Annotated in this window: 57 protein-coding genes and 2 pseudogenes (1 of these 59 only partly in view); 31 read left to right on the top strand and 28 right to left on the bottom strand. The window is 70.1% G+C overall.

Features of this window, described 5'->3' with window-relative positions:
• The 4 genes from AWQ68_RS26055 to AWQ68_RS26040 form a co-directional block, all read right to left on the bottom strand.
• Positions 1-156 carry the 5' end (the start) of an ABC transporter substrate-binding protein gene (locus AWQ68_RS26055; protein WP_066944658.1) on the bottom strand. 1149 nt of this gene lie to the left of the window's left edge, so the window shows 156 of its 1305 coding nt (coding positions 1-156); the start codon lies at positions 154-156; the stop codon falls past the left edge of the window.
• Between the two features lie 151 nt (positions 157-307).
• On the bottom strand, positions 308-1141 hold the full coding sequence (locus tag AWQ68_RS26050) for a carbohydrate ABC transporter permease (RefSeq protein ID WP_066944657.1): 834 nt from the start codon (positions 1139-1141) through the stop codon (positions 308-310).
• A 1-nt stretch (position 1142) separates the two neighbouring features.
• The gene (locus AWQ68_RS26045; RefSeq protein ID WP_066944654.1) at positions 1143-2048 is read right to left on the bottom strand and encodes a carbohydrate ABC transporter permease; all 906 of its coding nucleotides are present in this window, start codon (positions 2046-2048) and stop codon (positions 1143-1145) included.
• Positions 2045-3178: a LacI family DNA-binding transcriptional regulator gene (locus AWQ68_RS26040; RefSeq protein WP_084464410.1), complete on the bottom strand. Its 1134-nt coding sequence runs from the start codon at positions 3176-3178 to the stop codon at positions 2045-2047. The genes AWQ68_RS26045 and AWQ68_RS26040 overlap by 4 nt, the downstream gene beginning before the upstream one ends.
• A gap of 199 nt (positions 3179-3377) precedes the next feature.
• On the opposite strand from AWQ68_RS26040, the gene AWQ68_RS26035 reads away from it, so the two are divergent.
• The gene (locus AWQ68_RS26035; protein WP_066944653.1) at positions 3378-4226 is read left to right on the top strand and encodes a sirohydrochlorin chelatase; all 849 of its coding nucleotides are present in this window, start codon (positions 3378-3380) and stop codon (positions 4224-4226) included.
• A 133-nt stretch (positions 4227-4359) separates the two neighbouring features.
• Here AWQ68_RS26035 and AWQ68_RS26030 read toward each other — a convergent pair whose 3' ends face one another.
• Both AWQ68_RS26030 and AWQ68_RS26025 read right to left on the bottom strand, forming a co-directional pair.
• Positions 4360-5256: a hypothetical protein gene (locus tag AWQ68_RS26030; protein ID WP_066944651.1), complete on the bottom strand. Its 897-nt coding sequence runs from the start codon at positions 5254-5256 to the stop codon at positions 4360-4362.
• Positions 5253-5801 carry an RNA polymerase sigma factor gene (locus AWQ68_RS26025; RefSeq protein WP_066944649.1) on the bottom strand — a complete coding sequence of 183 codons (549 nt, stop codon included), beginning with the start codon at positions 5799-5801 and terminating at the stop codon, positions 5253-5255. The genes AWQ68_RS26030 and AWQ68_RS26025 overlap by 4 nt, the downstream gene beginning before the upstream one ends.
• Before the next feature lie 256 nt (positions 5802-6057).
• Between AWQ68_RS26025 and AWQ68_RS26020 the strand changes: the two genes are divergently transcribed.
• Complete coding sequence (locus AWQ68_RS26020) at positions 6058-6876, top strand: SAM-dependent methyltransferase (RefSeq protein ID WP_084464409.1); 819 nt, start codon at positions 6058-6060, stop codon at positions 6874-6876.
• Positions 6877-6892: 16 nt separating this feature from the next.
• On the opposite strand, the gene AWQ68_RS26015 is transcribed toward AWQ68_RS26020, so the two are convergent.
• Positions 6893-7258, bottom strand: coding sequence for a DUF2203 domain-containing protein (locus AWQ68_RS26015; protein WP_066944647.1), 366 nt, complete (start codon positions 7256-7258; stop codon positions 6893-6895).
• Between the two features lie 269 nt (positions 7259-7527).
• On the opposite strand from AWQ68_RS26015, the gene AWQ68_RS44360 reads away from it, so the two are divergent.
• From AWQ68_RS44360 to AWQ68_RS25985, 6 genes are all read left to right on the top strand, one after another.
• A complete protein-coding gene (locus tag AWQ68_RS44360) occupies positions 7528-8367 on the top strand; it encodes an ABC transporter substrate-binding protein (protein ID WP_245656090.1) in 840 nt (279 codons plus the stop codon).
• Positions 8328-9188, top strand: a complete 861-nt coding sequence (locus AWQ68_RS44355; protein ID WP_245656089.1) for an amino acid ABC transporter permease — start codon at positions 8328-8330, stop codon at positions 9186-9188. Before AWQ68_RS44360 ends, AWQ68_RS44355 begins: the two co-directional genes overlap by 40 nt.
• Positions 9189-9391: 203 nt before the next feature.
• Positions 9392-10132 carry an amino acid ABC transporter ATP-binding protein gene (locus AWQ68_RS26000; RefSeq protein WP_066944643.1) on the top strand — a complete coding sequence of 247 codons (741 nt, stop codon included), beginning with the start codon at positions 9392-9394 and terminating at the stop codon, positions 10130-10132.
• A 69-nt stretch (positions 10133-10201) separates the two neighbouring features.
• Positions 10202-10399 carry a transposase gene (locus AWQ68_RS25995; RefSeq protein ID WP_084464408.1) on the top strand — a complete coding sequence of 66 codons (198 nt, stop codon included), beginning with the start codon at positions 10202-10204 and terminating at the stop codon, positions 10397-10399.
• A gap of 176 nt (positions 10400-10575) precedes the next feature.
• Positions 10576-10983, top strand: a complete 408-nt coding sequence (locus AWQ68_RS25990; protein ID WP_066944641.1) for a YciI family protein — start codon at positions 10576-10578, stop codon at positions 10981-10983.
• Positions 10984-10990: 7 nt separating this feature from the next.
• Complete coding sequence (locus AWQ68_RS25985) at positions 10991-12136, top strand: RNA polymerase sigma factor (RefSeq protein ID WP_066944639.1); 1146 nt, start codon at positions 10991-10993, stop codon at positions 12134-12136.
• A 342-nt stretch (positions 12137-12478) separates the two neighbouring features.
• Here AWQ68_RS25985 and AWQ68_RS25980 read toward each other — a convergent pair whose 3' ends face one another.
• The 3 genes from AWQ68_RS25980 to AWQ68_RS25970 all read right to left on the bottom strand — a co-directional run bounded on the left by AWQ68_RS25980 (position 12479) and on the right by AWQ68_RS25970 (position 16109).
• On the bottom strand, positions 12479-13993 hold the full coding sequence (locus AWQ68_RS25980; protein WP_066944637.1) for an alpha/beta hydrolase: 1515 nt from the start codon (positions 13991-13993) through the stop codon (positions 12479-12481).
• Between the two features lie 296 nt (positions 13994-14289).
• Positions 14290-14940 carry a response regulator gene (locus tag AWQ68_RS25975; RefSeq protein ID WP_066944636.1) on the bottom strand — a complete coding sequence of 217 codons (651 nt, stop codon included), beginning with the start codon at positions 14938-14940 and terminating at the stop codon, positions 14290-14292.
• On the bottom strand, positions 14937-16109 hold the full coding sequence (locus AWQ68_RS25970; RefSeq protein WP_169808989.1) for a sensor histidine kinase: 1173 nt from the start codon (positions 16107-16109) through the stop codon (positions 14937-14939). The genes AWQ68_RS25975 and AWQ68_RS25970 overlap by 4 nt, the downstream gene beginning before the upstream one ends.
• A gap of 273 nt (positions 16110-16382) precedes the next feature.
• Here AWQ68_RS25970 and AWQ68_RS46230 point away from each other — a divergent pair, with 273 nt between their 5' ends.
• Complete coding sequence (locus AWQ68_RS46230; RefSeq protein ID WP_218007041.1) at positions 16383-16664, top strand: FAD-dependent oxidoreductase; 282 nt, start codon at positions 16383-16385, stop codon at positions 16662-16664.
• Positions 16665-16692: 28 nt separating this feature from the next.
• On the opposite strand, the gene AWQ68_RS25965 is transcribed toward AWQ68_RS46230, so the two are convergent.
• Positions 16693-17691, bottom strand: a complete 999-nt coding sequence (locus AWQ68_RS25965; protein WP_066944634.1) for a pirin family protein — start codon at positions 17689-17691, stop codon at positions 16693-16695.
• Between the two features lie 125 nt (positions 17692-17816).
• On the opposite strand from AWQ68_RS25965, the gene AWQ68_RS25960 reads away from it, so the two are divergent.
• Positions 17817-18281 carry a MarR family winged helix-turn-helix transcriptional regulator gene (locus AWQ68_RS25960; protein WP_066944633.1) on the top strand — a complete coding sequence of 155 codons (465 nt, stop codon included), beginning with the start codon at positions 17817-17819 and terminating at the stop codon, positions 18279-18281.
• Between the two features lie 94 nt (positions 18282-18375).
• Here the strand turns inward: AWQ68_RS25960 and AWQ68_RS25955 are convergent, their stop codons facing one another.
• The 4 genes from AWQ68_RS25955 to AWQ68_RS25940 form a co-directional block, all read right to left on the bottom strand.
• Positions 18376-18756: a LiaF domain-containing protein gene (locus tag AWQ68_RS25955; RefSeq protein ID WP_157545721.1), complete on the bottom strand. Its 381-nt coding sequence runs from the start codon at positions 18754-18756 to the stop codon at positions 18376-18378.
• A gap of 188 nt (positions 18757-18944) precedes the next feature.
• On the bottom strand, positions 18945-19679 hold the full coding sequence (locus AWQ68_RS25950; protein ID WP_218007032.1) for an FAD:protein FMN transferase: 735 nt from the start codon (positions 19677-19679) through the stop codon (positions 18945-18947).
• Positions 19679-20212, bottom strand: a complete 534-nt coding sequence (locus tag AWQ68_RS25945; RefSeq protein ID WP_066944629.1) for an FMN-binding protein — start codon at positions 20210-20212, stop codon at positions 19679-19681. Before AWQ68_RS25945 ends, AWQ68_RS25950 begins: the two co-directional genes overlap by 1 nt.
• Positions 20213-20241: 29 nt before the next feature.
• A complete protein-coding gene (locus AWQ68_RS25940; protein ID WP_066944627.1) occupies positions 20242-21663 on the bottom strand; it encodes a ferredoxin reductase family protein in 1422 nt (473 codons plus the stop codon).
• A 149-nt stretch (positions 21664-21812) separates the two neighbouring features.
• Here AWQ68_RS25940 and AWQ68_RS25935 point away from each other — a divergent pair, with 149 nt between their 5' ends.
• Positions 21813-22538: a response regulator transcription factor gene (locus AWQ68_RS25935; RefSeq protein WP_066944774.1), complete on the top strand. Its 726-nt coding sequence runs from the start codon at positions 21813-21815 to the stop codon at positions 22536-22538.
• Entirely contained in the window at positions 22535-23989 is a 1455-nt protein-coding gene (locus AWQ68_RS25930; protein WP_218007031.1) for a sensor histidine kinase, read from the top strand. The genes AWQ68_RS25935 and AWQ68_RS25930 overlap by 4 nt, the downstream gene beginning before the upstream one ends.
• A gap of 45 nt (positions 23990-24034) precedes the next feature.
• Here the strand turns inward: AWQ68_RS25930 and AWQ68_RS25925 are convergent, their stop codons facing one another.
• Positions 24035-25018 (bottom strand): GNAT family N-acetyltransferase, encoded by a 984-nt coding sequence (locus AWQ68_RS25925; RefSeq protein WP_066944625.1) that lies wholly within the window; start codon positions 25016-25018, stop codon positions 24035-24037.
• A gap of 86 nt (positions 25019-25104) precedes the next feature.
• Complete coding sequence (locus AWQ68_RS25920; RefSeq protein WP_066944623.1) at positions 25105-25476, bottom strand: VOC family protein; 372 nt, start codon at positions 25474-25476, stop codon at positions 25105-25107.
• Positions 25477-25882: 406 nt separating this feature from the next.
• On the opposite strand from AWQ68_RS25920, the gene AWQ68_RS25915 reads away from it, so the two are divergent.
• The 4 genes from AWQ68_RS25915 (at position 25883) to AWQ68_RS25900 (ending at position 29020) form a co-directional block, all read left to right on the top strand.
• Positions 25883-26452, top strand: coding sequence for a phosphate-starvation-inducible PsiE family protein (locus AWQ68_RS25915; RefSeq protein WP_066944621.1), 570 nt, complete (start codon positions 25883-25885; stop codon positions 26450-26452).
• Positions 26453-26684: 232 nt separating this feature from the next.
• A complete protein-coding gene (locus AWQ68_RS25910; protein ID WP_218007030.1) occupies positions 26685-27521 on the top strand; it encodes a hypothetical protein in 837 nt (278 codons plus the stop codon).
• Complete coding sequence (locus AWQ68_RS25905) at positions 27518-27874, top strand: winged helix-turn-helix domain-containing protein (protein WP_066944619.1); 357 nt, start codon at positions 27518-27520, stop codon at positions 27872-27874. The genes AWQ68_RS25910 and AWQ68_RS25905 overlap by 4 nt, the downstream gene beginning before the upstream one ends.
• A gap of 573 nt (positions 27875-28447) precedes the next feature.
• Positions 28448-29020: a DUF6461 domain-containing protein gene (locus tag AWQ68_RS25900; RefSeq protein ID WP_066944617.1), complete on the top strand. Its 573-nt coding sequence runs from the start codon at positions 28448-28450 to the stop codon at positions 29018-29020.
• 188 nt (positions 29021-29208) lie between these two features.
• Here the strand turns inward: AWQ68_RS25900 and AWQ68_RS25895 are convergent, their stop codons facing one another.
• Positions 29209-29478 (bottom strand): cell division protein CrgA, encoded by a 270-nt coding sequence (locus AWQ68_RS25895; RefSeq protein ID WP_245656088.1) that lies wholly within the window; start codon positions 29476-29478, stop codon positions 29209-29211.
• 252 nt (positions 29479-29730) lie between these two features.
• Between AWQ68_RS25895 and AWQ68_RS41305 the strand changes: the two genes are divergently transcribed.
• The 13 genes and pseudogenes from AWQ68_RS41305 (at position 29731) to AWQ68_RS25845 (ending at position 43418) form a co-directional block, all read left to right on the top strand.
• A complete protein-coding gene (locus AWQ68_RS41305; protein ID WP_084464404.1) occupies positions 29731-30063 on the top strand; it encodes a transposase in 333 nt (110 codons plus the stop codon).
• A gap of 443 nt (positions 30064-30506) precedes the next feature.
• Positions 30507-31214 carry a hypothetical protein gene (locus tag AWQ68_RS42740; protein WP_157545719.1) on the top strand — a complete coding sequence of 236 codons (708 nt, stop codon included), beginning with the start codon at positions 30507-30509 and terminating at the stop codon, positions 31212-31214.
• 669 nt (positions 31215-31883) lie between these two features.
• Complete coding sequence (locus AWQ68_RS25890) at positions 31884-32357, top strand: hypothetical protein (protein ID WP_066944613.1); 474 nt, start codon at positions 31884-31886, stop codon at positions 32355-32357.
• 1254 nt (positions 32358-33611) lie between these two features.
• Positions 33612-34148 carry a hypothetical protein gene (locus tag AWQ68_RS42735; protein WP_157545717.1) on the top strand — a complete coding sequence of 179 codons (537 nt, stop codon included), beginning with the start codon at positions 33612-33614 and terminating at the stop codon, positions 34146-34148.
• Between the two features lie 430 nt (positions 34149-34578).
• Positions 34579-35553 (top strand): aldo/keto reductase, encoded by a 975-nt coding sequence (locus AWQ68_RS25885; RefSeq protein WP_066944611.1) that lies wholly within the window; start codon positions 34579-34581, stop codon positions 35551-35553.
• Between the two features lie 258 nt (positions 35554-35811).
• Positions 35812-37497, top strand: a complete 1686-nt coding sequence (gene polX / locus AWQ68_RS25880; protein WP_066944609.1) for a DNA polymerase/3'-5' exonuclease PolX — start codon at positions 35812-35814, stop codon at positions 37495-37497.
• A 125-nt stretch (positions 37498-37622) separates the two neighbouring features.
• Complete coding sequence (locus tag AWQ68_RS25875) at positions 37623-37955, top strand: hypothetical protein (protein WP_066944607.1); 333 nt, start codon at positions 37623-37625, stop codon at positions 37953-37955.
• Between the two features lie 26 nt (positions 37956-37981).
• Complete coding sequence (locus tag AWQ68_RS25870) at positions 37982-38437, top strand: hypothetical protein (protein WP_169808988.1); 456 nt, start codon at positions 37982-37984, stop codon at positions 38435-38437.
• Between the two features lie 160 nt (positions 38438-38597).
• A pseudogene (locus AWQ68_RS25865) lies at positions 38598-39137 on the top strand (cytochrome P450); the annotation flags it as partial.
• Between the two features lie 112 nt (positions 39138-39249).
• Positions 39250-39543: a hypothetical protein gene (locus tag AWQ68_RS25860; protein ID WP_066944603.1), complete on the top strand. Its 294-nt coding sequence runs from the start codon at positions 39250-39252 to the stop codon at positions 39541-39543.
• 191 nt (positions 39544-39734) lie between these two features.
• Positions 39735-39893: pseudogene (locus AWQ68_RS45230) on the top strand (TetR family transcriptional regulator); the annotation flags it as partial.
• A 407-nt stretch (positions 39894-40300) separates the two neighbouring features.
• Positions 40301-41536 (top strand): sulfite oxidase, encoded by a 1236-nt coding sequence (locus AWQ68_RS25850; protein WP_084464403.1) that lies wholly within the window; start codon positions 40301-40303, stop codon positions 41534-41536.
• 403 nt (positions 41537-41939) lie between these two features.
• Positions 41940-43418, top strand: a complete 1479-nt coding sequence (locus AWQ68_RS25845) for a WS/DGAT/MGAT family O-acyltransferase (RefSeq protein ID WP_157545715.1) — start codon at positions 41940-41942, stop codon at positions 43416-43418.
• 34 nt (positions 43419-43452) lie between these two features.
• Here the strand turns inward: AWQ68_RS25845 and AWQ68_RS25840 are convergent, their stop codons facing one another.
• The 10 genes from AWQ68_RS25840 to AWQ68_RS25795 form a co-directional block, all read right to left on the bottom strand.
• Positions 43453-44019, bottom strand: a complete 567-nt coding sequence (locus AWQ68_RS25840; protein ID WP_245656086.1) for a TetR/AcrR family transcriptional regulator — start codon at positions 44017-44019, stop codon at positions 43453-43455.
• A 401-nt stretch (positions 44020-44420) separates the two neighbouring features.
• On the bottom strand, positions 44421-46031 hold the full coding sequence (locus AWQ68_RS25835; protein ID WP_066944599.1) for a monocarboxylic acid transporter: 1611 nt from the start codon (positions 46029-46031) through the stop codon (positions 44421-44423).
• Positions 46028-46360, bottom strand: coding sequence for a DUF485 domain-containing protein (locus AWQ68_RS25830; RefSeq protein ID WP_157545713.1), 333 nt, complete (start codon positions 46358-46360; stop codon positions 46028-46030). The genes AWQ68_RS25835 and AWQ68_RS25830 overlap by 4 nt, the downstream gene beginning before the upstream one ends.
• 223 nt (positions 46361-46583) lie before the next feature.
• The gene (locus AWQ68_RS25825) at positions 46584-48068 is read right to left on the bottom strand and encodes a sodium/solute symporter (protein ID WP_066944597.1); all 1485 of its coding nucleotides are present in this window, start codon (positions 48066-48068) and stop codon (positions 46584-46586) included.
• A gap of 13 nt (positions 48069-48081) precedes the next feature.
• The gene (locus AWQ68_RS25820) at positions 48082-48504 is read right to left on the bottom strand and encodes a hypothetical protein (RefSeq protein WP_066944595.1); all 423 of its coding nucleotides are present in this window, start codon (positions 48502-48504) and stop codon (positions 48082-48084) included.
• A complete protein-coding gene (locus tag AWQ68_RS25815) occupies positions 48501-49250 on the bottom strand; it encodes a LytR/AlgR family response regulator transcription factor (protein ID WP_066944593.1) in 750 nt (249 codons plus the stop codon). The genes AWQ68_RS25820 and AWQ68_RS25815 overlap by 4 nt, the downstream gene beginning before the upstream one ends.
• A 236-nt stretch (positions 49251-49486) precedes the next feature.
• Positions 49487-50659, bottom strand: coding sequence for a histidine kinase (locus AWQ68_RS25810; RefSeq protein ID WP_066944590.1), 1173 nt, complete (start codon positions 50657-50659; stop codon positions 49487-49489).
• Between the two features lie 10 nt (positions 50660-50669).
• A complete protein-coding gene (locus AWQ68_RS25805) occupies positions 50670-51095 on the bottom strand; it encodes an HIT family protein (RefSeq protein WP_157545711.1) in 426 nt (141 codons plus the stop codon).
• Positions 51096-51162: 67 nt separating this feature from the next.
• A complete protein-coding gene (locus AWQ68_RS25800) occupies positions 51163-51540 on the bottom strand; it encodes a DUF3618 domain-containing protein (RefSeq protein WP_084464401.1) in 378 nt (125 codons plus the stop codon).
• Positions 51537-51935, bottom strand: a complete 399-nt coding sequence (locus tag AWQ68_RS25795) for a phage holin family protein (RefSeq protein WP_066944584.1) — start codon at positions 51933-51935, stop codon at positions 51537-51539. The genes AWQ68_RS25800 and AWQ68_RS25795 overlap by 4 nt, the downstream gene beginning before the upstream one ends.
• A gap of 397 nt (positions 51936-52332) precedes the next feature.
• On the opposite strand from AWQ68_RS25795, the gene AWQ68_RS25790 reads away from it, so the two are divergent.
• Together AWQ68_RS25790 and AWQ68_RS25785 are read left to right on the top strand one after the other, a co-directional pair.
• Positions 52333-54732, top strand: a complete 2400-nt coding sequence (locus tag AWQ68_RS25790) for a glycoside hydrolase family 48 protein (protein WP_373281542.1) — start codon at positions 52333-52335, stop codon at positions 54730-54732.
• A 187-nt stretch (positions 54733-54919) separates the two neighbouring features.
• A partial coding sequence (locus tag AWQ68_RS25785; RefSeq protein WP_084464417.1) for a glycoside hydrolase family 9 protein occupies positions 54920-57106 on the top strand: 2187 nt, incomplete at its 3' end.

The raw sequence follows: 57106 nt of genomic DNA, 5'->3' as shown, positions 1-57106 counted from the left end.
GTTGGCGGCGATCGACTCCTTCTGCCAGGCCAGGCTCAGGAACCGCAGCTTCACCGGTCCGTCGGACGCGGCGCCGTCGCCGTCGCCTCCCCCGCTCGAACATCCGGCGGCCAGAACGACGGCCGCCACCGCGAGCGCGGCACTCCAACGCCTCATGTGACTCTCCTATCGGGGAACTGGGGGGAACTCGGGGAGCATCTGGTGAAATCCGAGGACCTCGGGGACCTCGGCGACCGGGGATCCGGCGCGAGCCCCTGGCGTCTCCGCGGCCGGCACAAGGGGCCGGAACGCGGCCCCGGGAACGGCGTCATCCCTTGACCGCGCCCGCCATCAGGCCGGACCTGAGCCGCCGCTGGATGACCGCGAAGAACGCCAGGCTCGGGATCGTCGCCAGCAGCGAGGCCGCCGCGAGCGGGCCCAGCCGTACGACGCCCTCCGGGCCGGTGAACTTGACCAGCGTCAGCGGCAGCGTGGCCACCTCGGGGTCCTTGAGGACCACGAGCGCGAACAAGAACTCGTTCCAGGACGAGATGAACGCGAACAGCAGGGTCGCCACGACGCCGGGGACGAGCAGCGGCGCGACGACGGCGGCGAGCGCCCGCAGCCGCCCCGCCCCGTCCACGGCCGCCGCCTCCTCCAGCTCGCGCGGCACCGCCCGGACGTAGCCCTGGAGCATCCACAGCGCGAACGGCAGCGTGAAGGTGACGTGCACGAGCATGAGCCCGGGAAGGGTGTTCACCAGGTCGAGCCCGCGCAGCACCATGAACAGCGGGATGATGATCAGGATGACCGGGAAGACCTGGCTGACCAGCACCCACCCGATCGCGATCTTGTTCAGCGCGCCGCGATAGCGCGCCAGCGCGTACGCCGCCGGAAGCGCCACGACCACGGTGATCACGGCGCTCGCGAGCGCGACGACCAGGCTGCGCGCGGCGCTTCCCACGATGTCCTGCTCGTCGAAGGCGTCCGCGAAGTTGGCCAGCGTCGGGTGGCGCGGGATCCACGTCGGGTCCAGGCTCGCCATCTCCTGCGGCGTCTTCAGCGCCGTGGACAGCAGCCACGCGAGCGGGAATGCCAGGAAGACGACGTAGCCCAGCAGGGCGAGGTACTTCAGGGCGGTGCGCACCGTCCGGCCTCTCATCTCAGTCGGCCTCCCTCATCTGGCGCCACAGGTACAGGCCGAGCACGGCCAGGACGACGATCGTGATCGCGACGCCGAGGGTCGCCGCGTACCCGAAGAAGCCGTAACGGAACGCCTCCTCGTACGCGAACAGCATCGGCAGCCGCGTCCGCCCGCCCGGCCCGCCCTGGGTCAGCACGTAGACGAGGCTGAACTGGTTGATGTTCCAGACGAAGTCGAGCGAGGTGATCGCGACGATCACGGGGCGGAGCTGCGGCAGGGTGACGCTCCAGAAGCGCCGCCACACGCCCGCGCCGTCCACTCCGGCGGCCTCGTGCAGCTCCTTGGGGACGTTCTGCAGCCCGGCGAGCAGGACGACGGTCGTCTGCGGCATCCCCATCCAGATGCCGACGACGATCACGGCGGGAAGCGCCACGGAGAAGTCGTTGAGCCAGTCCACGTCGGTGCCGAGGACGGCGTTGAGGATGCCCGCGTCCGGGTGGTAGACGAGCCGCCACATCAGGCCGATGACCACGGGCGGCATCGCCCACGGCACCAGCGCGAGCACACGGGCGAACCCGCGCAGCCGCAGATCCTGGTTCAGCAGCAGGGCGAGCCCGAGCGAGGCGAGGAACTGCAGCACGGTCACCGATACCGCCCACACCATGCCGATGCGGAACGACTCCCAGAAGTCGCCGTCCGCGAGCAGGTCGGCGAAGTTCGCCAGGCCGACGAACGACGTCTCGGTGTTCCGCCCCGAACGGGCGTCGGTGAACGCGAGCAGGATGCCGTAGACCAGCGGGCCGACGCTGAGCACGAGCACGGGCACGAGGGCCGGGAGCAGCAGCAGGAAGGTCTCCCTGGCCCGCGCCCCGCTCTGGGCGGGGCGCCGCCGGGTTCCGGCGGGCCGGGCTGCCGTGAGCGTCATCGGATCCCCTCCTCGCCGGCGGTGCGCCCGGCCTGCTGCGCGCCCTTCCGGGCGTCTCCGGCCGCCTCCCCGCCTTCTGCGGCCTCTCCGGCCTCTCCGTACTCCTCGGCGTACTCCTCCGCCTCCCGCACGCCGACCGTCGAGGCGCGTACGGCGAGGCGCGGCTCGACGGTGACGACGCGCGGCTCCCGCTCGCCGTTCTCCAGGCGGTCGAGCAGTAACTCGACGGCGGCGCGGCCACGGCGGGCCGAACCGAGCGACACGCTCGTCAGCGACGGCCAGGCGACCGCGGCGAGGTCGGTGTCGTCCATGCCGACGACGGCGACGTCCTCGGGGACGCGCCGCCCGGCGCGGCGCAGGACGTCGAGCGCGCCGAGCGCGATCAGGTCGTTGGCGCACATCAGGGCGTCCACGTCACCCGCGCGGTCCAAGAGCGCCTGTACGGCCCGCGCGCCCTCCGCCCGATAGAAGTCGCCGACCTCGACCAGGTCCTCGTCGTACGGCAGATCGAGGGCCTCGAGCGCCTCACGGTAGGCGGCGGCCCGCGCGGCGCCGGGGACGGTGTCGGCCGGGCCGTTGACGAACGCGATCCGGCGGCGGCCGAGGCCATATAGGTGGTCGAGGGCGAGCCGGACGCCGGTGCGCGAGTCGGCCCGCACGTTGTCGACGCCCGCGCCCTCGGGCATCGAGCCGATGACGACGACGGGGGCGCGTGCGGCGGCCAGGGCGCTCAGGTGCCCCTCGGTGACCCGCAGCGGGCTCATGATCAGGCCGTCGACGTACCGCTCGCCGAGCCCGCGCAGCACGTCCAGTTCGTCGGCCACGTCGGCGTCCGTCGAGTGCAGCAGCAGACGGTAGCCCGCGGCGCGGAGCACCGGCTGGATCTCCCGCACCATCGCGAGGTAGACCGGGTTGCCGATGTCGGCCATCGCGAACGCGACCTGGTTCGTGCGCCGGCTCTTGAGCGACCGGGCCACGGAGTTGGGGACGTAGCCGAGTTCCTCGGCGGCGCGCAGAACGCGGCGGACCGTCTCCTCGCGGGTCGGCAGCCCGTTGAGGACCCGGGAGACCGAGGCGATGGACACCCCGGCGTGCCGAGCGATCGTGTTGATCGTGGGGCCTTCGGCCACAAGTCACCTCGTCAGCGGCTGTGTAAACGTTTACGGCACCCACGCCGCTGTAAACGTTTACGGATGGGATGTGGCAATGAAACACGCCTGTCACAGAAAGCGTCAAGTCACGATCGCGTAAAACGATCAGGCTAAAGATCGGCATCAAGCGGTGGGTTGGTTCACTCATTCGGCCTGATTCGCCCTAGAATCCGCCGATGTGAACGAAGGTCACGACGACCCGCCGAAGCTTCCCGTCCGGGAGCGCTCATACCGGCCCGGAACCGGCCGCCACCGGCGTCCGCTCCCGGCGACCCTGCCGCCGGACGCGCCCGCCCTGGTGCTGGCCGTTCCCGGCAAGGCGGGAGACGTCGCGGCCGAGATCGCCTCGATCATCCGGCTCGACAACCCGCAGGTGGACCTCCGCCTCGTCTCGCTCGTGGACGGCGGCGCCGACCTGGCCAAGGAGTTCGTCTCCGCCGCCGCCGACCGGCCGGCCGCCGAGACGGCCGCGGTGGTCGTGCCGCTGGTGACCGGGCCGCACCCGCGCGTCATGCGGGCGGTCCGCGACGCGGTCACCCAGAGCGAGACCCCGGTGATGATCGCGCACCCGCTCGGCCCGCACCCGCTGCTCGCCGAGGCGCTGCACATGCGGCTGGCGGAGGCCGGGCTGGCCCGGGTCGACCGGATGCGCCTGTTCAACGTGACCTCTCCGGTGGACGGCATCATCGTCGCGACCACCGGTGGCGACGAGGGCGCCCGTGGCGCGGACGCCACCGCGGTGCTCCTCGCCGCCCGCCTGACCCTGCCCGTCGTGCCCGCGGCCCTCGACGGCGTGCCGAACGTCGCCGACGCCGCCGAGCGGCTGCGCAAGATCGGCGCCAACCGGCTCGCCCTCGTCCCGTTCGTCATCGGGCCGGAGGCGGACCACGACCGCGCCACCGCCGCGGCCGAGGCGATCGGCGCGGGCTGCGCCGCTCCTCTCGGCGCCCACGAGGCCGTCGCCCGCCTGGTCGGCATGCGCTACGGCTCCGCCCTCGGCTCGTACGAGGAGTCCGACGAGGACTGAGGCCCTGCCGGGGCCTCAGCCGGAAGCGAGCGATCCGGCCCGCGCTTGGTGACCCCTCCCCCGGCTCACGCCCGCTCCCCCGTCGGCGATCCGAGGCTCTGCGGAGCGGGCGCCGTAAGGCCGGAGGAGAGCGTCAGTCCGTCTGGTCGTACCAGTGAGGCTCGGCCTCGTAGACGGTCATGGGATTGGGCGCCCGACCCGCTTCAGGACCGGGGACGACATAGAGATCGACGGTGTCGAAGCTGGAGTGGCGGGAGCCCTCGACGACCCAGCCGTCCTCGATCCGGTCGGCGGTGACCCGCTGGTCGAAGAAGCTCCCGTTCGGAAGGGTCCACCACAGGCGGTAGCCGACCTTCAGCTTCCGCCGGCGCAGCTCGTCCCGTACCTCCGCGACCGTCCTGCCGTGGCTCCGGTAGCCGTCCAGCGCCTCCGCCGACGAGGGATCCACGACGTCGTCGGCGTACGGCTCGCCCGGCGCGGCGGCGCGGCCGATCCCGAACACCACCCGGCCCGAGTAGCGGGCGGGCAGCCACACCTTGGCGCAGAACGCGCCCGCGCACGGCTCCACGCCCTGCACGCCGATGCTCCCCGGACCGCGGAACCCTTCCGGGACGACCGGCCCGACCAGCCTGCCCACCTCGTCGGGCGGGACCGGGATGCGCTTCACCGTCACGTCCAGCCCGACGGCGCGGAACGCCTCCTCGAAGCGTCCGGGATCGGCCGCCGGGTCGGTGACGGTGACGCTGAAGTAGTCGGTTGCCCTCTCGACGGAGACCGCCGCGTTGGCGTAGCGGGTGGCCGGTCCGCCGGGCAGGCCGACGCCGATCGCGACGGCGACGCCCAGCCCCACGGCGACCCCGCCGAGCGCGAGCGCCCGCCGTGTCCTGCGAGCGGGCGCGACCCGGAGGCGCCGCCCGGCGGGCGCGCGCTCCTCGGACACGATCGACTCCATCAGCGCGCGGGCGGGGGCGGTGGACGCCTGTCCGGCCAGGTCCTCGTCACGCAGCCGGGCCAGGTTCGTGAGGTTCACAACGAGCTCCCTTCGAGCATGGCGGCGTGGGGATGGTCGACTCCGGCCGTGGCGAGCGCCCGCGCGAACCTCCTGCGCGCCCGATACAGCCGGATCCGTACGGCGTTGCGGGAGATGCCGAGCGCGGTGGCGAGCTGCCGGGTGTCGAGCCGCTCCCAGGCGACCAGGGACAGCAGCTCCCGGTCGCCGTCCGGCAGCGAGCGGAAGACCCTGCCGACCGGGGAGAAGTCCTCCTCGGGCGAGCGGGTGTGCGTCAGGGCGGGCAGGGAGGCGAGGTGCTCGCGCAGCGCCTCCGTCCGCTGTTCCCTGCGCAGTTCGCCCCGCCTGTGGTTGGCGAGCACCCGCCGGGCCACGCCGTACAGCCAGAGCCTGGCCTCGTCGCCCTCGGGCAGCTCGTCGATCCGCCGCCAGGCGACGGTGAACGTCTCGGCCACCACGTCGGCGGCGTCCTCGGGGTCCCGACAGCGGCGCAGGACGTACCCGAGTATCGGTTCGTAGGCGCGTTCGTAGACGTCCACGAACCGGCCGTGGGGATCGGCTCCCATCCGGCCTCCTCACTTGATCGTCTGTCATCCCGTCCATGTCCGCGTGCCCGACACCATTTCGCCGCCCGATCCGCGGCTGTCTGGATGTCCTGGGACGGGGTGCGGTCCATCTGGAGGACGGTGTCCGGCGAACGCCCACATGGTCATGAACCCGGAAAAATCGCGAAATATGCGCCGGTTCACGAAAAGTCGATCTTGAGGGGGTCTGTTGGGGTTACGCTGGCGGCGTCCGTCCCGACCGCAGGAGCGATGAGCAGTGACCGACGGTTCCTCCACGTCCGGACCTGAGCGGTCCACCCGGATCGACGCCGGCGCCGCGCACTCCGCCCGCGTCTGGAACTACCTGCTGGGCGGCAAGGACAACTACGCGATCGACCGCCAGACGGGCGACATGATCCTGCGGATGTTCCCGGACATCGCCCGCATCGCCCGCGTCCAGCGCGCGTTCCTCGCCCGCGCGGTCCGGTACCTGGCCGGGGAGGCGGGCATCCGCCAGTTCCTCGACATCGGCACCGGCCTGCCGACGGCCGACAACACGCACCAGGTGGCCCAGCGGATCGCCCCGGAGTCGCGGATCGTCTACGTGGACAACGACCCGCTGGTTCTGGTGCACGCCCATGCCCTGCTCGCCGGCGACCCGGCGGGCGTGACGGACTATGTCGAGGCCGACGTCCGCGATCCGGAGGAGATCCTGCGGGAGGCGGCCAGGACGCTCGACTTCACCCGTCCGGTCGGGCTCATGATGCTGGGGATCATGGGGCAGCTTCCCGACGGCGACGACCCGTGGGCGATCGTCCGGCGGCTGCTGGAGGCGCTGCCGTCCGGGAGCTACCTGGCGCTCAGCGACGGCACCGACACCAGCGCGACGCTCAACGAGGCCATCCGGATCTACAACCAGAATTCGGCCGGCTCGTACCATCTGCGCAGCCCGGAGCGGATCGCCGACTTCTTCGAGGGGTTGGAACTGATGGAGCCGGGCGTGGTGACGACGTGCCTTTGGCGGCCCGACTTCCCCGCCCTCGACCCCTTCTCCACCGAGGTGGACGCGATCTGTGGCGTCGGCCGCAAGCCCTGAACCTCCGGGGCGTACGTCAGCGGGGCAGCGGACGCCGTCCGGCGAAGCCGAGCTCGGTGCGGTGATACCAGGCGAGGTCCGTCTCGCCCTCGACCCAGCACAGGCGCACCGACACGTCGTCGAGCTCGGCGGGGAAGTCGACGAGGACGGGCGCCGCTCCCTTGAGCTCGATGCCCTGGTCGCCGAACCACAGCAGGATCTCGCCGATGCGCGCCTCCAGGGCCTTCCGCTCGGGGATGCCGCCGAGGGGTGAACTTCCGGCGTTCGCCAGGTCGTAGGAGATCTCGGCGAGATCCGCCCGGAGCGTCACCAGGTCGGCCACCTTCGTGCGGACGTCGGGCATGAGCGACCTGGCCTCGTCGAGGCTGAAGATCCGGTCCATGCCCCGAACGCTAGCGCCTGGGGCGACGGCGGCGGGTGGGAATCCCCGGCCCGGACGGCCGCTCCACGCCGTACACCGGCCTGCCTCCGCCGCCTCCGGCCGGCGGTCACGGGAACCAGGGAAAACGGCGGTAACACGCGCACCGTTCAGCCCGTATTGCGCGAAATCCCCTTCTTGTCTCTCTTTTGTCAGATCGATGTGGAGCGCTCTGTCAGCTCCTATAGATTGTCGTAAATGTTGTCTTTTGTCGCATTTACAGGGAGGGTCGCGTGGCTCTTTGGCCCATGCGTCACCGGATGCTCGCCATCGGCGCCGCCGCGCTGGTGACCGCCCTCACCGCTTCCGCCTGCGGGGGCGGCGGAAGCGCGGGCGGTGGCGGCAGTGCGGCGGGCGGCGTCCGGCTCGTCAACGCCGGAAAGCTCACGACCTGCACGCACCTGCAGTACGAGCCCTTCCAGTTCACCCGGGGCTCCCAGATCGTCGGCTTCGACGTGGACGTCATCGACCTCGTCGCCAAGAAGCTGGGCGTCAAGCAGGACGTCATCGACATCGACTTCGCCGCGATCAAGAGCGGCGCCGTGCTCAACGCGGGCCGGTGCGACCTCGCCGCGGCGGGCATGACGATCAACGACGAGCGCCGGAGGAACATCGACTTCTCCGTGCCGTACTTCGACGCCACGCAGGCGCTGCTGGCCAAGAAGGGCAGCGGGCACACCTCCCTCGCGGACGTGAAGGCCAGGGGTCTCAAGCTCGGCGCGCAGGCCTCCACGACCGGCCTGCAGTACGTCAAGGACAAGGGGTTCGACCCGATCGAGTTCGCCGACTCCTCCAAGGAACTTCTCGGCCTGGAGACCGGCCAGGCCGACGTGGTCGTGCAGGACCTCCCCGTCGTGCTGACCTGGCTGAAGAAGCCCGAGATCCGCGCGAAGTACGACGTGGTCGCCCGCCTCGACACCGGCGAGCAGTACGGCATCGGCATGAAGAAGGGCAACTCCGCGCTGTCCAAGGTCGTCGACCAGGTGATCGAGCAGGCCCGGGCGGACGGCACGTACAACGCCCTCTACAAGAAGTGGTTCGGCGTCGAGCCGAGCCCGGCGGCGGCGTCGTGACCGCGCCCGGCGCCACCCTCGCGCCGCACCGAGGGTTGAGCCCGCGGGATCGGCGGCGGCTCGGCAGGGGCGCCCAGTACGTCGTGCTGGTCGCCATCGTGGTCGCGCTCGCCTGCCTCGCCGACTGGGGCGCGATCAAGCAGTCGTTCCTCAACACGCAGGTGATGTCCGACGGCCTGCCCCGGCTGTTCACCGTCGCCCTGAAGAACACCGTGATCTACACCGCCAGCGGGTACGTCGTCGGGTTCGCGCTCGGCATGCTGCTGGCGCTGCTGCGGCAGTCCTCGGTGGCTCCGTACCGGTGGATCTCCGCGACGTACATCGAGATCTTCCGCGGCCTCCCGGCACTGGTGATCTTCCTGATGATCGGGAGCCTGCCGCTGGCGTTCCCCGGGTTCCAGATCCCGGGCGGCGTGTACGGCCAGGCCGCGCTCGGCCTCGGTCTCGTGTCCGCGGCGTACATGGCGGAGACGTTCCGGGCCGGCCTGCAGGCGGTGCCGAAGGGGCAGATGGAGGCGGCCCGTTCGCTCGGCATGTCCCATGGGCGGGCGATGCTGTCGATCGTCGTCCCGCAGGCGATCCGGATCGTGATCCCGCCGCTCACGAACGAGCTGGTCCTGCTGTTCAAGGACTCGTCGCTGGTCCTCTTCCTCGGGGTGACGGCGGCACAGGTGGAGCTCGCCAAGTTCGGCAACGACCAGTCGTCGATCTTCGCCAACCCCACCCCGATCCTGGCGTCCGGCCTGACCTACCTGCTGATCACCATCCCCCTCGGGTACGTCGCCCGCCGCCTCGAATCACGCCAAGGAGGGGCCCGATGAGCGAACGAGGAGCGGTGAGCGACAGATGAGCACGGAGCGAACCCGACGCAGTGAGCACAGCGGTCCGCGAGGAACGAGCGGCCCGCGCAGCGAACGAGGAGCGGTGAACGACAGATGAGCACGGAGCGAACCCGACGCAGTGAGCACAGCGGTCCGCGAGGAACGAGCGGCCCGCGCAGCGAACGAGGAGCGGTGAGCGACAGATGAGCACCGTCGAGATCAGGGACCTGCGCAAGTCCTTCGGGGAGCTGGAGGTGCTCAAGGGCATCGACTTCACGGTGGAGGCCGGGCAGGTCGTCTGCGTGATCGGCCCGTCGGGGTCGGGCAAGTCGACGCTGCTGCGGTGCGTGAACCTGCTGGAGCGGCCCACGTCCGGCCGGGTCGTCGTGGACGGTACGGAGATGACGGATCCGGACGTGGACATCGACGCGGTTCGCCGCCGCCTGGGTATGGTGTTCCAGCAGTTCAACCTCTTCTCGCACCTCACCGTGCTGCGCAACGTCACGATCGCCCAGGAGCGGGTGCTGCGGCGCGGCCGGGCGGAGGCCGAGCGGATCGCCAGGGAGAACCTGGAGAGAGTCGGCCTCGGCGAGAAGGCCGACGCCTTCCCCGCGCAGCTCTCCGGCGGCCAGCAGCAGCGGGTGGCGATCGCCCGCGCGCTGGCCATGAACCCGTCGCTGATGCTGTTCGACGAGCCCACCTCGGCGCTCGACCCCGAGTTGGTCGGGGACGTCCTGAGCGTCATGCGCGAGCTGGCCGGGGACGGCATGACGATGATGGTCGTCACCCACGAGATGGGCTTCGCCCGCGAGGTCGCGGACCGCGTGGTGTTCATGGACCAGGGGGTGATCGTGGAGGACGGGCCGCCGGAGCAGGTGATCGCCGCTCCCCGGCATGCCCGTACTCGCGAGTTCCTCAGCCGGGTGCTCCACCCCGAGGGCTAGAGCCTGTACGGAGTTGAGTTCGGAAGGATTCGCCTGCGCCTCGGTCTCTGATGCTGATAGGCCATCGCCATGGCGCGTGGAGACCTCACCGATGAGGAACGGCCCTTGATCGAGCCTCACCTGCCCCTGGGTGAGCGAGGTCCGATCCCGAACCTGCGACAGCAGTTCAACGCCGTCATGTGGCGGTCCCGTACCGGCAGCCCGTGGCGGGATCTGCGTGCCGAGTACGGGCCATGGTCCACCGTCTACGACGGGTTCCGCTCCTGAGCGCCGCGTGGTCGCCCGCGTTGGGGTGGATCGCCCACGCCTCAACCCCACCGCGGTGTGCGGAGTCTTCGAAGTCCGCCAGGAAATGTCGCGGTGGGATGTCGAGAACCCGCGCGCGGCTGCGTCCCCGGAGTGAACGCGGCCACAATGGGCCGTACCGCACCAAGGAGAACATGATGGCCAAGTACCTGCTGCTCAAGCACTACCGGGGCGCGCCGGCATCGGTCAACGACGTGCCGATGGACCAGTGGACGCCGGAGGAGCTTTCGGCCCACGTGCAGTACATGCAGGACTTCGCCGATCGGCTCGAGGGCACCGGCGAGTTCGTCGACAGTCATGCGCTCTCCCCGGAGGGCACGTTCGTCCGCTACGACGGCGAGGGGCGGCCGCCGGTCACCGACGGCCCGTTCGCGGAGACCAAGGACCTGATCGCCGGCTGGATGGTGATCGACGTCGAGACCTACGAGCGGGCGCTCGAGCTGGCCGGCGAGTTGTCCGCGGCTCCGGGTGCGGGCGGGAAGCCGATCCACGAGTGGCTCGAAGTGCGCCCGTTCCTGGCCGCGCACCCGACCATCACGGAGTGACGCACCGGTGGACGAGGCCCTGCTGAGGACCCTCACCCCCGCTGTGATCGCCATCCTCGTCCGCCGCGGAGCCGACTTCGCGGCGGCCGAGGATGCCGTGCAGGATGCCCTGGTCCAGGCCGTGCGGGTGTGGCCGGACGACCCGCCGCGGGACCCCCAGGGCTGGCTGGTCACCGTGGCCTGGCGCAAGTTCCTCGACACCGCCCGCGCCGATGCCTCCCGACGGCACCGCGAGGAACGCGTCGAGGGCGAGCCCATGCCCGGCCCGGCCGAGGTGGTGGACGACACGCTCCAGCTGTACTTCCTGTGCGCGCACCCGTCCCTGACGCCGGCTTCGGCCGTCGCGCTCACGCTGCGCGCGGTCGGCGGCCTGACCACGCGTCAGATCGCGCAGGCCTACCTCGTTCCGGAGGCGACCATGGCCCAGCGGATCAGCAGGGCCAAGCGGACCGTCTCGGGCGTCCGGTTCAACGAGCCCGGCGACGTCGCCACGGTGCTGCGCGTGCTCTACCTGGTCTTCAACGAGGGCTACTCCGGCGACGTCGACCTCGCCGGAGAGGCGATCCGGCTCACTCGCCAGTTGGCGGCCAAGACCGACCACGAGGAGGTCGCGGGCCTGCTCGCGCTCATGCTGCTCCACCACGCCCGGCGCCCGGCACGGACCGGCCCCGGCGGCAGGCTCGTGCCTCTTGCCGAGCAGGACCGCAGCCTGTGGAACACCCGAATGATCGCCGAGGGCGTCGACGTGCTCCAGTCAGCCCTCGCCCGCGACCGCCTGGGCGAGTTCCAGGCCCAAGCCGCCATCGCCGCGCTCCACGCCGACGCCCGGACGGCCGAGGAGACCGACTGGGTGCAGATCGTCGAGTGGTACGACGAACTGGTGTGCCTCACCGACAGCCCGGTGGCCCGCCTCAACCGGGCCGTCGCGGTGGGCGAGGCCGACGGCCCGCGGGCCGGCCTGGCCGCTCTCGAGGAGCTCGACCCCGCCCTGCCCCGTTACGCCGCCGTCGCGGCGTACCTGCACGAGCGTGACGGGGACCCGGTGACCGCAGCACGGCTCTACGCCGAAGCGGCCCGAGCGGCGCCCAGCCTCCCCGAACGCGACCACCTCACGCGACAGGCCGCACGGCTCAACGCGCGGCTGCGCAGTTGAGCTGATCCACCCCCCCATGCGCCCCGGGCGATGATCGCGTTCAACGCCGGTGTCCGCCCGTGGTCGGGTGAGTGAAGTCCCAGGGGGCCGCTCGTACCAGGCTGTCCGGTAAGTGAGTCACCAGGACGCGCCTCGCCTGCCCAGGGGGTGGGCGAGGCTTCCTCGCCCCCTGCCGTGCTGTGGCGACGTGACACGGCAGGGGTGAACCAGTGTTGGCTCGACCAGCCCGGACCAGCGCCGATGGCGCGCATCTTATTCGCCTCGTCTCATCAGAGACAGAAAGCCCCGGCTCTCAGCCGGGGCTCTCTACTGGCGGACGCCGATAGAAGCAGTACAGGCCCGCTACGGAGCACGGGGTGTGTCGACAGGCGGGATGGCGGGGCAACGGGTGCCGTTGGCAGGAGGCCGGGCGTCGATGAGGTAGCGGTCGGTCAGGTCAGCGATGCAGCGGCTTCTGTTGTAGCTGCCGTGTCCCCAGCCGTTGTAGGTGAGAAGGACAGAGGCGGGGATCTGCCTGGCTACATTGGTGGCGAACGCGTAGGGAGTGTTGGGGTCGTGCAGGTTGTTGACGAGCAGGATCGGCGGCGCCCCCGATATGCGGAAACGGTGCGGAGGATTGGTGAGGGTCACCGGCTTGCCCTGGCAGGAGGTCATCACGCTCCAGGCGAGCGTTTGCCGGCGCATGTGCGGCGCGATCCGAGCCAGACGGCGCTCGGCCGCTGCCAGCGCTCCCGGCCCGTCGAGGGACAGCTGCCAGTCGGAGCAGAACACCTTCTGGTCATAACCGAGCCCCTGGCCGGCGTCCGGGGCGCTCTTGGGCGGTACGGGGCGTGACGGTTGCTGGCTCATGGCGGCGAGCATGGTGGCGAGCGAAGCCCAGTTGTCCGATCCCATCATGGCGAAATGGTGCTGGGTGTGATTGAGCAGGTACTGCGGGGTGATGCCGCTCGTCGGATCGTCGGGATCGGGCAGGGTGCCCGCCTCGGCTCGCGCATACAGCTGGTCGAAGACCGCCCCGACGTCCCTTCCATGCAGGGCGCATCCCGCGCTCGCGCTGCACCATGTGGCGAACTGGTTGAAGGAGTCCTCGCTTGCCGCTGCCGTGGTGTCGAGGTAGCCCCGTACCCCCTGGCTGTGGTCCAAGTTGCTGTCCAGGGCCAGCGTGCGGATCCGGCCGGGGAACAGTTCGGCGTATTGCTGTCCGATCACGGTTCCGTACGACACGCCCCAATAGGTGAGCTTTCGGTCGCCGAGGGCCGCCCGGAGCGCGTCGACGTCCCGGGCGGCGTTACGGGAATCGACGTGGTCGTAGATCGCGCCGGTGTGGCTGCGGCAGTTCTCGGCCATACGCCGGTTGTAGCCGACCAGATCGGCGTACCCTCTCTGGGTGGCCGGATCGGTGGTCGGCTGCGGGCCGACCACCGCCATGTCGCAGGTGACAGGGCTGCTGCGGCCGACACCGCGGGGGTCGAAGGAGACAAGGTCGAAGCGGGCCCTGACAGCCGGTGAGAACACGTCCTTGTACGGGCCCACCACCGCATCCACACCGGAGGTGCCCGGGCCGCCCCAGTTCGTCACCAGTGAGCCGATGCGTGCCGCCGGATCGGTGGCCTTGCGTCGCGCGACGGCCAGTCCGAAAGTGGCCCCGTGCGGGCGTGCCCAGTCGATGGGCAGTACGAGCGTCCCGCAATCGGCACTCGCGTCCTGAGAACACGGACGCCAGTCGATGTGCCTGCCCGATGTGGCGGCGGCAGGGGAAGCCGGCACGGTGACCGCGGCAGCGGCGAGACTCACTACCGCCGCGGCGCCTGCGAGGGGACGTCTCCAGAAAGGGGAAAGGCGGGGGACAAGCGACATCGGCGGGCTCCTTGACCAGGGTGATTGGGTACACCTCCACCCTGCGGCCTGACATCCCGCCCCCGGAATCGGCATTCGTCGACGACCCGATCAACCAAAGTCGACGAACCCAACGCCTTGATGTCCGCCCTTGAGCATGCCGCCTCATGAGATGACAGTGGCCGGCCTGGACTGCTGGGTTCGATCCGGCAGGCAGGGACTCCGACCCGCTGACGCAGTGCGCCGGGCCAGAGGAGAAGGGAGCCTGGGGATCGCGGCGGCCTCGTGCTCCGTGTCGCGCTGCGGTCAACCAGGGGTCAGTTCAGGTCGAGGCCGGCGTGGAAGGCGAGTCTGGCTGCTTGGGTGCGGTTGGCGCAGTCGAGTTTGGTCAGCATCCGGGAGACGTAGGTCTTGATGGTGGCTTCGCTGAAGTGCACTCGTTCGGCGATCTGGGCGTTGGACAGACCTGCTCCGATGCACGTCAGGATCTGCAGTTCCCGCTCAGTGAGTTCGGCGATCTTCGCCTGGGCATGGCGGCGGGTCGCCTGGTGTTGGGCGGAGGCGGCGGCCAGCCGCTTGGTGGGGCCCGGTGACAGTACGGTGTGGCCACGGGCGGCGACTCGGATGAGGGCGATGAGGTCTTCGGGAGGGGTGTCCTTGAGCAGGAAGCCGGCCGCGTCGGCGTCGATCAACTGGACCACGTACTGGTCGAGGTCGAAGGTGGTCAGGGCGATGACTCTGGGCGGATCGGGCAGACGTGCGATGCGCTCGGTGGCGGTCAGCCCGTCCACACCCGGCATGTGCAGGTCCATCAGCACCACGTCCGGGGCCAGCCGTACGACCGACTCCACCGCCTCGGCCCCGTCGTGCGCCACGCCCACCACCGTCAGGTCCCGCGCGTCCTGCAGGATGATTTGCAGGTGCGCGCAGACCAGCCGGTCGTCGTCGACGATCAGCACCTTGGTCATGATCGTCCGTCTGCGGGCAGCGCCGCCGCCAGCTCGAATCCGCCATCAGGCTGCGGGGCGGCGTGCAGGCGGCCGCCGACCAGGTCGATGCGCTGACGCAGCCCCTCCAGCCCGGTGCCGCCCGTGCCCAGCTCGACATCGGGCCTGCGGGTGGAGGAGGTGTTGTGCACCGTGATGTAGATCCACTTGGCGTCATAGCGCACCCGAATGCGGACACTGGCTCCCGGAGCGTGCTTGTGCACGTTGGTGAGAGCTTCCTGCACGATCCGGTAGGCGGTGCGCCGTACGGCGGACTCCACAGGGGACGGCTCCCCGTCGGTGACCAGCTCGACGCCGATCCCGGCGGATCGGGAGTCGGCGACCAGTGCCGACACGTCCAGCACGTCGGCCTCGTCGTTGAGCGCGGTCCCCACCTGGTCCTGCGAGCGGAGCACCCCGACGAGTTCTCGCAGCTCCTTCATCGCCTGCCTGCCGATCACTCGTATCTCCTCGGCCGCAGCCAGCACCTCCTTGTTGGGGGCGCGGGTGCGCAGCGACGCCGCCTGCAGCACCATCAGGCTCACCCGGTGGGTGACCACGTCATGCATCTCCCCCGCCAGCCGGGCTCGTTCCTCCAGGCGGGCCTGATCGGCCCGGATCTCCTGCTCGGTCTCGGCCCGCTCGGCCCGCTCGGCCAGCGCCTGGATCAGCCGCCGCCGCGACTTCTGGTAGAGGCCGAGCAGCACGGGGACCACCACGATCACCCCAACGCTCGCAATCGCGACGCCCACCATCTCGGCCCAGGTGGGGGCCCTCCCCCACACGGCCTGCGCGTAGTACAGGTGGACGCCCACGGCGACCAGCAATACGGCTCCGACGGCGGCCCATCCCGGCAGGGTGTGACGCCGACCGTAAACGGCCAGGGCGTACAGGCTGAAGGGAAGCGCGAGCGGGGAGACGAACACTGCGGCCACCGAGCACACCAGGGCCACCGAGAAAGGGAGGCGGCGCCGGAAGGCCAGCGACAGGCCGGCGATGCCCGCGACGACAATGGCGGGCGCGTGCGCGCCCCGGCCGGGAGACAACGGAGTGGGTCCCAGCCCGAGCCCACTACCGACGATCGTGACCGCGGCCGCGAACCCGGTGTCGAACAAGGGGAAGCGAATCCGCGGCGTCCAGGACCACGTCACCATGTACACGTTACCCGTTTCACTCGTGTGTGATCGCTGCCAGATCGTCCATCCGGCCCGCCGGGCCGGATCGGCCACGCGCAGCTCGCCGCGCTGACCGCGGCCATTGGAGCGTGGAGATCGTGCATCACATCCGAGATGTGACCTACCGCGAGGACGCCTGCAAGGTGAGGACCGACGCCACTCCCGAATCCTGGCGAGCCTGCGCAACCTGGCCATCGGCCTGGACCACTTCGGCCGCGAGCACGCGTTCCCGCGCTCTACGACGCCACGATTGACTACGGCACGCTGCTCGGCGAGGGCATCCAGCTGGCCGTCGACAGCGCCACGCGCATCGACACCGCCGCCCGCACCGTGCGGCTGGCGTCGGGCCGTACGCGGGACTACGACTACGTCATCTACGCGGTCGGCAGCACGGCAGCGACACCGTCATCGGTGCCTGGCGCGGCCGAATTCGCGTTCGACATCGCTGAATTCGAGTCCGCGCAGCGGCGCGCACCAGGCTGGAGGAGTTGCCCCTCGATGCTCCGGTCACCGTGGTCGGCGGCGGATTGACCGGCGTCGAGACGGCCGCCGAACTAGACTAGGCGTCGCTGCCCGTGGACGGCGTGGCCCCCCGGACGTCGGCGTGGGCGGCCGGAATGCTGCCCAGACGCCCGGCCTGGTAGTCCTCCATGGCCGTCATGATCTCCGCCTTGGTGTTCATGACGAAGGGGCCGTACGCGACGACCGGCTCCCGGATCGGCTGCCCGCCGAGGATGAACACCTCCATCCCGCCGGTACGCGAGTCCTGGCGGGCGTCCGCGGCGACGGTGATGGTGTCGCCCTGGCCGTAGACGGCGAGCTGCCCGGCCTCGATCGGCCGCCGCTCGGCGCCGGCGGTCCCGCTGCCCGCGAGGACGTAGACCAGCGCGTTGAAGTCCGGACGCCAGGGCAGCGTCAGCGACGCGCCCGGCGAGACGGTGGCGTGGACGAGCGTGATCGGCGTGTACGTCGACCCCGGACCGGCGTGCCCGCCCACCTCGCCGGCGATGACGCGGACGAGCGCGCCGCCGTCGGCCGAGCTGAGCAGGGCGACCTTGCCGGCGGTGATGTCCTGGTAGCGGGGCGCGGCGAACTTCTGGGCGCGCGGCAGGTTCACCCAGAGCTGGAGGCCGTGGAACAGCCCGCCGCTGGCGACGAGGTACTCCGGCGGGGTCTCGATGTGCAGGATCCCGGAGCCGGCGGTCATCCACTGGGTGTCGCCGCCTCCGATGAGGCCGCCTCCGCCGTGGGAGTCGGAGTGCGCCATCTCCCCGTCGATCATGTACGTGACGGTCTCGAAGCCCCGGTGCGGGTGCCAGGGCGTGCCCTTGGGCTCTCCGGCGCCGTAGTCGACCTCGCCCATCTGGTCCATGTGGATGAACGGGTCCAGCGCGCGCAGGTCCACGCCGGCGAAGGCGCGCCGCACGGGAAAGCCCTCGCCTTCGAAGGCGCGGGGCGCGGTGGTGACGGACACGACCGGTCGGTCGGTGTCGGTGAGCGGGTTGGGGCTGGGGACGCGGGGCAGCGCGAGCGGGTTCTCCACGGTGACGGCGGGCATGGGGCCTTCCTTCCGGTCTCGCTGGGATCGTGGGCGGCGTACGGCACGAGATCGTTGCGCCGTCAACGACATTCACTCTACCCAATGTCGTTGCGGCGTCAACTATTCCCGCTAGGCTGGGCCGCATGAACGAGGTGCGGTGGCTCGGCAAGGAGGAGCAGCAGGCGTGGCGCGCCTACCTGGACGGCACGCGGCTGCTGATCCAGGCCCTCGATCGCCAGCTCGAAGCGGACGCGGGCGTCTCGATGCTCGACTACGAGGTGCTGGTCGTGCTGTCGGAGGCGCCCGAGCGGCGGATGCGGATGCGCGACATCGCCGACGCCGTGCTGTCCACCCGCAGCGGCGCGACCCGGGCGGTGACCCGGCTGGAACGGCTCGGCTGGGTCCGCCGCACCGAGTGCGCGGACGACCGGCGCGGTACCGAGGCCGAGCTCACCGAGGCGGGCGCCGCCAAGCTGGCGGCCACCGCGCCGGGCCACGTCGCCGCCGTCCGCACCCACATGTTCGACCTGCTCACCCCCGCCGACGTGACCCATCTGCGCTCCATCGGCGCCAAGGTCCGCGATCACCTGCAGCGCCCGGCGTCCTGAACGCCGCACCGCGCCCGCAAGAAGGCCGTCTAAAGCGCGGTCGTACTCGGTGGTCATCCCCGGCCCTGCGGTGGGTCCGCCCGCGGAGCAGGTCTCAGCCCTTGAGCAGACGGGCGATCTGCTGGGTCCTGGTCACGACAGCACCGAACATGGCGAACCCCTTGATCACGACGCGCGGAGTTCCGGCCTTGCCGATCCTCCGGGCGGCGCGCTTGTCGACGACGCCGAACAGTCCGAATCCCTTGACCTCGACCTCGATGTCGTCCGGGACCACGACCCTGGTGCCGCCCCACAGGGAGACCGCTCGGATCTCGGTTTCCTGGCTGCTGAAGCGCGCCTCGGTCAGGTCCAGCCGGCCACCGCCCCACATCGACCAGAGGGTCATCCTCGACGGCACGACCCACTCGCCCCTGCGCTCGAACCCACCGAAGATCCCCGGCACGAAGCGGCGCGAGGTCGGCGGGCGATCCACCACGAGCCTGTCCCTGGGGCCGGGCACGGGAAGGCCGCGGCACGCGACCTCCAGATCAGCTCGGGTGCACGCCTCGTACACCTCATCGAGTCGAGGCCCCAGCTGCTCCAGGGCAGCCGCCCGGTCTCCACGGCCGCCCGCACCTTGCCAACAAGGCGGGCGTCAGCGACCCTCCCGCACAAACCGGGCCGTCACCGGCAGAGAGGGAAGCCGGGCGTGCGCCAGGTGCGCCCGTCGGCGGTGACCGCGAACGCCTCCACTCCGTCGAGCCGCGCCACCCACTCCCTGGCCGCGTCGCCCATGGCGAAGGCCGCCGTCGCGTACGCGTCGACCATGGTGAGGCTCACCCCGACGAGGGTGACGGAGGCCAGCGCGGTCGCCGGGCGGCCGGTGTGCGGGTCGAGGATGTGCGGCCCGCGCTCGGCGGTGCCGGAGGTGGCCACGGCGAGGTCGGTCCCGGCCACCACGGCGGCCAACTCCCCCGGCCGCAGCGGATCGGCGACGCCCACCCGCCACGGGCGGCCGGGGGCGGCGGCCCCGGAGAGCCGCATGTCGCCGCCGCCGTTGACGCAGTGGTTCGGCGCGCCCGCCCGGATGAGGATGCGCGACGCCCGCTCGACCGCCCAGCCCTTCACGATCGCGGACGGGTCGAGACTGCCTCCGGGACGCGCCGTGAAGTAGCCCCCCGAGGTACGGGCCACCGCCTCGCACAGGCCGAGGACCTCCGCCACCTCCTCCGGGCAGTCGGCCAGGCCGATCTCGCCCCTGCCGAGCCGGCTGACCGGGCTGTCCGGCCGGTACGTGGAGAAGGTCGCGTCGACCCGGTGCAGCCAGGCCACCGCCTCCGCCACGCCCTCGCGCGCGTCCACGGGGTCCCGTACGTCGAAGGAGAACACCGTCCCCATGACGTGCTCGACATGGCGCATCAGAGCCCGGCCTTGTCGAGGGCGCTCTGCAGCGAGGAGATGTAGCCCTCGCTGGTGTAGGTCGCGCCGGAGACCGCGTCGATCTTGGCCGACTGCGCCGACAGCGCCGCCTCGTTCAGGACCGGGAGCGCGCGGTCGTTGATCGCGATGTCCCTGCGGTTGCCGTCCGGCGCCTGGAGCACCTTGACGCCGGTCACCTTGCCTCCGGAGACGACGAGCTGGACCTGCACGGGCCCCCAGCGGGTGTCGGCCACGTCGCCGGTGACGGTCCGGTCGCCGCTCGTCGCGCCGGCGCTCGCCCCTTCGCCCGTCCAGGTGCCGGTGGAGGCCGCGTCTCCGTCGTGCTCTCCCGGGCGTCCGAACCCCTCGTCCCCGTCCCCTCCCCCGAAGCCCTGGTCGTGGACGGACGGCGCCTCCGCCCGTGCCGCGGCGGACGGCCGGCTCGCGGAGGCCGTGATCTCGTGCGGCTTGAAGGAGAGCAGCAGCACCAGGCCGACCGCGGTGACGAGCACGGCCGCTATCGCTCTACGCATGAACGTTCTTCGCCTTCCTCAGAACTTCGTCAGAACTCGAACGACTCGTGGTGGATGCGCTTCTTCGGCACCCCGGCGGCGCGCAGCGCGGACACGACCTGGGCGGTCATGCTCGCCGGCCCGCAGACGTAGACCACGTGGTCGCGCAGCCCGGGGACCCGGTGGGCGAGGATCTCCGGCGTGAACGGGTCGCCGATCTCGCTCCTCGGCCCGAGGCAGTAGTGCAGCGCCGCTCCGCGCGCGGCGGCGATCGCCTCCAGCTCGGCGCGGAAGACGAGATCGTCGTGCGACCTGGCCCGGTAGAGGAGGGTGAGATCGCCGGGCGCGGCCGGGACCGACTCGAACAGGGCGCGCACGGGCGTGACGCCCACCCCTCCGGCGACGAGCAGCACCTTCCGCCCGGGGCGCGTCCGCCTGCCGCCCCCTCGGCGCCTCTCGAGCCGGGCCGCGGTGAAGGAGCCGTACGGCCCCTCGGCGACGACTCGGGTGCCGGGGCGCAGGCGGGCGAGCGCCCGGCTCTGGTCGCCCAGGTCCTTCACGGTGACCCGCAGCTCGCCCGATCGCGGCGCCGCCGACAGCGAGTACGGGTTCGGGGACCACCACAGGTCCCGGGTGAGGAACCGCCAGCGGAAGAACTGACCGGGCTCGGCCCGCAGCCGGTCCAGACGGCGGCCGGAGACGTACACCGACACGACGCCGGGGGCCTCCGGCACGACCGCGGCGACCCTGAGCCGGTGCCGGAACGCCTGCCGCACAGGCGTGAGGAACCGATACCAGACGATCAGCGCCGCCACCGCGACGTAGAGGACGGTCCAGGCGGTCCCGGCGGCGGGGAACGTCAGGAACTCGGCGCCGTTCGCGAGCTGGTGCCCGAACGCCAGCCAGGCCACGAGATACGTGTAGAAGTGCAGGTGGAACCAGGTCTCGTACCGCAACCGGGGACGTACGGCCCGAGCCGAGACGATCCCCACCCCCACCAGGAGCAGCAGCGCCACCGTGGCCTTGAGCACGTCCGGATAGGACAGGTTGAGCGTCACGGTCTCGCTCACCACGTCGGTCCCGTCGGTGACGGCGTATCCCCACATGATCAGCAGGGCGTGCGCGACGGAGAGCCCGACCACGTACCGGCCGCCCATGGAGTGCCAGCGGGCGAGCGTGTCGGAGCCGACGCCGCGCTCAAGCGCGGGGACCCGTGCCATCAGCGCGAGCAGAACCGCGAAGCCGTATCCGGCGAGCAGGCCGGTGATCCGGCCGGCGCCGGTGAGCCAGCCGTCCAGCCCGGAGACGCTCGGCGTGCCCGCCCACCACAGGCCCAGTACGGCGAGCGCGCCGGCCGCGACGACCGTCAGGACGGCCGCGGGCCGGGCGCGGACGCCGCCGGAGGACGCACCGCGGTGTGCCCCGGTGACGCCTCCCCCCTGCCGGGCCGGCGACGCGAATGCGGTGCTCACGCGGATCTCCTCTCCTAGGTCCATGGAGCACCGTGCCAGCCGAACTTCTCAGTTACCTATGAGACGGGACATACCGGAAGCATTCATAGGATTCTCAGAGGTCGCTCAGAGGTTTTCGCCGCGTGTACGGGAGGACGGTGGTCATCACCATGCGTACGACCCCTGACACGCCCGAACTGGTCCGCCCCGACGGGACCCCCGTCCGCGTACTCGTCGTCGACGACGAGCCCGACCTCGTCGAGGTGCTCGGCGCGGTGCTGCGCTACGAGGGATGGGAGGTGCGCTCCGCCGCGGACGGCACGGCCGCGGTGAGCACGGCCCGGGAGTTCCATCCCGACGCGGTGCTCCTCGACGTCATGCTTCCCGACATCGACGGCCTGGAGGTGCTGCGCCGCCTGCGCGCGGAGTCGCCGCACGTGTGCGTGCTCTTCCTCACCGCCAGGGACGCCGTCGAGGACCGGATCGCCGGCATCACCGCGGGCGGCGACGACTACGTGACCAAGCCGTTCAGCCTGGAAGAGGTCCTCGCCCGGCTGCGCGGCCTGCTGCGCCGTGCCGGGATGGCGCGGACCTCGCACGGATCCCGCCTGGTCGTGGGCGACCTGACGATGGACGAGGACGCGCGCGAGGTCACCAGGGGCGGCGAGCTGGTGGAGCTGACCCCGACCGAGTTCGAGCTGCTGCGCTTCCTCATGCGCAACCCGCGCAGGGTGCTCAGCAAGGCGCAGATCCTCGACCGGGTCTGGTCCTACGACTTCGGCGGCCAGGCCCACGTGGTCGAGCTGTACATCAGCTACCTGCGCAAGAAGATCGACACGGAGCGGCCGCCGCTGATCCACACCGTGCGCGGCGTGGGATACGTGCTCCGGCCGTGAGACCCCGCACGCTCCGCGCCCGGCTGGTGGTCGGTGTGCTCGTCCTCCTCGCGCTGGCCTGCGCCGCCGTCGGCGCGGCCGGCTCGCTCTCCCTTGACCGGTTCATGGTGGACCAGCTCGACCGTCAGCTCTCCATGACCGCCGGGAGGTTCGCGGCGAGCCTGGAGCACGAGGGCGGCCTCGGCGGGCACGGCGACAGCCGCGGGCAGAGCCCCGGCACCCTGGGCGTCCGCCTGGTGGACGGCCGGGTCACCCATGCCGCCGTGGTGACCGCGAAGGAATCGGACATCCGTCTCACCTCCGCGGACGCCGCCGTCCTGGCCGCCGTGCCCGTGGACCGGCGCGGGCACTCCGTGGAGCTGTCGGAGCTGGACGACTACCGGGTCATGGCCGTGCCCGGCGCCGACGGCGACGTCCTCGTCAACGGGCTCCCCCTGGAGGGCGTGAACGCCACGGTGCACCGCCTCCAGATCACCGAGAGCGTGGTCTTCGCCGTCGTGATGATCCTCACCGGGGTGGCCGGCACGACCTGGGTGCGGCTGTCCCTCCGCCCCCTGGACCGGGTGACCGCCACGGCGCGCCGGGTGAGCACCCTGCCGCTGGCCAGCGGCGCCGTCGCGCTGCCGGACCGCGTCCCCGACGAGGATCCGCGGACCGAGGTCGGCCAGCTCGGGGCCGCGTTCAACCGGATGCTCGGCCACATCGGGGAGGCGCTCGCCCGGCGGCACGCCAGCGAGCAGCGCATGCGCACCTTCGCCGCCGACGCGGGCCATGAGTTGCGCACGCCCCTCGCGACCGTACGGGCCCACGCCGAGCTGGCCCGCCGCCACCCCGGCGACGTCCCCGGCGAGGTACGGCACGCGCTGGAGCGGATCGACGCGGAATCGGGCCGGATGGGCACGCTCGTGGACGACCTGCTGCTCCTCGCCCGCCTGGACGCCGGGAGGCCACTCGCCCGCGACCCCGTCGACCTGACCCGCGTGGTGATCGACGCCGCGGGCGACGCACGGGTCTCCGCCCCGGGCCACCACTGGCGGCTGCGCCTCCCGGAGGAGCCGGTCACGATCACCGGCGACGCGGGACGCATCCACCAGGTCGTCGCCAACCTGCTGGCCAACGCGCACACCCACACCCCGCCGGGGACCACGGTCACCGTGTCCGTACGCGCCCCGGCCCCGGGGGCGGCCGAGCTGACCGTCCACGACGACGGGCCGGGCATCCCCGAGGACCTGCGCGCGGAGATCTTCGAGCGGTTCGTCCGCGCCGACAAGGCGCGGTCGCGCGCGTCGGGCGGCAGTGGCCTCGGCCTGAGCATCGTCAAGGCCGTGGTGGCCTCGCACGGCGGCGACGTCTCGGTGGAGAGCCGCCCGGGCGACACCCTGTTCCGGGTGCTCCTCCCCGTCGGTGTCCGGGAAGTGCCGTGGACGCGGGGAGGCACCCACCGGCCGTAACGCCGCCTCCGATGAGCGGTCCAGGCATGGCCTTCTGCCCGGGCGTTATGCGAGGGACTCCGAGATCTCCCCGGCCGTCTCGGACCCGGCCGGGCCGGTCGGGAGGTCCGCCCGCCAGGCGTCGATCGCGAGCACCTGGCGCATCCCGACCGAGAGGTAGAGGTCGAGCGCGGGCGTGACGTTGTTGGAATCCACGTGCAGGATCGTCCCGGCGCGGCCGCGCCGCGCGTCCGCCGCGAACGCCGTACGCAGAAGGAGCCTGCCCAGCCCCTGACCGCGGAAGGCGGGCCGCACGGCCAGGGTCCGAACGTAGCCGCAGTTCTCGTCGGCCAGGAAGTGGTCGGTGCCCAGCAGCATCGCGGCGGGCTCGCCGTCCACGCGGGCGACCAGGAGCTGGCTCCAGTCGTTCGCGGGCGACGCCTCCATCGCGGAGACCCACGCCTCGAACGTCCTGGACACGAACCCGAAGTGCCGGGCGAAGCCCTCCTCCAGGATCTGGTGGGCGGTACGGAGCCGCTCCTCGCCGGGTTCGCCGCTCTCCACCGTGACGCCCGCGGCGATCTCGGGGGCGGCGGCGGACGTGCCGCCCGCGTGGTCGATCCGCATGCGGTGGAAGCTGGTCGCGGGGGCGAGCCCGCGTGCCTTGGCCGCCGCCTGCAGCTCGGCGTCCTCACGGTAGATGCCGATGTCCACCCGGGCCCGGCCGTGTCCGAGGCCGCGGGCGATCTCCACGGCCCGGTCGAGGACGCGGTCCCAAAGCCGGTCCGCCACCTCGGGAGCCAGGGCCCGTACGTCGATGTCCACGTTGTCGCTGGTCCCCTTGGGGCAGGCCCAGCCCCAGCCCACGAGCCGGCCGCCCTCGTACACCAGCCAGCCGTCGGCGGCGAGGTCCAGCTCGCCGAGCACCTCGGCGACGTCGTCCAGCGTGGCGTCGGGCCGGCCGATGACCCTGGTGTCGATCTCGGCGACCAGCTCGTGGATCACCCGCGCGTCCGCCTCGGAGGGCCGTCTGATCTCGTATCCGTTCACACCGCTTTTGTACCGGCGGCGACTTGGCGACGACTTGCTCGCCGATTGGCACTACCGCGTCCAGGGTCGTCGGCGGCCTTCCGGGATCAGGCGTACGGCTGGGTGATGACCTCCATGTTGTGGCCGTTGGGGTCGTTGAAGTAGACCCCGCGTCCGCCGTAGAGGTGGTTGATCTCCCCGGGCTTCTCGTGGTGCGGGTCGGCCCAGTAGTCGAGCCCGCGCTCCCGGATCCGCTCGAAGATCACATCGAACTCGGACTCACTGACGATGAAGCAGTAGTGGTTCCCCCGGACCTCGTCGGCGTCCATGTAGTCGAGCGTGACGCCGTTGGCCGTCTGGACCGGCACGAACGGCCCCCATTGCGGGGCCGCGGTGAGTCCGAGGATGTCGGCCAGGAATTCGGCCGACGCGCGCTTGTCCCTGCTCGGCACGATGGTGTGGTTGAGTGCGACGGACATCGAAGCCACCCTCCTGCCCCGTCTTCGGGGAGCTGCGTTCCGGAAAGCACCGGCGTTCTCTCAGGGAAGCGCTCCCTGACGAGAGCGGCATTCCCTTGGAGTTTCCCTAGGGAGACCGGCGCTCCCTCACCCTTGGAAGACTTCCCCGGTTCGCCCTCGATCTGACGGCATTCCCCCTAATTGCGGGCATATTTCACGATTGGCCGCCATGAGTGAGCCATGATTCCGTCGATCCCCTGGTCCGCGCCGCGTTCGCCGACGAACGCCGGAAAAGACCGGCAAAGACCGGCATCGGGGGATATATCCGGGTACTGGCTGAGGAAGCGGTGACAGGCGGGACGACCGCACGCGACACCGGCCACCCGGTTCCGCCCCATGCGCGACGCCGACCCACGGACAGGTCCCTATGGACGATGACACACGCACACCGTCTCCGAGAGGTACGCCGAGACCGCCGACCACGCTTGAGCCGAGCGGGCTGGAGGCGCTGCTGCTGCGGATCCTCACCCGCGTCGAACGGACGCTCCTCTACGTGGTCGCGTTCGTCCTCCTCGCCGTCGCGGGCGCCATCGTGGTCATGATGTTCGCGACGGCGATCAGCGCCTCGGCGAGCTGGGCCGACACGGTCATCGGGATCCTGGAGGAGCTGCTGCTCGTCCTGATCGTCATCGAGATCTTCGTGACGGTGCAGACGCACCTGAAGGGCAGGCATCTGCAGGCCGATCCGTTCATCATCGTCGGCGTCATCGCCGTGGTCCGGCACATCCTGTCCGTGGTCGTACGGCTCAGCGTCACGATGACGGCGGAGCAGAGCCGCGAGGAGTTCACCGAGTTGGCCGTCTACGCGGGCGTGACCCTCGTGCTGGTCCTGGCGCTGGCCCTGGCCCGCTGGTCGAAACGGAGGCCCGCCCCCGGATCCCGCCCCCGGCGCGCCGACCGCCAGGACTCCCGGGACCGCAGGCCCCCGCCCTCCTGACCACGACCGCGCCGCGCCCCCAGGCCGCTCATCCCCCTCTCTGTGGGGCTTTCGGGCTCCCGACAGCGTCCCGACGCCGAGCCGAAGGCCAGGGCGCCGCTGCGGGCATCCGCCCTCACGCTCGACCATTCACGGCGTGAAGCGGGCGTCCGTTCGCTCTTGACCGCCAACTACTTTGCGATACAAAGTTGATGACTCCACGGCGGATCAGTATGCGAGGGGAAGGCCGTATATGGACAGAGCTGCCCGGGCCGGTGCCGAGGACCCCGGCGAACCATCTATCGGGCAGGGCGCCCTGCTCGCGGAGCACCACGCCCTGCGTTCGTCCGTCCGGAGACACCTGCGCGGCTCGTGGGGGCCGTTGCTGGGCTTCGGGCTCGTGTCGCTCGCGGCGGTGCCGATCGCCCGCGACGCCTTCAATTTCGGCGCGCACGGCCGGTCCGTCGCCTCCTATCCGCTCTTTGCGTACGCCGAACTGAAGGGAGTCTGCCGCGTCCGCTTCGAGGGCGGTCCGTGCGACGCCCACGAGTTCGACGGCTCGGTCCTGCGTTTCCTGGCCTGGGGACTCTGGTTCGCGGTGTTGCCGCTGCTCTGGATGGCCTTCGCCCGCTGGTATCGCCGTCGCGGCGAGATCCGGGGGATCATGCCGCGCCGACGTCCGTGGCTGTCGGCCGTGGCCCTCACGTTCGCGCTGGTCGTGACGGCCTCACTCGCCCGCGTCCTCCTCTGGGAGCAGCCGGGGAACCTCTCCTTCGTCGAGGACACCTACGCCAGCCCGTGGTACGTCGTAGGAGCGGGCCTGCTGGTCCTCGGCGTCCTCGAACGCCGATGGATCACCGCCGCGGCGGGGATGTGCCATGCCGCGCTGCTGTCGGCCTACCTCGCCTCGACATGGGGTGCCGGCTGGCTCCCTTGGGCGTCCCCGGCGGAACCGGGCTGGATCGACGGGCCGGAGTTCAAGGCGCTGCTCCTGGCCGCGATCCTGCTCGTCGCGGGCTTCACCGAATGGGCCGCGGCCCGGCCGCCACGAGCCCACCGCACCGGCTCTCTGATCGCGAGAACGACATGAAGGCGACCGCCGCGCCCGCGCATCCCGGCGACGCGCAGCCGCTCCATCCGACACAGGCGCTGGACGACACCGTTCACCAGCGCGTACGCCTCGGCGTGCTGTCGATCGCCCGCGAGGCCGACCAGGTCGAGTTCGGCTTCCTCAAACAGCAGCTCGCGGTGACCGACGGAAACCTTTCCCGCCACCTGAAGGTGCTCGAAGGCTCCGGCCTGATCGCCATGCGCAAGGGATACGAGGGCAGACGGCCCCGGACGTGGATCTCTATCACTTCGAAGGGCAAACGCGCGCTGGACGCCGAGATTCAGGCGCTCCGGGAACTCGTCCACCGCCTGGACACGCGAGGGGCTCACTGACGGACACGTCGCGGCCAGTGCCGAAGCGTGCAGGTCGGTTGTGAGTCGGAGGCAGTGACGCGCTCCAGTGCGGTGGACGAGCACGTCGATCCGGGATGCCGGCACGCGAACGTGGCCCCTGTATTGATCGACTGGCTAGGCCCGCTGAGCCTCTTGCCCTGAGTAGGCCGGCCAGAAGAACGCGCACGTGAAGGTGCGTGACGGGCATGGAGAAGGCCGGCGACTTGTGTGACAACGCCGACGAACGACACTGGACACTGGCGGACGGCAGTGGACTGCCTCCGCAGGTAGAGACCATGTAAGGCCAGTTCGAACACCCATTCTCGTTGCCTTACAAGCGAGGCGTCAGGGCGCATCCAGGGCACATGAGCGCGAATAGCGGCGCGAAACGATGAGAAGCGGAGAACGCTGAAAGCCCAGCTCAGCGCATCAGCTGGGCAGTCGCCGAAGGTTAGCCGTCAGGGCAGATGAGATCTAGATGTACTGGTACATCGAGCTGGGCTCTCACCTTCCTGGAGGTGGTTCGACTAACTTATCCAGCGCCACGGGGGCAACGGGCAGGGGGAAGGGACCATGGTCGAGCTGAATCGGGCCGACTTCGATTGGCTGAGGGACACTACCGTTCTCGCGCATGCGTGGAGCCTGACATTTGTCCGAGGCGTCGACGAGGCCGAGGCATTGCGCCGGCTGGGTGCGCAGCAGGTTGATATACGTCTCTTCACGAACGAGGAATGCCCGTTGCCCGAGGCGGTACGAGCCTGGCGGTCAGGCGATTGGACCGTAATCATCGAGGTGGCGGACTGCAGCCTGGTTGACCCGAAGGTCACGGATGCTCTATCCGCGCAGACTGAGATAATTATGATCTTCGAGGACGTCAACGGGTGGAGTGGGTTCGAATACGTGATCGACGGGCAGTTGATGACCTCGTTCAACCCTGTCGCGGCGCACCTACGAGAAGGGGACGAACCCGATCGCTTGGTCGAGGAGATGCGTGCCGCCGGGTTCGATCCGGACACTGTTCCCGACGAAGACTCCGATCCCCCGGACGACGAAGGGTCGCTATTCGTGCTGACCGCCCTACTGACAGGTGTCGTCCTCACCGAGGAGATCTTCGATGGACCACTGCCGGGCGCCCTCGTGAAATGAACGCGGCTGCTGTACGGCAGCCAATTACAGCAACCACGCCGCGCAACGCCTCACAGTGACGGTCACCGCCATATGCCGGAACAGGCCGGGAAGTTGCCGATCTGGTGACTGGCTCCCGTTTGCAAGCAGGAAGTCAGGTGTGGTGTGCCAACGGGAACCGAGCGCCCCTGCTCGGCCCCGTCCAGGCGTCAGGGCCGACGGCGTGCCGATACGACCACTGTCACCGCCAGAATCAACGCGAACACCACGCCCAGAACGAGAAGCATGAAGCCGACCAGCAGGTTCCAATTCCCCAAGTAGCCGATAACCGGGAGGGTGGGGTCCACGTAGTAGACAACGATCCACAGGATGCCTGTGATCCATGAGGCGACCATTGCCAAAGCCGGCCATCGCGATGGGCGCCTGGTGTATTGCGACGAGGTGTGGTCCGTTCCTCCATCAGAGTAGGGGGCAGACACTCGTTTCACCTCTCTGGTAGCCGGTAATTGCACCCGTACCGGGCACGATCACCTGTAGGGCGCCAAACCGAGGCTATCCCACAACGGCTGACAGGATAAGATCTCTTCCCATTCCGTCCAGATGTGCCTTTCCGGTCCCCCAAAGGCTCCGGGGGTCGTCCTTGCAACCGAACGGGTAAAGCAGGGCCGCGAGACCTCGCGGCCAGCCGGGGCACTTTGGGAGCACATGGCCTCCAAAAACGCCGGCAAGCGATGCCAACGAACGGAAGCGAAATTGCAGATCAACCGGAGGTCGCCTTCGCTCACCTGGTCGGTGTTGCAGCGATCCCCGCCTCCAGCGGGCAGACCCGCCGCCACAGGCTGAACCGCGGCGGCGATCGTGATGCCAACCGCGCCCTGCACGTCATCGTCATCAGCCGCACGGCCCATTGCTCCACGACTATCGCCTATGTCCAGCGCCGCACGAAGGAATGCCTGTCCAAGAAAGAGATCATCCGCTGCCTCAAACGCTACGTCGCACAGGAGATCTACAAGGACCTCACCACCCCAGACGCTGCCTCAGCAGCCGCAGATTCGGCCGCTTGACAGTGATAGGAGCATCGCAAAGCCGAGCTTGACCCTCCGTCGCCGACCCGCTACCCCTCCCGGACGGGTCGATGGCAGACGGGAAGAGGAAAGAATTCACGCGGGGTGCCGTAGCTGATCCGTCGTGATACACATGGTGGATTCGGCATAGCGAGCCCATTATGCCCATGTCTACATGCTGATGCCGGACCTGCGATCGATTGGGAGGGCACATGGCCGCGGCGAGACGGTGGATCTGGGGCGTGCTGGCCGCGGTCGCAGCCATTGCCATCTTGACCGGTTGTTCCACAACCGCAACCACTTCGAAGGTCCCACGGCCGCAGCCGACGTGGCGCTTCATGAACGAAAGCAGTTCGCATGCCGCGGCCGACGATCTTTGCCCGAAGGGCCGGGGGCCGCGAGGCTTGGATTGTCGTTCGAAAGTTCCCGGGTATAAGGCGTGCGTGAAGCGGCATCCGGTGAAAAATTCGGCCACGCTGTGCCAGCAAGCGCTGATCGTCCGAATCGAATGCCGTTTCGGAGAACTGTCCATCTTTTTCAACGAATACGACTGCGCCTCATCGTTCGAATCTTACCTGTCATGCCGGACGGGAACTCCGAAGCGGTCTGATGACGTGTGCGCCGCAGCCGAGAGAGCATTCCTGCGCTGTCCGGGCAGCTTTGGCCCGGACAGCGATTTCGACTGCGTGAAGGCGCGAGACGCCTACTATGATTGTCGCGACGACACGCGAAGCGATTACATGTTCTGCTCAACATATATCGAGATTCTCGGTGTGTGTCATACGGTGAGGGTGAGCTGCTCCGACCTTCTCGACAATTATCTTGCTTGTGCCCATGAAGGGTTATCCCCTAATGAGTGCGCATTCGGGTCGAACATGAGGATCGGCTGCTTGCATGCTCTCAAAGCCGGCACCTTCCGGCAGATCGCGACATGCGACTCCATTTGGAGAGATCACCTCAGAGATTGTTCTGGCCTTAATGGATTAAGTGTCGACGGTCCTACACCCTGTACGGGTGGTGCAACTTGGTATGAAGTGAGCTATTCGATCTGCGAAAAGCAGGGCGACCCCGTCGAAACGACTCGCGTGGATTACGTGAAGCCAGAGGACAATAATTTCCGATCACCGGTCTGCTGGGCACCTAAAGGTTAGAGTCACCATATGTACGAGGAGGCCGAACACGCCATCGGTAGAAGGAGCGTCCGCGTCATACACCGTCTCGCCGAAACCCGCTACGCATCCATGTGATCACTATCTGGTCCCCGTGGCCGGTGCGGGTGGCATCGCCTCGGTCGTAATCTTCGGTGCTTCAGCGGGCACCCCGCAAGCTGGGCAGTACACCTAGGGAGAGCCGTGACCTCCGCACGCACGTGGGCAGCCAGTGCGGCGGACGCCTGGGCCATCTCCAGCAACAACCTTCCCGCCTCGTGGAGTTCGGTCAGATCCAGCGAGCGCCCGTCACGTACGACCTGGGCGAATTCGCCAAAGCGCGTCAGGTTCTCGGTGTTCACCACGGCTTCCCTTCATCAGGACGACTCTGCGACCTGATCCGGTCGCTGTTTCAAAAACGGGCGAGCTATCGAATCACCGCCAGGTGCGGCGAAACAGGAGTTCTCGCGAGATCCATCATGTGGGCACCGGGCGCGCTCGTGCCCACACGCGATCCGATGCGCTACGGCGATCCGTCGCCCGATCACCTCGGCCCGGAGGTGTTAGCCTTGCCGGTAACCGCTCCCCGTAGAGCTCCGGCCGACGAGGACTCCCGGAGGAGACGCTCATAGAGATCCCCGGTCGCGGTGGTTTCTTGGATAGAGTTCCTTCGTGGCGAAGGGGAAGGCCCGGCGGCGAGAGGTCGCCAACCAAGAGCCATTCCCCATTTGGAGTCTTCTCGGAGCGATCCTCGCAACCGTCTTCGCTGGCTGGATGCTCGTTTTCAGCGGCTTGAACATGGACAAAGAGGTCCGCGTCCTTCACGGTGACGGGGTGAAGGGCACCTTCACGGTTGTGGATCGTAACTGTACGCGGCAGGCCTGTAGCTGGACGGGGCGTTTCGTATCCGACGACGGCCGTATTGTCGTGCCGTCCATCACTACCGGCGACCTCTCCTCTCGCGACGCCCCGCTCGGTTCGCAAGTATCAGTGATCTACGGAGGGGACGCGCTCTACAGCGACGGTTCTTTCGAGTGGGCTGGATACTTCCGCCTGATCATCTACGCGCTGATCTTCGCCGCAATTGCCGTGGCACTCTGGCATGGAACCATCACCTGGGCCATGCGTCGGATACGCCGCCCCTGACTCGACAGCACTGAAGTCGGCTGTGGGCGATACGGTCGCCGAGGACTGAGCCAGCGTGGGGCTCGCCTTCCTCGCCCGCCGCCGCCCGCTCCGGGCGACGACACCGGGCAGCAGCCCCGACGCCAAGACAAAACGCACAAGAATCCTCAAGATCCGCAGACGCCTGCAATGCGCGCCTGACACGTAGCCGTATCAACCAACGTTACGATGATGCCTTCATCAAGGCCGTGACGTCGGTTTCGATAATCGGAGGCAGAGATTGCTTACGCCTGCAGGAACAGCTCGCCGATTCACGCTCTCACTTTTAGCGGTATCGCTCGCATGCGCAGGGCTTGTAACACCTCCTGCCGCCGCCGCAAGCCACTCTTCGGCTGACGTTCCCACTCAGACCTATATCTTGCTGGACGCCGCCACGGGCAAAGTTCTTTCCACTACTACAACCCCACCGCAGTTCCAGCCCGTGAAGCCCAGCCGTTATCAGCACTTCCCTAAGTTCGGCTGGTGGGCGACCCCCACGTCTTAATCCCGGTGCGCCTGAGTTGACCTCGGGGCTGCTCTCCGTTCCCTTGCGGCCAGAAGAGCAGCCGGTCCCCGCCCTCTGGAGCGTCGAGAGGGCGGGGACCAGGCGGCCGCCGTCCTATGGGGGACCGGACAGCGGCACGGACGCGCAACCATGCCACAGGAGGCAAGGACACAGCAGCGCGAAGCGTGGAGGGCGCGACACTGCCCGGACGACTCCGGATCCCTCTTCCCCAGGGATGGAGTCGGCAGTGCACCGAACCCCGGTAGGTCCAGTGCAACGCCATGTCCGAGGCGGCAAGCTCAGACTCGAGGACCTCCCGCGTTTCCGCGACGAGATCCGGATGTTCCTGTGCGATCTCCGGCTGCAACGGCTCCAGTCCGGCGAGCTGTCTCCGCAGGTCCGGCAGAACTCGGCACGCCGCACAAAGCGGCTCCCTGGAAACGCGGATCAAGACGGCGGCGAGCGGCCCGCCTCCCGCCAGCCGTCCGGGGTGCGGCGTGGGCCTCTGTCCCGACCCGGCGTAGGACTCCAGGCCGGGCGCCGCACCCGTACCGCTGTACCTCATCCAGCCCTTCGCATCAGGGCCGCACCCCGCATTAAGTCGCTCCGGCCACCGGCCACTACAGATTCACATTGACGCCGACCACGCCGCTCTGCGATTTAGGAGCCTGATAATCTACGGTTGATCGTCTAATCCGCCTTTCCGCCGCATATACGGGGGTGCTGATTCCGTGCGCCTACGAGTCATCATCACCATCAGCCTGACCGCTCTCGTCGTGGTCGGTCTTCTGGTAGTGCTGTGGAACACAGGCCGTAACGATCTGCGGATAGTCGTCGTCTTCTGCGCCTTCACTCTCCTCGCAGGTCTTGCCACATGGGTTCAGCTGAAAGGCCATGAGCCATCCGTATCCCGCGTGATTTCATCCTTCGTCACGTGGCTCTTCGTACTCGCTTGGCTCATCGGAACCCCCGCGTCTATGTACGCATTCATGGTTACAGCGGTCATCGGAGCGCTGGTAGCCTTCATCGCGGTATTGGGCTACGCGGGGGTCGCAGACGGCCGATGGATCGGAGTCATTACTCAGACAGCCCTCCTCCTCTTGGTGGCCTTCATAGGCCACCAAGAGTTCACTGGAGCTGATTTCTGGACAGCGCTTGAGGTCTCATCAATCGGCCTAGCCGTGGCCCTGGTAACCAGCTTTGCCATAGAACGCGTTCGGGCCGAATCAAGACCGATACCGCCCTCACGATCGCCTGATACTGGCTGATCTCTGCTCAGGGCCGGGGCGATCGACGGTCCGGGACTTCGTTCCTCAGCCCCGGCCCAGCGGAACGCCGTTGGTTGCACTACAGGGCCGTCCGGAGCCGTTCAGGATGGACCACGCATGCTCGCTGACCTGCATTGAACTGTCCTGAACCATGATCACCCGAGCTCTCAATCCGTAGGTTCAGGTCCGAGTCCCTGGTGCCGCCGGCCGAACTCGCTTCGCTCGCCCTTCCGGTGCCTATGGCATTCCGCCGGCCGCACCACTCTCGTCCGCGACGGGACAGCCCTTACACCACAATCGCAAGGTCTTCCCTGCCCAACGGCCCAGCTCTCCGGGCCTATTCGGGAAAGCCGCATTGGAAGCATCGAACAGCACCGGAAAGCAGAGCCCCTGCGCTCGCCGCGACCGGACGGAACCTAGGGTGAGCCGCATGGATTACGTACGGCTGGGCAACACGGGCCTCAAGGTCAGCAGGATCTGTCTGGGCATGATGAGCTACGGCGACCCCGATAAATGGGGCGGCTGGGTACTCCCCCAGGACCAGGCCGAACCCATCGTCCGCAAGGCAGCCGACGGCGGTGTCACCTTCTTCGACACCGCCGACGTCTACTCCCAGGGCGTCAGCGAGGAGATCACCGGCAACCTGCTCCGCCAGATCTTCCCCCGGCGCGAGGACTACGTCGTCGCGACCAAGGTCTTCTTCCCCATGGGCACCGCCCAGAACGACTGGGGCCTGTCGCGCAAGCACATCCACGCCGCCGTCGACGCCTCACTGCGCCGCCTCGGCACCGACTACATCGACCTCTACCAGATCCACCGCTGGGACGACGAGACCCCCATCGAAGAGACCATGGAGGCACTCAACGACGTCGTCCGCGCCGGAAAGGCCCGCTACATCGGCGCCTCCTCCATGTACGCCTGGCAGTTCGCCAAGGCCCAGCACATCGCCGAACGCAACGGCTGGACCAAATTCGTCGCCATGCAGCCGCATTACAACCTCCTCTACCGAGAGGAGGAGCGGGAGATGATCCCGCTGTGCCGAGACCAGGGCGTCGGCCTGATCCCGTGGAGCCCGCTCGCCCGCGGCCTGCTGGCCCGCGCGGGTACGCCGGCCGACACCGTGCGCCAGGTAGGCGACGGAGCGCGCCAGGAGCAGCTCTATGGGGGCGCGGGAGACGCGGCGATCATCGAGCGGGTGGTCGAGACGGCGCGCGAGCGCGAGGTGCCCCCGGCTCAGGTGGCGCTGGCGTGGCTGCTCCACCAGCCGGGCGTGACCGCCCCGATCGTGGGCGCCACAAAGGAGCGGCACGTGGACGACGCCCTCGCCGCGGTGGATCTGGCCCTGAGCGAGAAGGAGCTCGCCTTCCTCGCCGAGCCGTACCTCTCGCGTCCGGTCATTTTCTGACGTCGGCGAGGCCGGGTCCTGTCCGACCCGGTCGTCGATCGGGACGAGCAGGGCGAGCGCCCGGTGGCACCAGGCCTCGGCGGCGTTCGCCCGGTTCTCGCGGTGCGGTCGCCTGCCCATGAAGCAGACGGCGGGTAACCGAAGCAGACGGCCGGTAACCACGGAGCAAAGTCACACCGCGGGCCTCCTCGCGTCGCCCGCCGTGGCCGTTCGAGGCGACGTCGAAGATTGTCGGGGGCACGCCGTACGCTGCAGGGCATGGGTCGGTCGAACGATGACGCCGCTGCCGCGATCGAGGAGTACGCGGAGCTCTTCGCGCTGAACGGCGGGGACGCGTTCCGCGTCCGCAGCTACCAGAAGGCGGCGAAGTCGATCGCCGGCCACCCGGAGGACCTCCGCGAGACGGATCCGCGCAAGATCCCGGGGGTCGGTGAGGCGATCGCCAAGAAGGTCGAGGAGTTCCTCCGGCGGGGCAGCTTCCGCCAGCTCGACGAGCTGCGCGCCATCGTGCCCGACGGGGTGCGCGCGCTCACGAGGGTCCCCTCGCTCGGGCCGAAGAAAGCGCTGTTCCTGTTCCGGGAACTCGGCGTCGACTCCCCCGCCGCCCTCGCCGAAGCGATCAGGGGCGGTCGGTTGGCCGGGCTACGCGGCTTCGGCCCGAAGACCGCGGAAAACCTGCTCAAGGGGGTCGAGCAGCTGGCGCAGTCGGCCCGGCGGGTCCACATCGGCATCGCCATGGACCTGGCCGAGCGGGTCATCGCCTCGCTGCCCGCCGAGCGCATCACATACGCCGGTTCGCTTCGGCGAATGCGCGAGACGATCGGCGACGTGGACATCCTCGCCGTCGGCCCGGTCGAGCTGATGGCCACCTTCGTGGCGCAGCCGTACGTCACCGAGGTGATCGCGCGCGGCGATCGCAAGACCTCGGTCCGGACCGACCGCGGCATCCAGGTGGACCTTCGCCTGGTCCCGGCGGCGTCATGGGGCGCCGCACTCGTCTACTTCACGGGCTCGAAGGAGCACAACGTCCGCATCCGCGAGATCGCCGTCAAGAAGGGGTGGAAGCTCTCCGAGTACGGCCTGTTCGACGGGGAGGACAACGTCATCGCGTCGGAGACTGAGGAGGACATCTACCGGGCGCTCCGCATGGAGTGGGTGCCGCCGACGCTGCGCGAGGACGGCGGCGAGGTCAAGGCGGCGCTCGACGGCCGGATCCCCCGCCTGGTCGAGCCGGGTGACATCAAGGGCGACCTGCACACGCACACGAACCTGACCGACGGCATCGCCTCGCTCGACGACATGGTGGCCGCGGCGGCCGGCCGGGGTTACGCCTACTACGCCGTCACCGACCACGCGCCCGAGTTGTTCATGCAGCGGATGACCCTCGAGAAAGCGCTCCAGCAGCGGGCCCAGATCGCCGCGCTGCAGGAGAGATATCCCGGCATGCGGCTGCTGCACGGCACCGAGCTCAACATCGGCCCCGACGGTTCGGTGGACTGGCCGGCCGAGGTCCTGAAGGGGTTCGACATCTGCGTCGCGTCCGTCCACTCGCACTTCGGGCAGAGCCGCGACGAGATGACCCGCCGCTTCATCGCCGCCTGCGATAACCCGAACGTCCACATCATCGGCCACCCGACCACCCGCAAGATCGGCAAGCGGCCCCCGGTGGACGCCGACTGGGACGCGGTCTTCCGGGCGGCGGCGCGCACCGGGACCGCCATGGAGATCGACTCGTTCCCTGACCGGGCCGACCTCCCGTCCGACCTGGTCCGGCGCGCCTGCCACCACGGGGTGAAGTTCTCGATCGACAGCGACTCGCACGCGATCCCGCATCTGGCCAACCTGAGGTTCGGGGTCGGCGTCGCCCAGCGGGCCTGGCTGACCCCCGACGATGTGATCAACACCTGGCCGCTGGACCGCCTGCTCGCCTTCCTCGGCCGCTAGAACGCCGCGGCGGCACTCGCCACACGAGAGCCGCTGCCCCACGAGAACGCTCATCCCTCTCCGGAGGGAGCGGGGTCCCGCTGAACGGGGAGGATCGGCCCGGCCCGCGCCGACAGGCTGGGGCCATGAAGACAACGAGACCACATGCGGCGACCACCGTCGCGGCGGCCATAGCGGGCGTCGGGCTGGTCGGTTTCGGGGCGACCGGGATCGCCTTCGACATCGTCGGCGCGCTCATGGCGGCCCTCGCGGCGATCACCGGGGCCGAAGAGGCGGTCCAGCTGCCGCTCGACTGGCCGATGACCGCCGCCCGCGCTGCCGCGCTCGTGGCCGGCACGGCGCTGCTCGTCTCCGCAGTACGGCGCCGCCGCCGCGCCCGGTGCGCGTGCCGGCGGTGCGGGCGCGCGCCCGTTCCCACGTCCACCGCCGACGGGGCCGGAGGACGTGGGACAGGCTGAGCGTCGCCGCCGGGTACGCGACCGTGGTGCTCGCCGCGGGGTACGGCACGCTGAAGGCCCAGTGGGGCCTGGGCGGCACCGTCGGGCTCGACGATCCCCACGCGTTCGGGGAGGTGCATCTGTGGTCGCCGGGGATGGGCGACACAGCCCTGCTGGCGCTGATCGGGATGGCGCTCGGGCTGGGCTTCGCCCGCACCTGGCGGCCTCCGCTCCGGATGCCGCGCTGGATGCCCCTCACGGCCGCTTTCGTCGGCTGCGTGATGCTGGTCCCGGTCGGGATTCTCGGCGTCGGTTACCGGATCGCGACCCTGCTCGGCGTCGCGCAGGCGTCCATGGAGGGCGTCTCGCTGTGGGTGTTCGACGTAATCTACGCCTTGTTCCTGGCCTGGGGGCTGGCGATGGGGCTCGCGGCCACCGGTTACCACTACCGCACGAGAGGGGTGTGCCGGTCCTGCGGCGGCGGACGGCCCGCCTTCGCATGATTCGGGAAGCCGGCCGCCTCCCGGCCCTCGCCGTCGCCGCTCTGCAGCCGGTCCAGCGGGTCGGCGCAGCCGGGCGGTGATCCAGGTGAACGGCTGCACCGCCTCCGCTCTCCTCTTCCATCATGCCGCCCGGCGCTCTGGCCGCGTGCGGGGGTGCCGGAGTGATGAGGAGCTGAGGGGGATCAGCCTGATTCTGCTGGCGGCCGGGTTCGACACCACCGCGAACACGCTGGCGCTGGGCACCTTCGCGCTGCTGCGCAACCCGGCGCAGCTGGCCGCGCTGCGCGCCGATCCCGCGCTCACCGACCGGGCCGTGGAGGAGCTGCTGCGGTATCTGTCCGTCGCCAAGACGTTCATGAGGACGGCACTGGAGGACGTCGAGCTGGGCGGCCAGACCATCAAGGCCGGCACGACGGTCATCCTGTCGTACAACACCGCCAACCGGGACCCCGAGCGCTTCACCGATCCCCACGTACTCGACATCCAGAGGCAGGACGGCGGGCACCTGGCCTTCGGCCACGGCATCCACCAGTGCCTGGGCCAGCAGCTGGCCCGCGTCGAGATGCGGGTCGCCTTCCCCGCGCTGCTCAGCCGCTTCCCCACGCTGCGCCTGGCCGTACCGGCCGAAGAGGTTGTCCTGCGCCCGGAGACCGCCGACATCTACGGGGTGAAGAGCCTCCCGGTCGCCTGGGACGCGTGACCGCGAGCCGGTGACGGGCGAGGTCGCGTACGGCCGCCCGTCACGGCCCTGCTCTCCCGAAGCTCCGCCTCATGCCGGTGGGCGGACCGCCGCTTCGTGCCGGCTTACCGACATGACCAACGGCACGCTGACCGACCCGAAGATCGTCTCTCCTGCCCTGCGGCTGCTTTGGCCGCTGGTACGCCGCAAGTTCGAACGCTCCACCTCCGGTCCGGCGTCCGCGGCGGCCAGGCCCTCGATCACCGCCGCCACCGACCACGCGCTGACCGGCCGGACCGGCCTCGTCATCGGACCTCAGGCACACCCCGTCGCCCCGTTCCGTGCGGCGACCGACGGCCGCATCGCCGAGGCCGTACACCTGCTCAGCGAAACCCACGCACCTGCGGCGGCCAGAGCGGATGCATGACCATCCGCAGGTGCGTCCCCAGCCGCCCGCCGGTCACACGATCAGCGCCGGCTGGCTCTCGTCGCTCTCTCGCTGAGCAGACCGCCTTCGCCCTCCCGCCCACCGCCCGACAGCCAGGTCCCCCGGGAACGCCCGCATATGATCAGACGACGAGCCCGTGAACCAAGACGAGCAACCTGGATTCTTCCCACATGACGACCACACCGCTGCGCAAAGACGCCGCCCGCAACTGGGAGCGGATCGTCGCCACCGCCCGCGACCTGGTCGACCAGGGCACCGCATTGCAGCTCAACGACGTCGCACGCCGGGCAGGCCTCGGGGTCGCCACGGTCTACCGGCACTTCGCCACCCCCGAGGCACTACCGCGATGCCAGGGTCGTCCGCTGCGACCTCGCCGCCACCGACCTCGTCCCGCTCATGTGCGGCATCGCCCACGCCGTGACCGTCCACGGCGGCCCCCCCACCGGCCGGATCGACACCGCCCGCCGTTACCTCGCCACCCTGCTCGAAGGCATGCGCCAGCCGAACACGTGAGCTCCAGGATCACGTTTTCCCACAAACGCTCCTTTCTTGGAGGAAGATCGAGCGACTCGGGCGCGACGCCGCCGAACTCACCGTCGGGCCGTCACCGAACGCGTAGCCGAGAGGGCGCACAATCCTGGTGGACCAACGGCACGGCCTCCGTTGACATCCCGCACGCGCAGTTCCATGGTTTCCTAGTAGGTAAATGGGAAAAGTCGAGGAGGGGTGGTCCACCATGGATCTCGATGACCTGACCGGCGCGTCCGTCTCCGGGGCCCGCGTTCCGCACCCACGTGAGGAGGCTCACCGGGTTCCGTCACTCCCCTCCCTCCTCGACGGCGCCCACCCCGGCGGCGAAGCATCCGCCGCCCCCGAAGGGCCGTCCGGGGACGACGAGGCGGCGCGGGCCATCGTCAAGCCGCTGCCTCCCGAGCTGTTCGACGTCCACGGCTCCTGTGCCGAGATGCGCTGGGAGGCGATGCGCGGCCGGGGCTACCACGTGCCCAACGACCGCTTCTTCGTCCGGAACCACACCTCGACCCCGCGGATCGACGTCGCCACCTGGCGGCTCAGGCTGCACGGATCAGGGCTGCGCCGTCCCCGCGACTTCACGTACGACGAGTTGCTCGCCCTGCCGACACGGACCGCGGACGTGGCGATCGAGTGCGCGGGGAACGGGCGCTCCTTCTTCGCCGCACAGCAGGGGCAGCGTGCCCCCGGCACGCCGTGGCGGCTCGGCGCGATCGGTGTGGCCCGCTGGCGCGGCGTGCCGCTGTCCACGATCCTCGCGATGGCGGGGCTCCGCGACGACGCCGTGGACGTCCTGCCCACCGGCCTCGACCCCGAGTACGTCGACAACGGCGTGAACCTCGGCCACGTCCGCCGCCCGCTGCCGATCGCCAAGGCGCTGGACGACGTGCTCCTCGCGTACGAGATGAACGGCGAGCGGCTGCCGCCCGACCACGGCTTCCCCGCACGGCTGGTCGTCCCCGGCTGGACCGGGATCGCCTCGATCAAGTGGGTGGGCGACATCGAGGTCTCCACCACCCCGCTGTCCTCGCCCTGGAGCACCGACCTCTACCGGATGTTCGGCCCCGGCCGGTCGGAGGAGCCGCTGACCAGGCAGGTGGTCAAGAGCGCGTTCGAGCTGCCCTGGAACGCGACGCTCCAGGCCGGACGGCGGCACATCCTGCGCGGCCGGTCGTGGTCGGGCACCGGACGGATCGTACGGGTCGAGGTCAGCGTCGACGGCGGGCGGTCGTGGCAGCGCGCGGTGAGCCGGGGCCGCGCCCCCGCGGCCGCCTGGACGCCGTGGCACATCGCCTGGTTCCCACCCGACCCGGGCCCGTACGTCCTGATGGCCCGGGCCACGGACGAGACCGGGGCCACCCAGCCGGAGCACACCCCGCACAACACGCTCGGCTATCTCTACGACGGGGTCGTGCGGCATCCGGTCACGGTGACCGGCTAGCCGTATCGACCCGACCTGGGTGATCGGGGCAGGCCGGCCCGTGCTGCCCGAGTGAGATCCTCACCCCCAACCCCGGCAAAGGTTGGCTGATCGCTGCACTAGACGAGCGGGCCCACGGGAATGTCACCACAAGGCCACCTCACCTGCATCAGGAGAGGCCAGGGGCGTCCGACCTGCACAGGTCTCGCTCCGGTGGCCTGTCCCGGGCCCCATGCCGGGGTCACGCGCGGCCCAATTCTCCCCGGAGACGCGCAGGAAACGCGCTGGTAACCCGGCACGGAGATGATGGTCACACTCCGGGAGCGAACGATGATCGTCCGCCACCGGAGCACGGACGAGAGCAGGAAGGACCGCCGATGCGCCAGCTCAGCGCACGCCGGGTCGAGGATCGCCACGCGACGTCGTGGTGTGCGACTCCGCGCTCAGAAACTGCGTGTCGAGTGCCGTGAGCCACCTCGCCCCTCCCCTGCGGATGCGGCTCGCCGACGTGCCGTTCGCGCTCGACCGGCCGTACTGGGTCGAGGACGCCGATCTGGACCTGCGGGAGCACGTGTACGAGTCGACGCTGCCGGCCCCCGGCGACGACGACCAGCTCGCCGAACACGTCTCCCGCATCCACGCGCGCCGGCTGGACCGGAGGCGGCCGCTGTGGGAGATGCACCTGATCCAGGGCCTGCCGGACGGGCGGGTGGCGCTCTACACGAAGGTCCATCACTGCGCCATCGACGGAGTGTCCGGCGCCGAGATCCTCGTTTCCCTGCTGGACCTCTCCCCCGAGCCTCGCCTGGTCGAGACGCCTCCGGAGGTCCCGGCGGAGCGGACACCGGAGCAGATCGGCCTGCTCGCGGGCGGGCTGGCCCGCTCGGTCGTCCATCCGCTCGCGGCCCTGCGGTCGTTCACGCGGGCGGTGGCCGACCTCGACGCCATCCCCCTCGCCTCGGCCCTGCCGGGGGCCCGGCTGATCGCCCGCGCGACACGGCGGCTGCTCGGCGACGAACGTCCCCGGCCCGAGCTGCCGCCGCTCGCCGCTCCGCGTACGCCGTTCAACGGGGTCATCTCCGGCGAGCGGAGCTTCGCCTTCGGCTCGATCCCCCTGGAAGAGATCCGGCGGGTCTCCCGCACCTTCGGGATGAGCGTGAACGACGTCGTCATGACCCTGTGCGCGTCGGCGCTGCGCCGCTGGCTGATCTCCTGTGACGCGCTGCCCGGCCAGCCGCTCATCGCGGCGGTCCCCGTGGCCGTCCGTACGGCGCGCGGCAGCGAGACGATCGGCAACCAGATCTCCGCCATGATCACCCCGCTGGCCACGAACGTCGAGTGCCCGAAGGAACGGCTGTCGACGGTGCGCTCGGCCATGCTGGCGGCCAAGCGGCGCTTCGCGGTGTCGCCCGCGACCTGGCTCAACGACGTGTGCGCCATGTTCCCCGCGCCGTTCTCCGCGTTGGCGACGCCGACCCTGTTCCGCCTGGCGGGCATGGTCGGCACCGGTGTCAACCTGATCGTGTCCAATGTGCCCGGCCCGCCGTTCCCGCTCTACCTGTGCGGGGCGCGGGTGCTGTCGTACTACCCGATGTCCGTGGTGACCGATGTGACGGGCGCGCTCAGCATCACCTGCATCTCCTACGACGGACGGCTCGACCTCGGCGTCGTGGCCTGCCCGGCGAGGGTGCCGGACGTGTGGAGCCTCATCGGCCACATCGACGAGGCGATGGAGGAGCTCACCACGCTGGCCAAGCGCGAGCGGGCCGCCGAGCTGGAATCGGCGGCGATGGAGTCCGAGACGCCGGGCCCGGAGGAGCGCGGGACGGCGGAGGGCGCCGGGCGGGCGACGCCGGATGCCGGTTCGGCCCAACCCGACACCGTGGAGAAGATCCCCGCCTGAGGCGAGCGGCGGGTTCGGGCGTCGAGCGCGGGGGTCAGCCCAGCGCGTGGGCGATCAGCTCGGCGACCGCGTCCGGATCGATGTGGTGGCCGGTGAGCTGGCAGATGCTCTCCTGATAGAGCAGGACCGCGGCGAACGTGGCGGCGGCCGCCTCCAGCCGGGCCGCGTCCCCGCGACCGCCGGGCATGGCGAGTTCGAGGGCGAACCGCGCCCGTTTGATGATCTCCGCGTTCAGGCGGCCGAGCCGTTCCCGCACCGACAGGTGCGTGTCGGCCTCGCGGAACAGGATGCGCCGCATGGCGGGCGAGGCGTGCAGCGGCAGCCTGCGGGCCAGCCGGGACAGGGCCCCGGCGGCGTCGCCCGGCGCGGCCGCCGCCTCGCGCTCCACGACCTCCTCGGCGTCGTACTCGGTGACCAGGGTCCGCTCGTCCACCAGCGAGATCAGCACATCGATCTTGCGGGGAAAGTAGTGGAAGAGCAGACCCTTGGGCACCCCGGCCAGCTCCGCGATCCGCGCCGTCGGGGTCGCGTCGTACCCGCCGCCCGAGAAGAGCTCCTCGGCCGCGTCGAGAATCCGGGTTCTGGCCGTCTGCCGGTACACGGATCCGACGATAACCACGCGGGGTCCGGCGTACCATCACGCAACGGACAGTTGACCCTTCGGTCCCGGCCGTCCCGGTGCCGCGCCGCGAGATTCCGGCCTCGGCGGCCCCCACCAGGCGAGGACGGTTCCCTCTGCCGGTGGAGGCACAGCGCCTCAGCACGGCGGATGAGACGAGAGCGGGGCGGATGAGACGAGACGGCCCGGCCGCGGGGCACTACGCCACCCGCGACCGGGCCCGACCCGGGTCCGGGACGTCCTCGGTGTTCCGCCCGAAGGCGACCACCGTGACCGCCGTCGGGATGACGGCCGCGGAACGTCCCGGATGCGCGGTGCGGTCCCGAGGAGGATGACCGTGGGTCCGGTCACCGCGCTCTGTTCGGTGCTCGTTCAGTGTTCGCTCAGTGCTCGGTGGCCTGCTCGGCACCGAGACCCGTCAGCGAGCGGACCTCGATCTCGGCGTACTTTGACGCGTTGAACTCCTTGCTGAGGGTCGTCCCGAGGTATCCGGCGAGGAAGCCGACCGGGATCGAGACGATACCCGGGTTCGACAGCGGGAACCAGTGGAAGTCCACCTCGGGGAACATCGCCGTCGGCGCGCCGGACACCACCGGCGAGAACACCACGAGCAGGACGGACGTGATCAGACCGCCGTAGATCGCGGACACCGCGCCGGCGGTGTTGAACCTCTTCCAGAACAGGCTGAAGAGGATCGCCGGCAGGTTGCCCGAGGCGGCCACGGCGAAGGCCAGCGCGACCAGGAAGGCCACGTTGAGCGACTGCGCGAAGATGCTCAGCCCGATCGCGACCGCACCGATCACGAACGCGGAGATCCGCGCGACCACGACCTCCTGCCGCTCGGTGGCGGTGCCCCGCTTGAACACGTGGGCGTACAGGTCGTGCGCGAAGCTGGACGAGGACGCCAGGGTCAGACCGGCGACCACGGCCAGGATCGTGGCGAACGCGACCGCCGCGATGACCGCGAGCAGGATGGTGCCGCCCACCTCGCCGAAGATCTCCCGCCCGATCGCCTCGGCGAGCTGCGGCGCGGCGGTGTTGCCCGCCTTGTCCTGCTCGGTGATCGCCTTGCCGCCGACCAGCGCCGCCGCGCCGAACCCGAGCACCAGCGTGAGCAGGTAGAACACGCCGATGATGCCGATGCCCCACTGGACGGACTTACGGGCCTCCCGGGAGGTGGGCACGGTGTAGAAGCGGATCAGGATGTGCGGCAGGCCGGCCGTGCCGAGGACGAGCGCCAGCCCGAGGCTGATCAGGTCGATCTTCCCGGCGATGCCCTGCGCCTCGGTGCCGTACTTCAGGCCGGGTTCGAGGAGCGCCTGGCCCTTGCCGCTCTTCTCGGCCGCCTCGCCCAGCAGGCTGGACAGGTTGAAGCCGAACTTGCCGAGCACGAGCAGTGTGATCAGGGCCGCGCCGGTCATCAGCAGGACGGCCTTGACGATCTGCACCCACGTGGTGCCCTTCATGCCGCCGAAGACCACGTAGACGATCATCAGCAGGCCGACCCCGATGATCGTCCAGATCTTGCCGGCCTCGGAGTGGATGCCGAGCAGCAGGCCGACGAGCGCGCCCGCGCCGACCATCTGGGCGAGCAGGTAGAAGATGCTGACCACGATCGTGGACACGCCGGCGGCGGTGCGCACGGGGCGCGGGCTCATCCGGAAGGCGAGCACGTCGGCCATCGTGAACTTGCCCGAGTTGCGCATCAGCTCGGCGACCAGCAGCAGGGCCACCAGCCAGGCGACGAGGAACCCGATCGAGTAGAGGAACCCGTCGTATCCCGAGAGCGCGATGATGCCGGCGATGCCGAGGAAGGACGCGGCCGACATGTAGTCGCCGCCGATCGCCAGTCCGTTCTGCAGACCGCTGAACGAGCGGCCGCCCGCGTAGTAGTCCGCGGCGGTCTTCGTGTTGCGGCTGGCCCAGAAGGTGATGCCGAGCGTCCCGGCGACGAAGAAGACGAAAAGGATCGTCGAGAGGGTCTCGTGGCTCATGCGGCGGTCTTCTCCTCGACCTCGTGACGCAGCTCGTCGGCCAGCGGGTCCAGCTTCCGGGCGGCGTGCCGCGAGTAGCCCCAGGCGATCAGGAACGTCGAGACGAACTGCAGGATGCCGAAGACAAGGGCCACGTTGATGTTGCCGAACAGCTTCGTGCCCATGAAGCCACGGGCGAAGCCCGACATGATGACGTAAAGCACGTACCACGCGAGGAACGCGACGGTCATGGGGAAGACCCAGCGCCGGAACCGGCTCCGCAACTCACGGAACCGCTCGCTCGTCTGTATCTCTTCATAAACGGACGCGTCATGTTGCCGAGTCGTCACACGACCTCCCACGGCTGTGATCTGGATCACGCAGAGCGTAGGAGTGGGGCGCGGCCCTGACGAGACGCCCGGGCCCTCTTGTCGGTGAGCCGCCGCCACGCGGCGGTCAAGCAGGTACGGCGTGCGATGAATGGTCCCATCAATGCGCCGAGCGGTCGGACCGCCGCCGAACGCTACCTCCCTTGTGGCCGCCGGTCGCCGCACGAAGCCGGGCGACGACCGGTCAGACCGAGCGCGGCCGCCAGTCGCCCCGGTCCACGTCGAGGGTCTCTGGGGTGTGCAGCCGGACCATGGTCCTGGCCACGTTCCTCGGCACGCGGGACGGCGTGAGCAGCGACACCGCGATCATGACGGCGAAGGAGATCGGCACGCTCCACGCCGCCGGCTGGGCCAGCAGCGCCTCCGGCCAGCCCGAGTACGGCCCGCCGACGATGGTGACGACGCCCGCGGCGGAGGCCAGCCCGCCTCCGGTGAGGAGCCCGGCCAGCGCGCCGACCGTGGTGAGCCGGCGCCACCAGATGCCGAGCACCAGCAGCGGGCAGAACGAGGACGCCGCGACCGCGAACGCCAGCCCCACCACGTCGGCCACCGGAAGCGTCCGCGCCGTACTCGCCAGCACGAACGGCACCGTCACCGCGAGGACCGTCGCCATGCGGAACGGCCGCACCCCGCCGCCCATGAGGTCCTGGGCGATCACCCCCGCGACCGACACAGCCAGTCCGGATGACGTCGAGAGGAACGCGGCGAAAGCCCCCGCCGTCACCAGCGCCGTCAGCAGCTCTCCCGCCGTCCCGCCGACCAGCCGCCCGGGCAGGGTGAGGACGACGGCGTCCGTGGCGGGCAGCCCGTAGACACGGCCGAGGTACCCGTACACGGCGGGCATCAGATAGAACGCGCTGAGCAGCGTGAGCACCAGCAGCGTGGTCCGGCGGGCGGCCCGGCCGTCGGGGTTGGTGTAGAACCGCACCAGCACGTGCGGCAGCCCCATCGTGCCGAGGAACGTCGCCATGATCAGCGAGTACGTCGCGTAGACCGGGTGCTCGCGCCCGTGCAGCGGCAGCGCCCACGGGTCGCCGGGCGGCAGGCCGGGAGAGCCGTCGGACCGCCAGGCGATCAGCATGAAGACCAGCGGCACCGCCAGCGCGGTCAGCTTGAGCCAGTACTGGAACGCCTGGACGAACGTGATCGACCGCATGCCGCCGGACAGCACGTTGAGGGCGACCACCACCGCCACGAGCAGCCCGCCGGCCCAGGTCGGCGCGCCCGTCACCGTTTGGAAGACCAGCCCGGCGCTCTGGAACTGCGGCATCAGGTAGAGCCAGCCGATCAACACCACGAGCACGCTGGACGCGCGCCGCACCACCATCGACTCCAGCCGCGCCTCGGCGAAGTCCGGCAGCGTGTACGCCCCCGACCTGCGCAGCGGGGCCGACACGAGCACGAGCAACACGAGGTAGCCGCCGGTCCAGCCGACCGGGAGCCACAGCATGTCCGCGCCGTAGGTGAGGATCAGCCCGGCTACCCCGAGGAACGAGGCCGCCGAGAGGTACTCGCCGCCGATCGCCGACGCGTTCCACAGCGGCGACACCGTACGCGAGGCGACGTAGAAGTCCGAGGTCGTCCGGGACACCCGGATGCCGAAGGCCCCGATCAGGACCGCCGCCAGCAGGACCAGCACCACCGCGGTCATGCCGTAGGCGGGGCTCACCGCCGCGCTCCGCTCACTCGCGGTCCATCAGCTCGGCGAAGTGGCGCTCGTTCCGCTCCGCCTGCCGTACGTACAGCCAGGCGCCGACGACGAACGCGGGATAGATGAGCCCGGCGAGCACCAGCCAGGGCAGCGGCACGCCGAGCAGGTCGGCCGAGCGCAGCTCCGGCACCAGCAGGAACAGCAGCGGCAGCCCGCCGACGACGCAGGCGAGCACGGTGCAGACGAACAGGGCCAGCCGGAACTGGGTCCGCACCAGCGAGGCCATGTAGACCTCGCCGAGCTGCGTCTGCTCGTCGATCTCGGTGGTGAGCGGGCGGCGCGGACGCCGGGCGGCGGCGGTGCGGGGGCTGGTGACGACGACCCGGCGGGGCCGCTCCGCGTCGGCGGCCGACCGGCTCACCCGCAGCAGGTCGGAGATCCGCTTCTCGGTCATCGCGACCCGGCCTTGCGCGCGCGGCGCACCAGCAGGTCGCGCAGCTCGCGGGTGTGCCGGCGGCTGACGGGGATCTCCGTTTCGCCGATCCGCACCACGCAGCGGCCGGAGTCGATGCGCAGCTCGTCGATGTGCCGGAGCGCGACCAGGTGGCTGCGGTGGACCCGGACGAACCCGGCGGGCGCCCAGCGCTCCTCCAGTGCGGCGAGCGGGATGCGCACAAGGTGGCTCCCCGTCGCGGTGTGCAGCCGGGCGTAGTCGCCGCGCGCCTCGACGTACCGGACCTCGGTGCTGGTGACGAACCGGGTCACCCCGCCCAGCTCGACCGGGATCGTGTCCGCCTGCGGGCCGGTCTCCGGCTCCGTGCGGCTGCCGCACACCCGCCGGATCGCCTCGGCCAGCCGCTCGGGGCGGACCGGTTTGAGGAGGTAGTCCTCGGCCTTCAGCTCGAACGCGTCCACCGCGTGGTCCTCGTACGCGGTGACGAAGACGATCTTCGGCGGCCGGGTGAACTGGGCGAGGAGCCGGCCGAGCACCACGCCGTCGAGCCCGCGCATCCGGATGTCGAGGAAGACCGCGTCCACGGGCCTGCCCTCGGCCATCGCGCGGTCGAGCAGCTTCAGCGCCGCCGCGCCGTCGCGGGCGGTCAGCACCTCGCCGATGCGCGGGTCCGCCCTGAGCAGGTACGCCACGTCCTCAAGGGCGGGCTGCTCGTCGTCCACCGCCAGGACCCGCAGGCCGGTCACGGGAGCCCTCCTTCACCACACGGAATCCCATAGAGCGTCATGAATCAGGACAGCCGAAGTCAACGTCTCACCGGCCCGGGATCACAACGATTCGGCCCCGGCTCCCCCTCCCGCGCGGGGGCCGGCGAGGAGGGGTGGCATCCAATGCGTTCAAGCGCGTTCAAGCGCGTTCAAGCGCGTTCAACGCGGGAGGGCCCGGCCACGAGAACGGCACGGTGGAAGAACGCGGCCGATCGTCACGCCGAGACGCCGGGGTGGTACTTGGGGAGGCGGATGCTGACCTTGGTCCCGGCGCCCCTGCCCGTCTCGACCACGAGCCCGTACTCGTCGCCGTACACCTGCCGGAGGCGCTCGTCCACGTTGGCCAGGCCGACGCCGGTGGCACGGTCCTCGCCGGACAGGATGCGGCGCAGCCGCTCCGGGTCCATGCCGGTGCCGTCGTCCTCGACGCTGATGCCGCACTCGGCGCCCGCGTCCTCGGCCACGATCGAGATCCGGCCGACGCCCGGCTTGCTCTCCAGGCCGTGCCGTACGGCGTTCTCGACCAGCGGCTGCAGGCACAGGAACGGCACGGCGACGGCGAGCACCTCGGGGGCGATGCGCAGCGTGACCTGGAGCTGGTCGCCGAACCGGGCCCGCTCCAGGGTGAGGTAGCGCTCGATGGAGTGCAGCTCCTCGGCGAGCGTGGTGAAGTCGCCGTGCCGCCGGAACGAGTATCGGGTGAAGTCGGCGAACTCCAGCAGCAGCTCTCTGGCCCGCTCCGGGTCGGTGCGGACGAAGGAGGCGATCGTGGTCAGCGAGTTGTAGATGAAGTGCGGCGAGATCTGCGCGCGCAGCGCCCTGACCTCGGCCTCCATCAGCATCGTCCGGGAGCGGTCCAGCTCGGCCAGCTCAAGCTGCGAGTCCACCCACCGGGCCACCTCCTGCGCCGCCCGGACCAGCCCCGCCGAGGCGTGGTCGCCGTACGCGGCGAGGGTGCCGACGACGCGGTCCTCGGTGGTGAGCGGCACGACCACGGCGTGCCGGATCGGGCATTCCAGCAAATCGCAGTCCAGCGCGAGCACCTGGGTCCTGCCGTCCTCCAGCGTCCTGTCGGCGTGGCCGAACGCGTCCTTGGCGTGGTGATCGCCCTCGCCGTCGTAGACGAGCAGTTCCTCGCCGTTCGTGATGGCGATCGCCGGGGAGCCGAGGAGCTCGCGCAGGTGCCGGGACGCCTTGAGCGCGCCGGCCTGGGTGAGCCCCGCGCGCAGCAGCGGCGCGGCGAGCGAGGCCGTGTGCAGGGTCTCGAACGTGGCCCGCTCCGCCGGGCTGCTGCCCAGCTCGCGCCGGCCGCGCAGCACGCGCCACAGGACGACGGACGGCACGCCGATCAGGACCGCGACCACCAGGGCCGCCACCACAGGTTCCACGCCGCGTCCTTTACGTTGTAGATTTCTGGATCGCGGCCTGGATCCGCGCGGCGTACTCCATGACCTCGCCCTCGTCGGCGTACTTCACCCGGGGCCAGAAGAAGCCGCGCAGCCCGTCCTTGCGGTTGCGCGGCACGACGTGGGTGTGCAGGTGGGGGACGCTCTGGCTGACCCGGTTGTTCAGGGCGACGAAGGTGCCCGCGACGCCGAGGCCCTCCTCCACCGCCCTGGCCACCTCGCGTACCCGCTGGAAGTACGGCCCGACGTCGGCGTCGGACAGGTCGGGCAGGGTCTCGACATGGACGCGGGGCACGACGAGGACGTGCCCCTTGAACACCGGCCGGGCGTCGAGGAAGCCCACGGCCACCTCGTCTGACAGCACCGTCGCGGCCGGGGTGCGGCCCGCCACGATGGCGCAGAACACGCATTCGTCCACGCGCGCTCCTTCTCGTGATGCTCCCGACATCGTGTCATCATCGCGATGCCGGTCCGCTCACGAGCGTTCAGGCGCCTCCCCCGCCGTACAGTCGGCGCCTCCTCGCCCGGCGCAGGGCGAGCCCGGCGGCCGCGCCGAGGGCGACGACCGCCGCCGGCAGCATCAGGCCGCCGGCCTGGCGGGCCTTCGCCCGGGCTCGGCTCCTCACGTCGAACCGGGAAGCCAGCTCGGCCACCGTGCGGGCCAACTCCGCGCGGTTGCGCTCGATGTCGGCGTGCGCCGCCTCCAGCTCGTCCGCGAAGGGCCGCCACGCGACGACGACGCGCTGGATGGTCTCGTTCAGGGTGTCACCGGCGTCATCGACCGCGCTGCACTCCACGAGGTGGCTGTGCACCCCCACTTCTCCCGCGCCCTGGCGGCTCGGCCCGGGATCGGTCTCGCTCAACGGCGCACACCTTCTCGCACCACGTCGATGTCGGTCTTGACACTGCGCATCATGCGATGCGGCGTCGGCGGCGTGGCGGAGGACACCACCTGCTTGCCCGCCACCCCGACGAGCAGGGCCAGGAAGAGGAGCACGCCGCCGATGATCAGCGCGGACGCCCAGCCGGGCAGCACGAGCGCCAGCGCCAGGATCGCCGCGGCGGCCAGCGCCGCCGCGCCGAGCAGCGCCGCCACCCCGGCCGCGCCGACCAACCCGGCGCCGAACCCGGCGTGCCGGCCCTTCTCCATGAGCTCCATCTTGGCGAGCCGCAGTTCGCCCCGGACCAGCCGGGACATCTGCTCCGACATCTGCCGGACCAGCTCGCCGGTCGACTGACCTTCCCTGGTGTGAACCATGGTCGCCTCCCATGTCGGAGATGCGTATGCGCCTACCCGCCGACCTGGCCCCAAACCCGAGCGAAACAGATGAAACTTTCAACCAGTACGCACCTGCCATTCAGCGGCGTACCAGGCAAAAGGCCAGCCTGCGCGCCAGGGCCGGTCGGCGCGGGAGGGAGCGCGACGGGCGCCGCGCGGACGGTGATTGACATCGCGGAGGGCGCTTCCACAATCCTAATGGGAGCGCTCCCATTACCGGTTCGATCCAGCCGTCCGCCCGCATCGCGAGCCGCGTCCGCCTACCTGGTGTTCCGTCCCGCCGATGCACCCCCCGACCATTGGAGAACCCCAGAAGATGCGCACACGACCACCAAGAGCGGGAGCGCTCCCACAATCGCGGAAACGGATCGCCTGGGTGGCCGCCGCCGGCGTCTCCGCCGCCGTGCTGGCCGGCCTGGCGCAGTCCCCCGCGTCCGCCGCCGTCTCCTGCGACGTGACGTACGCGGTCAACGAGTGGACGTCCTCGCCCGGCCAGGGCGGGTTCACCGCCAACCTCACCGTCAACAACCTCGGCGACCCGGTCAACGGCTGGACGCTCAAGTTCACCTTCCCGGGAAGCCAGAAGGTGACGCTGCCGGGCTGGTCGGCCGACTGGAGCCAGAGCGGCGCCACCGTCACCGCGACCAACCTGTCCTGGAACGGCGCCCTGGGCACCGGCGGCTCGACCAGCATCGGGTTCAACGGCACGTGGAGCGGCTCCAACCCCGCGCCCACCTCGTTCACGGTCAACGGGGTGACCTGCCGCGGCGGCGGTCCGTCGCCCTCGCCGTCGGCGTCCCCGTCCGCGTCCCCCTCCGCCTCGCCCTCGGCCTCGCCCTCCGCGTCCCCCTCGGCGTCCCCGTCCCCGTCCGCGTCGCCGAGCCCGCCGAGCAACGCGTACGTGCAGAACTTCCTCACGATGTACAACAAGCTGCACGACCCGGCCAACGGGTACTTCTCGCCGCAGGGCGTGCCGTACCACTCGGTCGAGACGCTGATGGTGGAGGCCCCCGACCAGGGCCACGAGACCACGTCCGAGGCGTACAGCTACTACCTGTGGCTGGAGGCGATGTACGGCAAGGTCACCGGGGACTGGAGCAAGTTCAACAACGCGTGGGCCTCGCTGGAGAAGTACATCATCCCCTCCACCGCCGACCAGCCGACGAACTCCTTCTACAACCCGAGCAAGCCCGCGACGTACGCCGGGGAATGGGACGACGTCACGAAGTACCCGTCCCAGCTCGATTCGGGTGTGAGCGTCGGCGTGGACCCGATCGCGGGCGAGCTGAAGTCCGCCTACGGCACCGGTGACGTGTACGGCATGCACTGGCTGCTCGACGTGGACAACACCTACGGCTTCGGCCGCTGCGGCGACGGCACGACCAAGCCGGCGTACATCAACACCTACCAGCGCGGGCCTGAGGAGTCGGTCTTCGAGACGATCCCGCAGCCGTCCTGCGACACGTTCAAGTTCGGCGGCCCGAACGGGTACCTCGACCTGTTCACCAAGGACTCCTCGTACGCGAAGCAGTGGAAGTACACCAACGCCCCCGACGCCGACGCGCGCGCGGTGCAGGTGGCCTACTGGGCGCTGCAGTGGGCCAAGGAGCAGGGCAAGGACTCGCAGATCTCGGGCACGGTCGCCAAGGCCGCGAAGATGGGCGACTACCTGCGCTACGCGATGTACGACAAGTACTTCAAGAAGCAGGGCTGCACCGCCACCTCCTGCGCCGCCGGCACCGGCAAGGACAGCGCGGCCTACCTGCTGAGCTGGTACTACGCCTGGGGCGGCGCGAACGACAGCTCGGCCGGCTGGGCCTGGCGGATCGGGTCGAGCCACAACCACTCCGGCTACCAGAACCCGCTCGCCGCGTACGCGCTGTCGAACGTGAACGAGCTGAAGCCCAAGGGCACGACGGCGGTCACCGACTGGTCGGCGAGCCTCACCCGCCAGATCCAGTTCTACAAGTGGCTGCAGTCGGCCGAGGGCGCGATCGCGGGCGGCGCGACCAACAGCTACCAGGGCCACTACGCGGCCCCGCCGTCGAACCTGCCGACCTTCTTCGGCATGTCGTACGACTGGCAGCCGGTCTACCACGACCCGCCGTCCAACCAGTGGTTCGGCTTCCAGGCGTGGTCGATGGAGCGCGTGGCCGAGTACTACTACGCCACGGGCAACGCCGACGCCAAGGCGATCCTCGACAAGTGGGTCACCTGGGCGCTGGCGAACACCACGGTGAACGCCGACGGCACCTACCAGATCCCGTCGACGCTGCGCTGGACCGGCCAGCCGGACGCCAGCTTCAGCGGCCCCGGGATGCCTCCGGCCAACACCGGTCTGCACGTCACGGTCGTCGACCGCACCACCGACGTGGGCGTCGCCGGCTCCTACGCCAAGACCCTGATGTTCTACGCCGCCAAGGCGGGCCACGCGGGCGCCAAGACCACGGCCAAGGCGCTGCTGGACGGCATCTGGAAGAACAACCAGGACGGCAAGGGCGTGTCGGTGCCGGAGACCAAGGCGGACTACAACCGCCTCAAGGACCCGGTCTACGTCCCGGCCGGCTGGACCGGCAAGATGCCGAACGGCGACGCCGTCAACTCGAACTCGACCTTCATCTCCATCCGGTCCTGGTACAAGAACGACCCGGACTGGCCGAAGGTCCAGGCGTACCTGAACGGCACGGCCCCCGCGCCGACCTTCAACTACCACCGGTTCTGGGCGCAGGTCGACGTGGCCACCGCCCTCGGCCAGTACGGCCTGCTCTTCCCCTGAGGCGGCAGGCCGGCGGCACGGACCCGGTGATCCAGGCCCGGGGGTGTGGTGTCGCCTGACCCTTCACCGCACCCCTCGGTACCGCCGGGGAGGCCGGGCACCGGGCCCGGCCTCCCCGGACGAAGCCGGGGCGCGACGGCGCCTGACCCGCCGTCGCGCCCCCAACCCCCCTATGCGAGGCATCCACATGCGGCGTACGTTCACGGCTCTGGCGGCCCTGCTGGCCGCGGCCGCGCTCTCACCGGTGGCCGGGAGCCCGGCGCTCACCCCCGCCGCGGCGGCGGCACCGGCGTTCAACTACGGCGAGGCGCTCCAGAAATCCCTCTTCTTCTACGAGGCGCAGCGGTCCGGGAAGCTGCCGGCCACCAACAGGGTGTCCTGGCGCGGCGACTCGGCTCTCAACGACGGCAAGGACGTGGGCCTCGACCTCACCGGCGGCTGGTACGACGCCGGCGACCACGTCAAGTTCGGCCTGCCGATGGCGGCGACCACCACCATGCTGGCGTGGGGCGCGGTCGAGTACCGCGACGCGTACGCGTCGTCCGGCCAGTTCGCCTACCTGCTCGACAACCTGAGGTTCGTCAACGACTACTTCCTCAAGGCGCACCCCGCGCCGAACGTGTTGTACGGGCAGGTGGGCAACGGCGGGACCGACCACGCGTGGTGGGGTCCGGCCGAGGTCATGCCGATGGCCCGCCCCGCGTACAAGATCGACGCGACCTGCGGCGGGTCGGACCTGGCCGGTGAGACGGCGGCGGCGATGGCGGCGTCCTCGATCGTCTTCCGCCCGACGGACCCGGCGTACGCCGACACACTGGTGACGCACGCCAAGCAGCTCTACACCTTCGCCGACACCGTGCGGAAGAAGTACAGCGACTGCATCACCGACGCGGCGGGCTACTACCAGTCCTGGAGCGGCTACAACGACGAGCTGGTATGGGGCGCCGTCTGGCTCTACCGCGCCACTCAGGACGCGTCCTACCTCACCAAGGCCGAGTCGTACTACGCCAACCTGGGCACCGAGCCGCAGTCGACCACGAAGTCGTACAAGTGGACGATCGCCTGGGACGACAAGTCGTACGGGTGCTACGTGCTGCTGGCCAAGCTCACCGGCAAGCAGCAGTACGTCGACGACGCCAACCGCTGGCTGGACTACTGGACCGTCGGCGTGAACGGCCAGAAGGTCCCCTACTCCCCCGGTGGCGAGGCCGTGCTCGACCAGTGGGGGTCGCTGCGCTACGCGGCGAACACGGCCTTCGTCGCCCTCGTCTACAGCGACTGGCTGACCGACGCCACCCGCAAGGCGCGCTACCACGACTTCGGCGTCCGCCAGATCGACTACGCGCTCGGCGCCAACCCCCGCAACTCGTCGTACCTGATCGGGTTCGGCGCCAACCCGCCGAAGAACCCGCACCACCGGACCGCGCACGGCTCGTGGTCCAACAACATCGCCGACCCCGCCGCGAGCCGGCACATCCTGTACGGCGCGCTGGTCGGCGGGCCCAAGGCGGCCGACGACGCCTACACCGACAGCCGCAGCAACTACGTGATGAACGAGGTCGCCACCGACTACAACGCCGGATTCACCAGCGCGCTGGCCCGGCTCTACAAGGAGTACGGCGGCACCCCGCTGACGAACTTCCCTCCGGCGGAGACGCCTGACGGGCCCGAGATCTACGCCCAGGCGTCGGTGAACGCCGCCGGCCCCAACTTCACCGAGATCAAGACGCTGATCGTCAACCACTCGGCGTGGCCGGCCAGGGCGCTGGCCGACGGCACGTTCCGCTACTACTTCACGCTCGACGGCGACACGACCCCCGCGCAGATCACCCTGACCACCGCGTACAACCAGTGCAAGGCGCCCACCGGCCCGACGCAGTTCTCCGGGCGGATCTACTACGTCACGATCGACTGCTCGGGCCAGGTCATCACGCCCGCGGGCCAGTCGGAGTCGCGGCGGGAGGTCCAGTTCCGCATCGCCAGCTCGGGCTCCTGGGACCCGTCGAACGACTGGTCGTACTCGGGCGTGTCCACCACCCCGGGCTCCACCCCGGTGACCGTACGGAACATCACGATCCACTCCGGCGGCGCGACGATCTGGGGCGCGGCCCCCGGCGCCGAGCCGTCGCCGTCCGCCTCTCCCTCGGCCTCGCCCTCCGCCTCTCCCTCCGCCTCGCCTTCGGCGTCCCCCTCGCCCTCACCCTCGGCGTCGCCGTCGGTCAGCCCCTCCCCCAGCCCCTCCCCCAGCGCCTCCCCGACCGGCCGGGCGTGCACGGCCGCGTACAAGGTGACGAACTCCTGGCAGGGCGGCTTCCAGGCCGAGGTCACCGTGACGAACAACGGCGGGGCCGCGATCAGCGGCTGGACCGTGAGC

The sequence above is a fragment of the Microtetraspora fusca genome, from assembly GCF_001570365.1.
Taxonomy (GTDB): domain Bacteria; phylum Actinomycetota; class Actinomycetes; order Streptosporangiales; family Streptosporangiaceae; genus Microtetraspora; species Microtetraspora fusca.
The sequence above is the reverse complement of the archived record's forward strand: the minus strand, read 5'-3'. Positions and strand labels throughout refer to the sequence as shown.

What these genes read in the sequence shown, in the direction of transcription:
- AWQ68_RS26050 (WP_066944657.1), bottom strand. Translation starts at nt 1,141, where the DNA reads ATGAGAGGCCGGACGGTGCGCACCGCCCTGAAGTACCTCGCCCTGCTG.
- AWQ68_RS26045 (WP_066944654.1), bottom strand. Translation starts at nt 2,048, where the DNA reads ATGACGCTCACGGCAGCCCGGCCCGCCGGAACCCGGCGGCGCCCCGCC.
- AWQ68_RS26025 (WP_066944649.1), bottom strand. Translation starts at nt 5,801, where the DNA reads ATGGGAGCCGATCCCCACGGCCGGTTCGTGGACGTCTACGAACGCGCC.
- AWQ68_RS26015 (WP_066944647.1), bottom strand. Translation starts at nt 7,258, where the DNA reads ATGGACCGGATCTTCAGCCTCGACGAGGCCAGGTCGCTCATGCCCGAC.
- AWQ68_RS26000 (WP_066944643.1), top strand. Translation starts at nt 9,392, where the DNA reads ATGAGCACCGTCGAGATCAGGGACCTGCGCAAGTCCTTCGGGGAGCTG.
- AWQ68_RS25995 (WP_084464408.1), top strand. Translation starts at nt 10,202, where the DNA reads ATGGCGCGTGGAGACCTCACCGATGAGGAACGGCCCTTGATCGAGCCT.
- AWQ68_RS25990 (WP_066944641.1), top strand. Translation starts at nt 10,576, where the DNA reads ATGGCCAAGTACCTGCTGCTCAAGCACTACCGGGGCGCGCCGGCATCG.
- AWQ68_RS25980 (WP_066944637.1), bottom strand. Translation starts at nt 13,993, where the DNA reads ATGTCGCTTGTCCCCCGCCTTTCCCCTTTCTGGAGACGTCCCCTCGCA.
- AWQ68_RS25975 (WP_066944636.1), bottom strand. Translation starts at nt 14,940, where the DNA reads ATGACCAAGGTGCTGATCGTCGACGACGACCGGCTGGTCTGCGCGCAC.
- AWQ68_RS25965 (WP_066944634.1), bottom strand. Translation starts at nt 17,691, where the DNA reads ATGCCCGCCGTCACCGTGGAGAACCCGCTCGCGCTGCCCCGCGTCCCC.
- AWQ68_RS25960 (WP_066944633.1), top strand. Translation starts at nt 17,817, where the DNA reads ATGAACGAGGTGCGGTGGCTCGGCAAGGAGGAGCAGCAGGCGTGGCGC.
- AWQ68_RS25950 (WP_218007032.1), bottom strand. Translation starts at nt 19,679, where the DNA reads ATGCGCCATGTCGAGCACGTCATGGGGACGGTGTTCTCCTTCGACGTA.
- AWQ68_RS25945 (WP_066944629.1), bottom strand. Translation starts at nt 20,212, where the DNA reads ATGCGTAGAGCGATAGCGGCCGTGCTCGTCACCGCGGTCGGCCTGGTG.
- AWQ68_RS25935 (WP_066944774.1), top strand. Translation starts at nt 21,813, where the DNA reads ATGCGTACGACCCCTGACACGCCCGAACTGGTCCGCCCCGACGGGACC.
- AWQ68_RS25920 (WP_066944623.1), bottom strand. Translation starts at nt 25,476, where the DNA reads ATGTCCGTCGCACTCAACCACACCATCGTGCCGAGCAGGGACAAGCGC.
- AWQ68_RS25915 (WP_066944621.1), top strand. Translation starts at nt 25,883, where the DNA reads ATGGACGATGACACACGCACACCGTCTCCGAGAGGTACGCCGAGACCG.
- AWQ68_RS25910 (WP_218007030.1), top strand. Translation starts at nt 26,685, where the DNA reads ATGGACAGAGCTGCCCGGGCCGGTGCCGAGGACCCCGGCGAACCATCT.
- AWQ68_RS25905 (WP_066944619.1), top strand. Translation starts at nt 27,518, where the DNA reads ATGAAGGCGACCGCCGCGCCCGCGCATCCCGGCGACGCGCAGCCGCTC.
- AWQ68_RS25900 (WP_066944617.1), top strand. Translation starts at nt 28,448, where the DNA reads ATGGTCGAGCTGAATCGGGCCGACTTCGATTGGCTGAGGGACACTACC.
- AWQ68_RS41305 (WP_084464404.1), top strand. Translation starts at nt 29,731, where the DNA reads ATGCCAACGAACGGAAGCGAAATTGCAGATCAACCGGAGGTCGCCTTC.
- AWQ68_RS25885 (WP_066944611.1), top strand. Translation starts at nt 34,579, where the DNA reads ATGGATTACGTACGGCTGGGCAACACGGGCCTCAAGGTCAGCAGGATC.
- polX (WP_066944609.1), top strand. Translation starts at nt 35,812, where the DNA reads ATGGGTCGGTCGAACGATGACGCCGCTGCCGCGATCGAGGAGTACGCG.
- AWQ68_RS25875 (WP_066944607.1), top strand. Translation starts at nt 37,623, where the DNA reads ATGAAGACAACGAGACCACATGCGGCGACCACCGTCGCGGCGGCCATA.
- AWQ68_RS25860 (WP_066944603.1), top strand. Translation starts at nt 39,250, where the DNA reads ATGACCAACGGCACGCTGACCGACCCGAAGATCGTCTCTCCTGCCCTG.
- AWQ68_RS25850 (WP_084464403.1), top strand. Translation starts at nt 40,301, where the DNA reads ATGGATCTCGATGACCTGACCGGCGCGTCCGTCTCCGGGGCCCGCGTT.
- AWQ68_RS25835 (WP_066944599.1), bottom strand. Translation starts at nt 46,031, where the DNA reads ATGAGCCACGAGACCCTCTCGACGATCCTTTTCGTCTTCTTCGTCGCC.
- AWQ68_RS25820 (WP_066944595.1), bottom strand. Translation starts at nt 48,504, where the DNA reads ATGACCGAGAAGCGGATCTCCGACCTGCTGCGGGTGAGCCGGTCGGCC.
- AWQ68_RS25795 (WP_066944584.1), bottom strand. Translation starts at nt 51,935, where the DNA reads ATGGTTCACACCAGGGAAGGTCAGTCGACCGGCGAGCTGGTCCGGCAG.